Annotated in this window: 53 protein-coding genes, 3 tRNA genes and 3 rRNA genes (2 of these 59 cut by a window edge); 35 read left to right on the top strand and 24 right to left on the bottom strand. The window is 62.9% G+C overall.

Annotation, left to right across the window (positions count from 1 at the left end; all coding sequences use genetic code 11):
* Together ACQY4G_RS02215 and ACQY4G_RS02210 are read right to left on the bottom strand one after the other, a co-directional pair.
* Positions 1-13, bottom strand: the beginning of a protein-coding gene (locus tag ACQY4G_RS02215; protein WP_421992748.1) for an ABCB family ABC transporter ATP-binding protein/permease. 1796 nt of this gene lie to the left of the window's left edge; 13 of the gene's 1809 nt are visible here — the first part of the coding sequence; it begins with the start codon at positions 11-13; the stop codon falls past the left edge of the window.
* A 47-nt stretch (positions 14-60) separates the two neighbouring features.
* A complete protein-coding gene (locus tag ACQY4G_RS02210) occupies positions 61-1029 on the bottom strand; it encodes an aspartyl protease family protein (RefSeq protein WP_421992746.1) in 969 nt (322 codons plus the stop codon).
* Positions 1030-1146: 117 nt separating this feature from the next.
* On the opposite strand from ACQY4G_RS02210, the gene ACQY4G_RS02205 reads away from it, so the two are divergent.
* On the top strand, positions 1147-2019 hold the full coding sequence (locus ACQY4G_RS02205; RefSeq protein WP_421992744.1) for a glycosyltransferase family 2 protein: 873 nt from the start codon (positions 1147-1149) through the stop codon (positions 2017-2019).
* On the opposite strand, the gene ACQY4G_RS02200 is transcribed toward ACQY4G_RS02205, so the two are convergent.
* On the bottom strand, positions 1937-3478 hold the full coding sequence (locus tag ACQY4G_RS02200; protein WP_421992742.1) for a lipopolysaccharide biosynthesis protein: 1542 nt from the start codon (positions 3476-3478) through the stop codon (positions 1937-1939). The two genes, ACQY4G_RS02205 and ACQY4G_RS02200, sit on opposite strands and share 83 nt — an antisense overlap.
* A 630-nt stretch (positions 3479-4108) precedes the next feature.
* On the opposite strand from ACQY4G_RS02200, the gene ACQY4G_RS02195 reads away from it, so the two are divergent.
* The 6 genes from ACQY4G_RS02195 to ACQY4G_RS02170 all read left to right on the top strand — a co-directional run bounded on the left by ACQY4G_RS02195 (position 4109) and on the right by ACQY4G_RS02170 (position 9422).
* Positions 4109-5594 (top strand): 16S ribosomal RNA (locus ACQY4G_RS02195).
* 182 nt (positions 5595-5776) lie between these two features.
* Positions 5777-5853, top strand: a tRNA-Ile gene (locus tag ACQY4G_RS02190).
* 15 nt (positions 5854-5868) lie between these two features.
* A tRNA-Ala gene (locus ACQY4G_RS02185) sits at positions 5869-5944 on the top strand.
* 260 nt (positions 5945-6204) lie between these two features.
* Positions 6205-8998, top strand: a 23S ribosomal RNA gene (locus ACQY4G_RS02180).
* A 116-nt stretch (positions 8999-9114) separates the two neighbouring features.
* Positions 9115-9229 (top strand): 5S ribosomal RNA (rrf, locus tag ACQY4G_RS02175).
* The 16S, 23S and 5S rRNA genes sit together here with 3 tRNA genes alongside, the layout of an rRNA operon.
* 116 nt (positions 9230-9345) lie before the next feature.
* A tRNA-Met gene (locus ACQY4G_RS02170) sits at positions 9346-9422 on the top strand.
* A 91-nt stretch (positions 9423-9513) separates the two neighbouring features.
* Here the strand turns inward: ACQY4G_RS02170 and ACQY4G_RS02165 are convergent.
* Positions 9514-10263, bottom strand: a complete 750-nt coding sequence (locus ACQY4G_RS02165; RefSeq protein ID WP_425061707.1) for an FMN-dependent NADH-azoreductase — start codon at positions 10261-10263, stop codon at positions 9514-9516.
* Positions 10264-10410: 147 nt separating this feature from the next.
* Between ACQY4G_RS02165 and ACQY4G_RS02160 the strand changes: the two genes are divergently transcribed.
* Positions 10411-11274 carry a LysR substrate-binding domain-containing protein gene (locus tag ACQY4G_RS02160; RefSeq protein WP_421992738.1) on the top strand — a complete coding sequence of 288 codons (864 nt, stop codon included), beginning with the start codon at positions 10411-10413 and terminating at the stop codon, positions 11272-11274.
* Between the two features lie 13 nt (positions 11275-11287).
* Here ACQY4G_RS02160 and ACQY4G_RS02155 read toward each other — a convergent pair whose 3' ends face one another.
* Complete coding sequence (locus ACQY4G_RS02155) at positions 11288-12451, bottom strand: YbfB/YjiJ family MFS transporter (RefSeq protein WP_421992736.1); 1164 nt, start codon at positions 12449-12451, stop codon at positions 11288-11290.
* 117 nt (positions 12452-12568) lie between these two features.
* Between ACQY4G_RS02155 and ACQY4G_RS02150 the strand changes: the two genes are divergently transcribed.
* Complete coding sequence (locus tag ACQY4G_RS02150; RefSeq protein WP_421992734.1) at positions 12569-13069, top strand: winged helix-turn-helix transcriptional regulator; 501 nt, start codon at positions 12569-12571, stop codon at positions 13067-13069.
* A 193-nt stretch (positions 13070-13262) separates the two neighbouring features.
* Here the strand turns inward: ACQY4G_RS02150 and ACQY4G_RS02145 are convergent, their stop codons facing one another.
* Entirely contained in the window at positions 13263-13436 is a 174-nt protein-coding gene (locus ACQY4G_RS02145) for a hypothetical protein (RefSeq protein WP_421992733.1), read from the bottom strand.
* A 3-nt stretch (positions 13437-13439) separates the two neighbouring features.
* The gene (locus tag ACQY4G_RS02140) at positions 13440-14318 is read right to left on the bottom strand and encodes an alpha/beta fold hydrolase (RefSeq protein WP_421992731.1); all 879 of its coding nucleotides are present in this window, start codon (positions 14316-14318) and stop codon (positions 13440-13442) included.
* Between the two features lie 372 nt (positions 14319-14690).
* Here ACQY4G_RS02140 and ACQY4G_RS02135 point away from each other — a divergent pair, with 372 nt between their 5' ends.
* On the top strand, positions 14691-15665 hold the full coding sequence (locus ACQY4G_RS02135; protein WP_421992729.1) for an alpha/beta fold hydrolase: 975 nt from the start codon (positions 14691-14693) through the stop codon (positions 15663-15665).
* A gap of 268 nt (positions 15666-15933) precedes the next feature.
* Here ACQY4G_RS02135 and ACQY4G_RS02130 read toward each other — a convergent pair whose 3' ends face one another.
* Positions 15934-16737 carry an aminotransferase class IV family protein gene (locus ACQY4G_RS02130; RefSeq protein ID WP_421992727.1) on the bottom strand — a complete coding sequence of 268 codons (804 nt, stop codon included), beginning with the start codon at positions 16735-16737 and terminating at the stop codon, positions 15934-15936.
* Between the two features lie 146 nt (positions 16738-16883).
* Here ACQY4G_RS02130 and ACQY4G_RS02125 point away from each other — a divergent pair, with 146 nt between their 5' ends.
* Positions 16884-17801, top strand: coding sequence for a LysR substrate-binding domain-containing protein (locus tag ACQY4G_RS02125; RefSeq protein ID WP_421992725.1), 918 nt, complete (start codon positions 16884-16886; stop codon positions 17799-17801).
* Positions 17802-17986: 185 nt separating this feature from the next.
* Here the strand turns inward: ACQY4G_RS02125 and ACQY4G_RS02120 are convergent, their stop codons facing one another.
* The 7 genes from ACQY4G_RS02120 to ACQY4G_RS02090 form a co-directional block, all read right to left on the bottom strand.
* Complete coding sequence (locus ACQY4G_RS02120; protein ID WP_421992723.1) at positions 17987-18484, bottom strand: DUF2938 domain-containing protein; 498 nt, start codon at positions 18482-18484, stop codon at positions 17987-17989.
* 42 nt (positions 18485-18526) lie between these two features.
* Complete coding sequence (locus tag ACQY4G_RS02115) at positions 18527-19330, bottom strand: alpha/beta fold hydrolase (RefSeq protein ID WP_421992721.1); 804 nt, start codon at positions 19328-19330, stop codon at positions 18527-18529.
* Positions 19327-19770 carry a MauE/DoxX family redox-associated membrane protein gene (locus ACQY4G_RS02110; RefSeq protein ID WP_421992719.1) on the bottom strand — a complete coding sequence of 148 codons (444 nt, stop codon included), beginning with the start codon at positions 19768-19770 and terminating at the stop codon, positions 19327-19329. Before ACQY4G_RS02110 ends, ACQY4G_RS02115 begins: the two co-directional genes overlap by 4 nt.
* Complete coding sequence (locus ACQY4G_RS02105; protein WP_421992717.1) at positions 19763-20203, bottom strand: carboxymuconolactone decarboxylase family protein; 441 nt, start codon at positions 20201-20203, stop codon at positions 19763-19765. The genes ACQY4G_RS02110 and ACQY4G_RS02105 overlap by 8 nt, the downstream gene beginning before the upstream one ends.
* Complete coding sequence (locus ACQY4G_RS02100; protein WP_428483088.1) at positions 20200-20799, bottom strand: AAA family ATPase; 600 nt, start codon at positions 20797-20799, stop codon at positions 20200-20202. The genes ACQY4G_RS02105 and ACQY4G_RS02100 overlap by 4 nt, the downstream gene beginning before the upstream one ends.
* 191 nt (positions 20800-20990) lie before the next feature.
* Positions 20991-22025 (bottom strand): aldo/keto reductase, encoded by a 1035-nt coding sequence (locus tag ACQY4G_RS02095; protein WP_421992713.1) that lies wholly within the window; start codon positions 22023-22025, stop codon positions 20991-20993.
* A 19-nt stretch (positions 22026-22044) separates the two neighbouring features.
* Positions 22045-23253, bottom strand: a complete 1209-nt coding sequence (locus ACQY4G_RS02090) for an MFS transporter (RefSeq protein ID WP_421992711.1) — start codon at positions 23251-23253, stop codon at positions 22045-22047.
* A gap of 105 nt (positions 23254-23358) precedes the next feature.
* Between ACQY4G_RS02090 and ACQY4G_RS02085 the strand changes: the two genes are divergently transcribed.
* A complete protein-coding gene (locus tag ACQY4G_RS02085) occupies positions 23359-24237 on the top strand; it encodes a LysR substrate-binding domain-containing protein (protein WP_421992709.1) in 879 nt (292 codons plus the stop codon).
* A gap of 12 nt (positions 24238-24249) precedes the next feature.
* On the opposite strand, the gene ACQY4G_RS02080 is transcribed toward ACQY4G_RS02085, so the two are convergent.
* The 3 genes from ACQY4G_RS02080 to ACQY4G_RS02070 form a co-directional block, all read right to left on the bottom strand.
* Positions 24250-25068 (bottom strand): amidohydrolase family protein, encoded by an 819-nt coding sequence (locus ACQY4G_RS02080; protein ID WP_421992707.1) that lies wholly within the window; start codon positions 25066-25068, stop codon positions 24250-24252.
* Entirely contained in the window at positions 25065-25538 is a 474-nt protein-coding gene (locus ACQY4G_RS02075) for an OsmC family protein (RefSeq protein ID WP_421992705.1), read from the bottom strand. Before ACQY4G_RS02075 ends, ACQY4G_RS02080 begins: the two co-directional genes overlap by 4 nt.
* Before the next feature lie 162 nt (positions 25539-25700).
* Positions 25701-26768, bottom strand: coding sequence for a zinc-dependent alcohol dehydrogenase family protein (locus ACQY4G_RS02070; protein WP_421992703.1), 1068 nt, complete (start codon positions 26766-26768; stop codon positions 25701-25703).
* A gap of 180 nt (positions 26769-26948) precedes the next feature.
* Between ACQY4G_RS02070 and ACQY4G_RS02065 the strand changes: the two genes are divergently transcribed.
* Entirely contained in the window at positions 26949-27842 is an 894-nt protein-coding gene (locus ACQY4G_RS02065; protein WP_428483087.1) for a LysR family transcriptional regulator, read from the top strand.
* A gap of 58 nt (positions 27843-27900) precedes the next feature.
* On the opposite strand, the gene ACQY4G_RS02060 is transcribed toward ACQY4G_RS02065, so the two are convergent.
* Together ACQY4G_RS02060 and ACQY4G_RS02055 are read right to left on the bottom strand one after the other, a co-directional pair.
* On the bottom strand, positions 27901-28536 hold the full coding sequence (locus ACQY4G_RS02060; RefSeq protein ID WP_421992699.1) for a TetR/AcrR family transcriptional regulator: 636 nt from the start codon (positions 28534-28536) through the stop codon (positions 27901-27903).
* 272 nt (positions 28537-28808) lie between these two features.
* Positions 28809-29165 (bottom strand): UrcA family protein, encoded by a 357-nt coding sequence (locus ACQY4G_RS02055; RefSeq protein WP_421992697.1) that lies wholly within the window; start codon positions 29163-29165, stop codon positions 28809-28811.
* Positions 29166-29262: 97 nt separating this feature from the next.
* Between ACQY4G_RS02055 and ACQY4G_RS02050 the strand changes: the two genes are divergently transcribed.
* Together ACQY4G_RS02050 and ACQY4G_RS02045 are read left to right on the top strand one after the other, a co-directional pair.
* Positions 29263-31590 carry a TonB-dependent receptor gene (locus ACQY4G_RS02050; protein WP_421992695.1) on the top strand — a complete coding sequence of 776 codons (2328 nt, stop codon included), beginning with the start codon at positions 29263-29265 and terminating at the stop codon, positions 31588-31590.
* Between the two features lie 175 nt (positions 31591-31765).
* Positions 31766-32206: a MarR family winged helix-turn-helix transcriptional regulator gene (locus ACQY4G_RS02045; protein ID WP_421992693.1), complete on the top strand. Its 441-nt coding sequence runs from the start codon at positions 31766-31768 to the stop codon at positions 32204-32206.
* Positions 32207-32432: 226 nt separating this feature from the next.
* On the opposite strand, the gene ACQY4G_RS02040 is transcribed toward ACQY4G_RS02045, so the two are convergent.
* Positions 32433-35588: an efflux RND transporter permease subunit gene (locus ACQY4G_RS02040; protein WP_421992691.1), complete on the bottom strand. Its 3156-nt coding sequence runs from the start codon at positions 35586-35588 to the stop codon at positions 32433-32435.
* Positions 35585-36763 carry an efflux RND transporter periplasmic adaptor subunit gene (locus tag ACQY4G_RS02035; protein WP_421992689.1) on the bottom strand — a complete coding sequence of 393 codons (1179 nt, stop codon included), beginning with the start codon at positions 36761-36763 and terminating at the stop codon, positions 35585-35587. Before ACQY4G_RS02035 ends, ACQY4G_RS02040 begins: the two co-directional genes overlap by 4 nt.
* A gap of 98 nt (positions 36764-36861) precedes the next feature.
* On the opposite strand from ACQY4G_RS02035, the gene ACQY4G_RS02030 reads away from it, so the two are divergent.
* Entirely contained in the window at positions 36862-38334 is a 1473-nt protein-coding gene (locus tag ACQY4G_RS02030; protein WP_421992687.1) for an efflux transporter outer membrane subunit, read from the top strand.
* Between the two features lie 138 nt (positions 38335-38472).
* Here ACQY4G_RS02030 and ACQY4G_RS02025 read toward each other — a convergent pair whose 3' ends face one another.
* Together ACQY4G_RS02025 and ACQY4G_RS02020 are read right to left on the bottom strand one after the other, a co-directional pair.
* Entirely contained in the window at positions 38473-39036 is a 564-nt protein-coding gene (locus tag ACQY4G_RS02025; protein ID WP_067693931.1) for a PilZ domain-containing protein, read from the bottom strand.
* A 184-nt stretch (positions 39037-39220) separates the two neighbouring features.
* Entirely contained in the window at positions 39221-40063 is an 843-nt protein-coding gene (locus tag ACQY4G_RS02020; RefSeq protein ID WP_421992685.1) for a flagellin, read from the bottom strand.
* A gap of 223 nt (positions 40064-40286) precedes the next feature.
* Between ACQY4G_RS02020 and ACQY4G_RS02015 the strand changes: the two genes are divergently transcribed.
* The 19 genes from ACQY4G_RS02015 to ACQY4G_RS01925 form a co-directional block, all read left to right on the top strand.
* Positions 40287-41549: a sigma-54 interaction domain-containing protein gene (locus ACQY4G_RS02015; protein WP_421992683.1), complete on the top strand. Its 1263-nt coding sequence runs from the start codon at positions 40287-40289 to the stop codon at positions 41547-41549.
* On the top strand, positions 41546-41908 hold the full coding sequence (gene fliE, locus ACQY4G_RS02010; protein WP_067693940.1) for a flagellar hook-basal body complex protein FliE: 363 nt from the start codon (positions 41546-41548) through the stop codon (positions 41906-41908). Before ACQY4G_RS02015 ends, fliE begins: the two co-directional genes overlap by 4 nt.
* Positions 41909-41911: 3 nt before the next feature.
* Positions 41912-43543 carry a flagellar basal-body MS-ring/collar protein FliF gene (fliF, locus tag ACQY4G_RS02005; RefSeq protein ID WP_421992681.1) on the top strand — a complete coding sequence of 544 codons (1632 nt, stop codon included), beginning with the start codon at positions 41912-41914 and terminating at the stop codon, positions 43541-43543.
* Positions 43540-44559, top strand: coding sequence for a flagellar motor switch protein FliG (fliG, locus tag ACQY4G_RS02000; RefSeq protein WP_291179575.1), 1020 nt, complete (start codon positions 43540-43542; stop codon positions 44557-44559). Before fliF ends, fliG begins: the two co-directional genes overlap by 4 nt.
* On the top strand, positions 44552-45133 hold the full coding sequence (locus tag ACQY4G_RS01995) for a FliH/SctL family protein (protein WP_421992679.1): 582 nt from the start codon (positions 44552-44554) through the stop codon (positions 45131-45133). The genes fliG and ACQY4G_RS01995 overlap by 8 nt, the downstream gene beginning before the upstream one ends.
* Entirely contained in the window at positions 45121-46452 is a 1332-nt protein-coding gene (locus ACQY4G_RS01990) for a FliI/YscN family ATPase (protein ID WP_421992677.1), read from the top strand. The genes ACQY4G_RS01995 and ACQY4G_RS01990 overlap by 13 nt, the downstream gene beginning before the upstream one ends.
* Positions 46442-46828 (top strand): hypothetical protein, encoded by a 387-nt coding sequence (locus tag ACQY4G_RS01985; protein WP_067693951.1) that lies wholly within the window; start codon positions 46442-46444, stop codon positions 46826-46828. The genes ACQY4G_RS01990 and ACQY4G_RS01985 overlap by 11 nt, the downstream gene beginning before the upstream one ends.
* A gap of 60 nt (positions 46829-46888) precedes the next feature.
* A complete protein-coding gene (locus tag ACQY4G_RS01980) occupies positions 46889-48517 on the top strand; it encodes a hypothetical protein (protein WP_421992673.1) in 1629 nt (542 codons plus the stop codon).
* A 33-nt stretch (positions 48518-48550) separates the two neighbouring features.
* Positions 48551-49147: a flagellar basal body-associated FliL family protein gene (locus ACQY4G_RS01975; RefSeq protein WP_067693957.1), complete on the top strand. Its 597-nt coding sequence runs from the start codon at positions 48551-48553 to the stop codon at positions 49145-49147.
* Complete coding sequence (locus tag ACQY4G_RS01970; RefSeq protein ID WP_421992671.1) at positions 49144-50040, top strand: FliM/FliN family flagellar motor C-terminal domain-containing protein; 897 nt, start codon at positions 49144-49146, stop codon at positions 50038-50040. Before ACQY4G_RS01975 ends, ACQY4G_RS01970 begins: the two co-directional genes overlap by 4 nt.
* A 5-nt stretch (positions 50041-50045) precedes the next feature.
* The gene (gene fliN, locus ACQY4G_RS01965; RefSeq protein WP_157075165.1) at positions 50046-50369 is read left to right on the top strand and encodes a flagellar motor switch protein FliN; all 324 of its coding nucleotides are present in this window, start codon (positions 50046-50048) and stop codon (positions 50367-50369) included.
* Complete coding sequence (locus ACQY4G_RS01960; RefSeq protein ID WP_291173265.1) at positions 50369-50674, top strand: flagellar biosynthetic protein FliO; 306 nt, start codon at positions 50369-50371, stop codon at positions 50672-50674. Before fliN ends, ACQY4G_RS01960 begins: the two co-directional genes overlap by 1 nt.
* Positions 50671-51438: a flagellar type III secretion system pore protein FliP gene (fliP, locus tag ACQY4G_RS01955; RefSeq protein WP_067693967.1), complete on the top strand. Its 768-nt coding sequence runs from the start codon at positions 50671-50673 to the stop codon at positions 51436-51438. The genes ACQY4G_RS01960 and fliP overlap by 4 nt, the downstream gene beginning before the upstream one ends.
* A gap of 5 nt (positions 51439-51443) precedes the next feature.
* Entirely contained in the window at positions 51444-51716 is a 273-nt protein-coding gene (locus ACQY4G_RS01950) for a flagellar biosynthetic protein FliQ (protein ID WP_067693970.1), read from the top strand.
* A gap of 10 nt (positions 51717-51726) precedes the next feature.
* Entirely contained in the window at positions 51727-52512 is a 786-nt protein-coding gene (gene fliR / locus ACQY4G_RS01945; RefSeq protein WP_421992669.1) for a flagellar biosynthetic protein FliR, read from the top strand.
* On the top strand, positions 52509-53672 hold the full coding sequence (locus tag ACQY4G_RS01940) for an EscU/YscU/HrcU family type III secretion system export apparatus switch protein (RefSeq protein ID WP_421992667.1): 1164 nt from the start codon (positions 52509-52511) through the stop codon (positions 53670-53672). Before fliR ends, ACQY4G_RS01940 begins: the two co-directional genes overlap by 4 nt.
* Entirely contained in the window at positions 53669-55087 is a 1419-nt protein-coding gene (gene fliD, locus ACQY4G_RS01935; RefSeq protein WP_421992665.1) for a flagellar filament capping protein FliD, read from the top strand. The genes ACQY4G_RS01940 and fliD overlap by 4 nt, the downstream gene beginning before the upstream one ends.
* 1 nt (position 55088) lies before the next feature.
* The gene (locus tag ACQY4G_RS01930; protein ID WP_067693982.1) at positions 55089-55469 is read left to right on the top strand and encodes a flagellar protein FliS; all 381 of its coding nucleotides are present in this window, start codon (positions 55089-55091) and stop codon (positions 55467-55469) included.
* 265 nt (positions 55470-55734) lie between these two features.
* A protein-coding gene (locus ACQY4G_RS01925) for a response regulator transcription factor (RefSeq protein WP_067693985.1) crosses the window boundary here: on the top strand, positions 55735-55996 show its beginning. The gene runs 335 nt beyond the window's last position; only the first 262 of its 597 coding nucleotides appear in the window; it begins with the start codon at positions 55735-55737; its stop codon lies beyond the right edge, outside the window.

Raw genomic sequence — 55996 nt, 5'->3', positions numbered from 1 at the left:
TGTCGGGCGGCATCGGCCGGTTACTTGGGGAAGCGCGTGCGGCGGGACAAGGTTTAAGCGCTAGGGCCAGTTGGCGGGCCAACGGTTTCTGTATCGCGCGCGTTCGTAATCGCCGGGCACGTCGAAAAGCACCCGACGCTTGGCGAAATCGATCGCGACCCTGTCGAACACGCGCATGTTGCGGATGCCCAGGATCAAGGCAGGACGCTTGCTCAATCCAAGGGCAGCGAAAATCGGACTTTCGTTGAAGCTTATCGGCACATCGCCCATGGTCATTCCGCCGATCTCGAGTTCCCGCACATAGGCGAGGTCGCTGACGACGAATGTGCCATGCGCATCGATCGCGCCGGTCTTGCCCGCTTCGGCCGCGCGCAGTCGCCGCATCAGGGCGCGGTTGCCCACGCTCGCCTGCGCCCCGGTATCGATCACCACCGCGACGCGCGTATTGTCCATGCGCGCATCGGTGATCACCATCTGCCCGAGCTTGCGGCGGGCGCGGACGATGATTTCGAACCCTGCATTGCCGCCCAGAGCCCTGGCATCGTCGACCAGCATGCGATCCTCGCGAAAATCGATCAGCACGCGCAGGTCCTGGAGGCTGTCGAGGCCGAGAATGCCGTCGGCACCGATATGGCGTTCATACAGGAGCGGCGATAGCAGGCCGGTGATCGAGCGGTCGGCGAAGCTGAGCTCGTCCACTTCGACCAGGTCAACGGCGCGGGCACTGCCCAGCGCGACGAGCGTGGCCTGGCCGCGGCGCGGCAATGCGAGATCGTCGGCAACGGCATGCGTGATCGCGGTTGCTTGGGCACCGGTATCGATCAGGAAGCGGTAAGGGCCCACCCCGCCGATGGTCACGGGCACCGTGAGCCGTTCGTAGCGATCGCGATCAAGGATATGGTCCGCCGGAAGCTGTTGCGTAGTCTGGTCGCCATCGCCTGAGACCTGCGCTGCGGCAGGTACCGCAAGGGCGAAGAGGGCGGCTATCCAAGCCGTTCGCAAAAGCGCATGTCGAACCATCGTGTTCATCCGCTACGGGGTATCGCACGGTACCACGTCGACGCGATCCGGCAAAACCGCCCGCCCGATTGTCGCCGCCGCGCGCGGTGCTATAGCGCAATCCAGGCGCGACGAGATGGGCGAAGTATGACCGACGACAGCTGCCGGGTGCTCGTAACCGTGATGGCGCATAATGAAGAGCGGCGTATCGCCGCCTGCCTCGACAGCCTGCCGCTGGGCGATGCCGGGATACGCATCGTGGTTGTCGTCAACGGCAGTCGCGACGGTACGGCCGGCATCGTGCGCGGCTATGCCGGGCGCGGCGTCGAACTGGTCGAATATGCGCAAGGCGGCAAGGCGCGCAGCTGGAGCCGGTTCATTCTCGACGAAGCGCCCGAGGCCGAGACCTATGTGTTCGTCGATGGCGATGCCGAACTCGAACCCGGATCCGTCGCCGCCCTGGAGCGGTGCCTTTCAAAGAACCCGCAGGCCAATGCCGCCGCCGCACCGCCGATGAACGGGCGCAATGCAGCTCACTATCGCCGGCTGATGGCTGAGGAAGCCGGTCTGTTCGGCGATTGCTACGCGCTGCGTGGCGGATTCGTCGACCGCTTGCGCGTCAGCGGTATCCGTCTGCCCGACGATTTGATCGGCGACGACGGGCTGATCGCGGCACTCGCGCATACCGATATCGGACCCGATGCCGACTGGCGCGACGAGCGCGTGGTCGGCTGTCTGGAGGCAGGTTTCTATTGCGCGCCGAACCCGATCACCTCGCAGGGCTTGCGCCAGCAGGCGAGCCGGATGACCAATTACGCGCTGCGCGAGTATCAGAACCGGATCATCACCGCGATCATGCGCGAAAGCGGACCCAGGGGGCTGCCGCGCAACCTGGTGGAGGTCTATCCGCAGTCGCTCGGGACGCTGAGGCCGCGGCTCAATCCGCTATGGTATTGGTTCGATCGCCGGGCGCTGGCGCGGATGCGCTCGGCGGTAGCGGATCGGCAGGCGAGCGCCTGAGCATGGCGATCCCGCGGCGGACCACTTCGGGCCAGACGAGATAGAGTATGCCGGAATAGGTCGCCGCGCCGGTGATCGCCAAGGCGCCGAGTGTCGCCACCGGGCCGATGTCGTCCGGCAGTGCCTGGCGAAGGCCGAGGACCACCGCAGCCATCGCGAGACAGGCAAGGGCGGGGGGCGCGGCTGCCAGCAGCAACCGCCATACGGACAGTTGGATTTGCGGGAGCGTCAGCGCCAGCGTGACTATCAGCAGCAGCGGCGCCGCGACCCACCAGGCCCGCACGAGCCCCTGCGCGCCATATTCCACGCCGATCAGAAAGGATGTGGCGAATATCGCCGCCCCGGCGATGCTGGTGGCAAGGTAGATGCCTTCCCTGCCCGTGGCGGTGCAGGTTGGCGAGCAGATGATCTGCACCGCCATCAGCGGCATCACGAGCGCCAAGCCCGAAACGATCGGCGCCATGCCGACCCATTTCTCCCCGAAGACGATCAGGATCGCTTCGGGTGCGGTCAGCGACAGCCCTGTATAGATGGGCGCGACAACCAGCAGGACGCTTTGCACCGTGCGCTCGAAATAGGGGCCGAGGCTGCGCCCGGACTTGTGCAGTTCTGCATAGGCGGGAAAGGCCACGTCGTTGAGCGGCGGGATAAAGCGACCCGTGACGATCAGCGTGAGGAACAGCGCTTCCGAATAGAGACCCAGTTCGTAGGTGGTAAACGTGCGACCGGCGATGAAGATTTCGCTCTGGCTCTGGATGATCCAGAACAGCTGGCACAGCGTGAGCGCGCCCCCGAAGCCGATCATGCGGCGGGCGCCCTTCAGATTGAAGACGGGGCGCACCCAGAGGCGTGCTGCGACGGTCATGATCACGGCGCGTACTGCATAGCCGGCGATCGGAGCATATATCAGCGCCCAGACGCCGAAGCCGAACCAGGCCAGCGTCAGCGCGGTGACTGCCGCCGCGATTGCGGATACCAGGTTGGCGATGCCCTGGCTGCGGAACTCGAGCCTGCGGGCAAGCAGGACGGTGGGCAACGCCGTGAAGGGGATGGCGATGAAGATCAGCGCCTGGACCCGCAACAGCTCGGCCACTTCGGGCTGGCCATAGTAATCGGCCACGAAAGGGGCGAGCAGCAGCTGGATGGCGGCGAGCGATCCGTTCGTGATGAGAAGCAGGGCAAAGGCTTGGCCGATCTCGCGTTCGCCCACCTCTTCCGCCTGGATCAGCGAACTCGCGAAACTCCAGCCATTGAGGAAGTGCAGAGCGGTGACGATCACCTGGCTCATCGCGAACAGACCGTAGTCCGACGGATCCAGCAGGCGAACCACCAGAATGGTGGAGCCCCACGTGATGATCTGCGCGACCAGCTGGCTGCCCCACCTCCACGCGAGCGCGCTGCGTACGCGCGCGCCGAATCCTTCTGGTGGCTCCTGCTCGCTGACCCCGCTGATCCTCATGACGGGTTTGCTAGGCGCGATTCGACTCGAATGCGAGCGATGAGATTCGCCTTTCCGGCGTGAATCGCCACCGATTCCGGGTGTGAATCGGGGGTCCTTCATGCCTTTGCCTCAGGGTGCGGTTGAAGGCTACCGCAGGCTTCCTATATCGATGCATGGCGCGATGGGGCCGGACCCCAGCTTTTCTGCGGGTTTGCAAAAAAATCGCAATAATTTTGCAAAAAGGCGTTGACCGAATCCCGACCCCCGCCTAGATGGCCCTCACCGACGCGGCGCTGGCGGCTTCCACCGCCCACCGCATCGGTCGCCAACAGATACGGACAGCCGGCTCCCCCGGTAAGAAAGGGGGAACCAATCGCTGTCCGCTACTACTGTCTCTGGCGGCTCTTTGACATTGTTGGTTTTTGATGAAGGGACATGTGGGCGACGGCGCCCGGTCCGGGGACCTCAAGGCTCCGAGTACCGGTTTAACCTTAAGCCGATTGCCACATCCTGATCGCCTCCACAGGCGGTTTTGATGATGCATGTCCATTCGTATCCATTACGTTTGACAGTGCAGGTATCGGCTCCTTGAAGCTCATGCCAAGCAGGCTGGCGGGGTTTTCCCCGTGCTTGATTGGCGTGTGACACAAACTTGAGAGTTTGATCCTGGCTCAGAACGAACGCTGGCGGCATGCCTAACACATGCAAGTCGAACGAAGCCTTCGGGCTTAGTGGCGCACGGGTGCGTAACGCGTGGGAACCTGCCTTTAGGTTCGGAATAACAGTTAGAAATGACTGCTAATACCGGATAATGTCTTCGGACCAAAGATTTATCGCCTTTAGATGGGCCCGCGTTGGATTAGATAGTTGGTGGGGTAATGGCCTACCAAGTCGACGATCCATAGCTGGTCTGAGAGGATGATCAGCCACACTGGGACTGAGACACGGCCCAGACTCCTACGGGAGGCAGCAGTGGGGAATATTGGACAATGGGCGAAAGCCTGATCCAGCAATGCCGCGTGAGTGATGAAGGCCTTAGGGTTGTAAAGCTCTTTTACCAGGGATGATAATGACAGTACCTGGAGAATAAGCTCCGGCTAACTCCGTGCCAGCAGCCGCGGTAATACGGAGGGAGCTAGCGTTGTTCGGAATTACTGGGCGTAAAGCGCACGTAGGCGGCTTTTCAAGTCAGGGGTGAAATCCCGGGGCTCAACCCCGGAACTGCCCTTGAAACTGGATGGCTAGAATACTGGAGAGGTGAGTGGAATTCCGAGTGTAGAGGTGAAATTCGTAGATATTCGGAAGAACACCAGTGGCGAAGGCGACTCACTGGACAGTTATTGACGCTGAGGTGCGAAAGCGTGGGGAGCAAACAGGATTAGATACCCTGGTAGTCCACGCCGTAAACGATGATAACTAGCTGTCCGGGCTCATAGAGCTTGGGTGGCGCAGCTAACGCATTAAGTTATCCGCCTGGGGAGTACGGTCGCAAGATTAAAACTCAAAGGAATTGACGGGGGCCTGCACAAGCGGTGGAGCATGTGGTTTAATTCGAAGCAACGCGCAGAACCTTACCAGCCTTTGACATCCTAGGACGGTTTCTGGAGACAGATTCCTTCCCTTCGGGGACCTAGTGACAGGTGCTGCATGGCTGTCGTCAGCTCGTGTCGTGAGATGTTGGGTTAAGTCCCGCAACGAGCGCAACCCTCGTCCTTAGTTGCCATCATTTAGTTGGGCACTTTAAGGAAACTGCCGGTGATAAGCCGGAGGAAGGTGGGGATGACGTCAAGTCCTCATGGCCCTTACAGGCTGGGCTACACACGTGCTACAATGGCATCTACAGTGAGCAGCGATCCCGCGAGGGTTAGCTAATCTCCAAAAGATGTCTCAGTTCGGATTGTTCTCTGCAACTCGAGAGCATGAAGGCGGAATCGCTAGTAATCGCGGATCAGCATGCCGCGGTGAATACGTTCCCAGGCCTTGTACACACCGCCCGTCACACCATGGGAGTTGGATTCACCCGAAGGCGGTGCGCTAACCTTTTAGGAGGCAGCCGACCACGGTGGGTTCAGCGACTGGGGTGAAGTCGTAACAAGGTAGCCGTAGGGGAACCTGCGGCTGGATCACCTCCTTTCTAAGGATTGTCACGAAAGCGCCGACGCCAGACGTCGGAAGAGCTTCGCGACTTTCTAAAGAACAATGCCGTCGTCCTCATGTCCTTTCATCAATCGGATACAGCCTAGCGGGCTTGCTCGTTTAGGCTGTTTGCCTGAGCTGGCTTTTGCCGCCCGCGGCCGTAAGGCCCGCCTGGCGCATAGGCCCGTAGCTCAGTTGGTTAGAGCGCACCCCTGATAAGGGTGAGGTCGGTGGTTCAAATCCACTCGGGCCTACCATTTGCCTGGTCTTACGGGGCCTTAGCTCAGCTGGGAGAGCACCTGCTTTGCAAGCAGGGGGTCATCGGTTCGATCCCGATAGGCTCCACCAGGCAGCCAATCCGATAGATGAAACGAAAGCGGATCCCGCGTGTTTGCGGGTAGGTGGTTTCGACCACCGTCTTTGACATTGTGAATGGGTTTTTAAATCGATGCCGTGGCGCATGGATTGTAGGGTTTGCCTTCGGGCGGATCGTGCAGGCTATGCATCACACAAGATCAATCAAATTGATTATCTGGCTGAGATATTCCTCCGCACTATCGTGTGGCGACTGACTTTTATGCAGGTCTGTCGTTGATGGTGTGGATTCTCAAGCGTGAGGTAAGAGCATTTGGTGGATGCCTTGGCATGTGCAGGCGATGAAGGACGTGGCACGCTGCGATAAGCGTCGGGGAGTTGTGAGCAAACTTTGATCCGGCGATTTCCGAATGGGGAAACCCACCCTCACCATTTCCTTTCGATCTAGCTTCGGCTGGCTCGGAAAGAGGTGGATAGGGTATCACCGAAGTGAATATATAGCTTTGGTGAAGCGAACCCGGGGAACTGAAACATCTCAGTACCCGGAGGAAAAGACATCAACAGAGATTCCCGTAGTAGTGGCGAGCGAACCGGGACCAGGCCAGTGCCTTCATTTCAACTAGCAAAACACTTTGGAAAGAGTGGCCATAGTGGGTGACAGCCCCGTATGCGAAAGTGATGATGAAGGACTCGAGTAGGGCGGGACACGTGAAATCCTGTCTGAACATGGGGGGACCACCCTCCAAGCCTAAATACTCGCACATGACCGATAGCGAACACAGTACCGTGAGGGAAAGGTGAAAAGCACCCCGATTAGGGGAGTGAAACAGTACCTGAAACCGGATGCTTACAAGCAGTTGGAGCCCCATAGGGGGTGACAGCGTACCTCTTGCATAATGGGTCAGTGACTTAATTTATCGAGCAAGCTTAAGCCGTTAGGTGTAGGCGCAGCGAAAGCGAGTCTGAATAGGGCGACTGAGTTCGATGAATTAGACCCGAACCCCGGCGATCTAGGCATGGCCAGGTTGAAGGTGCGGTAACACGCACTGGAGGACCGAACCGGTGAATGTTGAAAAATTCTCGGATGAGCTGTGTTTAGGGGTGAAAGGCCAATCAAGCCGGGAAATAGCTGGTTCTCCGCGAAATCTATTGAGGTAGAGCGTCGGATGTATGCCGATGGGGGTAGAGCACTGGATGGGCTAGGGCTGCGCGAGCGGTACCAAACCTAACCAAACTCCGAATACCATCGAGTCTTATCCGGCAGACAGACGGCGGGTGCTAAGGTCCGTCGTCAAAAGGGAAACAGCCCTAACCTACAGCTAAGGTCCCCAAGTCATATCTAAGTGGGAAAGCATGTGGGAATCCCAAAACAACCAGGAGGTTGGCTTAGAAGCAGCCATCCTTTAAAGAAAGCGTAACAGCTCACTGGTCTAAATAAGGGTTCCTGCGGCGAAGATGTAACGGGGCTAAAGATATGCACCGAAGCTTAGGGTTCAGAATTTATTCTGAGCGGTAGCGGAGCGTTCCGTAAGCGAGTGAAGGCGAAGGGTAACCGACGCTGGACGTATCGGAAGTGCGAATGCTGACATGAGTAGCGACAAACAGGGTGAGATGCCCTGTCGCCGAAAGACCAAGGGTTCCTGCTCAACGCTAATCGGAGCAGGGTTAGCCGGCCCCTAAGACGAGCCCGAAGGGGGTAGTCGATGGGAACCACGTAAATATTCGTGGGCCTGAAGATGTGTGACGGATCGTGGACGTTGTTCGACCTTATTGGATTGGTCGGGCAGCCAAGCGGTTCCAGGAAATAGCCTCTTCACTATAGACCGTACCCGAAACCGACACAGGTGGTCAGGTAGAGTATACCAAGGCGCTTGAGAGAAGTATCCTGAAGGAACTCGGCAAATTGCCTCCGTACCTTCGGAAGAAGGAGGCCCCATATCGACGCAAGTCTTTGTGGGGGGCACAGGCCAGGGGGTAGCGACTGTTTAGCAAAAACACAGCACTCTGCTAAGTCGGCTTCAAGACGACGTATAGGGTGTGACGCCTGCCCGGTGCTCGAAGGTTAAGAGGAGGAGTGCAAGCTCCGAATTGAAGCCCGAGTAAACGGCGGCCGTAACTATAACGGTCCTAAGGTAGCGAAATTCCTTGTCGGGTAAGTTCCGACCTGCACGAATGGCGTAACGACTTCCCCACTGTCTCCAGGATATGCTCAGCGAAATTGAATTCTCCGTGAAGATGCGGAGTACCCGCGGTTAGACGGAAAGACCCCGTGCACCTTTACTGCAGCTTCAGAGTGGCATTAGGAAATTACTGTGTAGAATAGGTGGGAGGCTTTGAAACTCGGGCGCCAGTCCGAGGGGAGCCAACCTGTGAAATACCACCCTGTGATTTTCTGATGTCTAACCACGCACCGTTAGCCGGTGTTGGGACCCTCTGTGGCGGGTAGTTTGACTGGGGCGGTCGCCTCCTAAAGAGTAACGGAGGCGCGCGATGGTAGGCTCAGGACGGTTGGAAACCGTCTGCGAGAGTGCAATGGCATAAGCCTGCCTGACTGCGAGACTGACGAGTCGAGCAGAGACGAAAGTCGGTCATAGTGATCCGGTGGTCCCTCGTGGAAGGGCCATCGCTCAACGGATAAAAGGTACGCCGGGGATAACAGGCTGATGATTCCCAAGAGCTCATATCGACGGAATCGTTTGGCACCTCGATGTCGGCTCATCACATCCTGGGGCTGGAGCAGGTCCCAAGGGTTTGGCTGTTCGCCAATTAAAGTGGTACGTGAGCTGGGTTCAGAACGTCGCGAGACAGTTTGGTCCCTATCTGCCGTGGGCGTCGATTGTTGAAAGGAGTTGCCCCTAGTACGAGAGGACCGGGGTGAACGTGCCTCTGGTGTACCTGTCATCCTGCCAAGGGTGCCGCAGGGTAGCTATGCACGGACGGGATAACCGCTGAAAGCATCTAAGCGGGAAGCCTCCCTTGAGATAAGCAATCTTCGAACCGTCATAGACCATGACGTTGATAGGCCGGGTGTGGAAGCGCAGTAATGCGTGGAGCTAACCGGTCCTAATAGTTCTTTTCGCGCTTGTAGGATCCCACCATCAACGACAGCCCTGTGCTGTCCGCGATGAGGAGGAAATCTCCCAAGCCGGATAAGCCCAGAAAGCTCAACAGCATCGATTTAAGCCCGTCCGCCTGCTCTATTGCTTGGTGGCTATAGCGTCTGTGACCCACCCGATCCCATCTCGAACTCGGCCGTGAAACCGGACAGCGCCGATGGTACTAGTGCTCAAGCACTGGAAGAGTAGGTCGTCGCCAGGCATTACAGCAGGCGGGCGCGGTATAAACCCATTCGCGATTTCACAAGCCGCTGCCGGGATCCCCGCGCGGCGGCTTTTTCGTCTCTGGCGACGGTCCAGGACGAACATAACTGGTGCCGCGGGGTGGAGCAGTCCGGTAGCTCGTCAGGCTCATAACCTGAAGGTCGTTGGTTCAAATCCAACCCCCGCAACCACTATTGTAGAACAAACCGGCTACCTCTGTGAGGTGGCCGGTTTGTTGTATGCGCAATCCACAATTCCATCGAGGTTTGCCGCATTGTCCGTCTATGCCGCAGCGCCGGCGACGGGTTTTCGATCTTGCCTGCCACCGTCCCGGTCCTCAACGACATCGCTCCGAGTAGTGCCGGACTGGAGGGATCCAAAGTCGGAAGCCAAGCGGGTAGCCAATTCGATCGTAGCTTTCGATGCTTGCTCCCACGAGGCGCGATGGCGGTCGTCCTTGAACTCCTGATACTCGACGACGATCGTGTCGATCGATGCCTTGGAAGCGCCGAGATAGTGGGCGCATGCAGCGATGCCGGGGTCGAGCGCATTTTGTTCTTCCCGCACGCCGCCCGGAGCGAAACCGAATTCACCCCTGGCCGAGAGGACGACGAGATGCTTCCCGCTCAGCAGGGGTTCGATCGGGAAGTCTCCTCTCGAAAGATCGAAGGAAAAGGTGCGTCCGATGCGCGCGACCTGGTCGAACCAGGCCTTGAGCGCCGCCGGCATGCCGTAATTGTACATCGGTGCGCCGATGACGACGATATCGGCGCACTCGAGCTCGTCGATCAAGCGGTCGGATTGAGCCAGCGCGTCCGTCATTCGAGAGTCCCGCTGGCCGGGTTCTGTGAAAGCCGCCTCGATAAATCGATGATCGACGAAGTCAGGCGGGAAGCGACCGAGGTCCCGGTCTATCACGCGGGTATCGGACGCGCGTTCGCAAAAGGTTTCGGAAAACAGCGCGGTCAGTTTGCGGGTGAGGGAGCGCTCTTCCAACTGGGCGCTTGAGTTTACAACCAAGAGAGTGGGCATATGCGTCATTCCTTTTTCCGGGATTTCGACAGCCGATCCCTAATCTTCGACCCTGGGGCTTGGCGAAGGAGGACTTTTCGCCCTATGGATGAATGAGATTCATCATCCGCAATCCTATCCATGCGCAAACTACCTCCTCTCCACGCCTTGCGCGCGTTCGAAGCGGCTGCCCGGCACGGTCATTTCGGGCGCGCGGCAGAGGAGTTGAACCTCGACCCCACCGCCATCAGCCATCAGGTGCGGAAGCTGGAAGCGCTGCTTGAGGTAGCGCTTTTCCAACGGAGGCCTCTACGGCTCACCGACGCGGGAGAGAGGCTCTATCCGGATTTGAAAGAGGCCTTGGACCGGATGGCCGACGCAGTGCACGCCGTCCGGCAAGCGAAGGTTCGGCCTGTCGTCGTCTCGATGACGATGGCCTTCGCGGCCGAGTGGTTCACGCCCCGTCTTCGCGAATTGCGGGCGATCACCGACGTACCAATCGACGTGCATGCGGATAATGCTCCGGCCGATCTGCAGACGGGCGCGGTCGACATAGCGATCCGATCCCAGCGCAATGCCGATCGGGACGGCATCTGGTGCAAGCTGTTCGATGACAGGCTTATCGCGGTTGCTTCGCCGTCTTTCCTGGAGCGGCACGGCCCCGTCGAGACGACCGAAGCGATTCTTCGCGTCCCAGTCATCGACTATCGCTGGTCTTCTCCTTCCCGCCGATCTCTCGGCTGGAATGCCTGGTTGCGCGCTGCCGGCATCGATGCAGGCGACATGTCCGTTGCCAGCAGCTTCACAGAGGAAAGTCACGCAATCCAGGCAGCGATATCCGGTGTAGGCGCGGCGTTACTTTCGAGCCGCCTCGTCAAGGCACGGCTGCAGAATGGAGAATTGGTACGGATCGGCAACCACGCGATTCCCGCGCCTGCCTTCTGGGCGGTTCGTGGCAATAGCATGCACCCGGAGGCCGACCTCGAAACGGTCGTCACCGCGATCCGCCGGTTGGCGCTTGGTCGCGAATAGTCCAGCGGCGCGATCACGTCGGAGCGTCGCACAGTCTTCCTTCCGAAGCCGGGGGTAGCGAGCGCTGTTTCAAGCCCGTAAGAGCGCCCGCCATGAGAAGAGCCGAAGAAAGAAGCAGGCCGCTTGCCAGACTGTCATGGAGGTCCGTGACATAGCCCGAAAGCACGGGACCCACGATTTGTCCGAGGCCGAACGCCACGGTCATAAGTGCGATCGCGCCGCTCCATTGTTCCTGCGGATGATTGCGGCGCACGAAACTGGTGGTGGAGGCCACCACCGCGAAGAATGCGCTGCCGAACAGGGCGGCGGAGGCGAGAAGAACCGGCCAGGACGTCGAAAGCAGGGGAAACGACGCCCCGACCGTGGTCGCCAGTCCGATGATCGCAAACGCACCGCCGCCCGCTGCTTGCCTGATTGTCGATGACCAGACGATGGGCGACAGCATTGCCGAGACGCCGATCACCACCCAGAAGATCGCCTGCTGGAGTGCGCCACCACCACCATCCCTCACATAAGCGATCATGAACGTCATGTAGGCGATATAGCCAGCCCCGAAGAGTCCATAACCGATGAGCATGGGCAGCATCGGACGGGTTTCGAGCTGGACATGCCCGGCCGAACGCCCCGACGAAGTGCCACGAAACCCATAGGGAAGGGCGAGCCACAGGGGTAGGCAGATCGCAAGAAGCAGGCTCCATCCGATCGGCCAGGATCCCGGGCCCAGCGACGAAATCACGAAGGGTACGCTGATGCCGGAAAGCACGATACCGATCCCCGGCCCCGTATAGAGCAGGGCGAGCAACACTGCTTCGCGTCGTGGGTGGCGGGAGGCGAGCTGTGTCGCGATAACGGCGGCTCCGATATAGCCCAGACCGCCTCCGACACCTCCTATGAAGCGGGCGGCGTTTAGCGCCAGCATCTCACCGGTCAAGGCGCAGATGAGCAGGGACTGGAGACAGATGCCGATGCCGCAAAACGCAATAGACTTCGTACCGAATCTCTCGATCAGCCTTGTCGCCGCCAGAGCGCCTGCGAGGTAGCCCACGGCATTCGTCGTATTGAGCCAACCAGCGGCTGCGTAAGTCCAACCGAGATCCTGCCGCATATCGGGCAGAAGCAAGGCGTAGGCGAACCGCGTGACGCCCAGGCCGACTGCCGGAGCTAGCGCCAAAGCCATTATCTGCAAGGCCGGAGGGAATCGGGTGGCGTGTACCATTACCTAGACCTGGGTTCGTATTTCGAACGCTGCGTAGCAAGGCTGGGTCTGCTTTGCAAACTTTGCTAGGGTGAGGACATGGACGAAACCAAGAAGGCAGAGACGGCGCCCCCGGTCGACCGGGTGATCAATGTCCCGCCATCCGAGTGCAGCCTTGCGAGGGCGATCGCCGAAATCGGCGACGCGTGGACGCTCCTGATTCTGCGCGAGGTGATCTGCGGAGTGACGCGCTTCGAAAAAATGCAGGAGGATCTGGGCATTTCCAGGGCGGTACTCTCCGACCGGTTGCAGAAATCGGTCGAATTCGGACTCCTCGAAAAGGTTGAGCACCGCGAACCCGGCCAAAGAATGCGCCACCGCTACGCGCTCACCGCAAAGGGACGCGCGCTGCTTCCTGCCCTGCTCGCATTGCGCCAATGGGCCGATGATTTCCTCAGAGACGAGCCGTCCCGGACCGTGTTCTGTGACAAGGATATGTCGAGAGTGACAGTTCTCATCACGAACGAGGCGGGCAAGCAAACCTCGGTAAACGACGTGATAGCCACCACGGTGGACGATATTGACGCGCGTTCGGGATAGATTTCCCGGATACGATACGCGGCGGTTGGGCCTGTCGGTCGGGTGGAGCGACGCCTCGCGCGAACCCGCTTTTGTCTGCAAACTGCTATCCGCTGGCAATAACGCCGCCGCTCGCGGAGCGCGTGGCAGCATGTTGCCGATGCTTGGGAAAGGTGCCGTTTCCGGCACCTCGGCCCGATCGGATGCGTCGGGACTAGTTCAAGAGACTACGTGAGTTCTCGCTCCGGCGCTCGAGCGCTTCGACGCGCCGCTCGAGTTCGCAAATCCGTCTTGCGAGATGCTCGGACGGTGCCTGCTCGAAGGCTTCGGCCCAGGCTGTCAGCCGATGTAGCAGCGGGACGCGTTGCGGCTTCTTCTGGTTGGACATGGTCTATTCTCCGGGCTGTACGAGTTCGGCCGATCCGATGCCCATCGGCAAGGCGTTTCTGGCAGGGGGCACGTGGCGCCCGAGGAATTTCAGGATCGCCTGCTGGGCCTGCGGTGCGCGAAGGATGCCACGGTGGCCCAGTTGCGACAGATGGTGAAGGTCCGCATTGGCGAGGAAGCCCTCGTACCGCTGGCCCTCGGACGGTGGGACGAGGCGGTCACGCATGCCATAGAGGAGGAGGGCTTGGGCCCGCACGAGTGGCGCATCGATAGCGGCATCGATGAAATTGAGGTCGACATCATGCAGATCGCGATACCTCGTCAGGATGGGACCGATCCTGTGGGGCGGCAGGCCGAACCCTTCGATCATGTTTTGCAGATAGGTGCGTGCACGACTGGGCGATGCGATCAGTACCAGCGGGATTTGCCTCTCTAGTCTCGCTATCGCTCGAAGAGCGGCGGCTCCTCCGAGTGAATGGGCGACGACTGCCGAAACGGGAAACCCGATCGGGTATTCGACCACGCGCCGGATCGCTTCGGACAATTGCGGTATGGTTGCAGTCCTGCCTGGCGTGGCGCCATGCGCGGGAAGGTCCAACGCAACCACGCGGTATCCGCCATCGAGCAATGCGCGCGCCACCGTATCGAGATCGCGATGCGATGATTCCCAGCCATGTACGAGAAGGATTGTCGGACCATTACCCGCGGCGAACAATGCGCACCCCGACGGGTGACGTTTCGCCGACACGATGGCCTCGAGTGGATCGGCGCCGTTCGATCGCTTGGCCGAATGGTGTCTGGGGCGCGAAAAGGCGCGGGCCAGAAAGCGCTCGGTGACCGCTGGGAAAGCCCGATCGAATGACTTGAAGGCAAGTTGGAGCATCGGCATCTCTTAATATGACACTTGACATATAATATGTACCCATGCTTTTGTCCACATGTCAGTCAGAATCCCGAAAAGGAGCTGTTCCATTCCTTCGGGTCGTCGAAGAGATTGTGATTGACATCAAAATACCACCGGCCGGGAAGGTCCGACTTCCCGGCCGGTACCCTCGACGAGGCATCGATTTGGCCAGACAAGTTAGAGCCGTTAGGACCATAGCTGCGGGAACGAGTTGCGGGTCGGAAACGCGCGATGATCTCCGGGTATCTTGGGTCTATGATGCGCTCGACGAAGTGATGTTTTGATTACGACAGCCATCCAACTGTACAAAGAGTGGTCTCGGGGTCCCCGCTCGTACCACCACGGCAAGGGATGGCAGTGATATCAGAGAGCGCCATTCCCGGGACGGCTGCCTTGGTTCGTACGCAACCGGCTATGATATCGTGTCCCGATGGTGCCGAGCTGCGCGGCGTTTTTCATTCGCCGGACCACGCGACCCCGCTTACCGTCATAATTAATGCTGCCACGGGTGTCCCCGCCCGATGGTACGGGCCGTTCGCCAGCTACCTCGCGACGAAAGGTTTCGGCGTTCTCCGTTATGATTATCGCGGCGTTGCAACGTCCCGGTCGGCAGCCAGCCGATCCACCCGCTGGTATCACTGGGGGCAGCAGGACTTCGAAGGAGCTCTGGGCTGGGTGAGGCGCCACAGGCCAGGCTCGAAGGTCTGCATAGTGGGCCACAGCTTCGGAGGCTTCCTGCCCGGGTTGGCTCATTCGGCGAGCGACGTCGTCCGGATTCTCACCGTGGGAGCCCAATATGCCCATTGGGCCGACTATCCCCCGGGCAGTCGGGCGAAGCTCATACTGAAATGGCACCTAGTCATGCGCTTGCTGAGCAAAGCTTGCGGGCGCTTTCCCGGGCGACGGCTTGGTTGGGGAGAAGACCTTCCCTCCGGCGTGGCCAGGGACTGGGCGCGCGGACTGGAACGCTTCGAGGACCATTTCCCGCAAAGTCAGCGAGATCACATTCGTGAATGCTTCGCAGCAGTGGATGCCGACATTCTCGCGATAGGCTTCACCGATGATCCGATGGCCAGCCCAAGAGCTATCCGCCGCGCATTGGAGTATTATATTTCTGCCAATTGCAATGTCATTACCCTGGACCCGGTTGGACTGGGTTCGCCCTCGATCGGACATCTCGGCTTTTTCGACGAGAGAAAAGGCAGGGTGCTGTGGCCTAGTGCTGCTCAATGGCTACGGGGGCAGACGGACGGATCGATCTTCCAGACTTCCAGTCCGAAGCCACCCGATGAGACGGTCGAGGAAGACCGATCCAATTCGCAATGAGGCATGCGTGAATCGGAAGTGGGTGAACTGCGGGAGCCCTTGTCTGGCAGAATTGATCGGCATTCGATGCGGGGAGCGCGGTGAGCGGTCGTAATCCGGCTCGACGCGATATCGTTGCCGTGACGGACGGCCCCATGCGCCCATGGACGTGTGACGGCGGTCTTGGTCGAAGTTTTCCAGATCATCCGGCTCGAAGAACCTCCGGCAGGATCGTGCTTGGTTTTTGGAGTATGAGAGCTCGAACAGGCGCGGGCGTGTCGCGCCGTCATCAAGGCGAAACGAATGGTTCGGCCTCGTATGCGCGGTGCAGCAGGGTCATGAAGTCCGGCGCATCGGGTAGGGGTACGGTATCGATCCGGCGCAATGCCACGCCGGGCGACCACGAGTTCATGACGACAGCTCCGGCGAGAAACGGAAGATCGGCCAGCGTGACCTCCCGCGTGCACTGCGGAATGCCGAGCCTGTCCAGTTGTCGGCGAACGATGCCCATGGTGGTTCCAATCAGGACCTCGGCGCGCGGCCAGATCACCGCTTCGCCGTCCCAGAAGGCCAGGTTCCAGATCGTCGCCTCACTGAGCCGGCCTTGTCGGTCGATGAACGCGGTATCGTCGGCCGGCTGTCGGCGAAAATAGGTTTTGGCGAGTTCTCCGACATGCTTGACTGTCGGCATGAACCGCTCATGTTCGACGGCGGCCAGCTCGAGTGGTCCGGCAGGACCGTTGTCCGCCGGAGAGGTCCGGACCAGAACCTCCGGCTCCGCATGCGTCGCCGCGGCTGTGAATTCGCCCGCCCGCGAGTACATCGTCGCCATCAGGGTCAGGTCTGACGGTCCTGCTTCGATCGCTGCCCGCAAATATCCGCGCACCCGATCATCGGGCATGGCATTGCCGAACAGCCGCAATGACGCAAAGCGCAACCGCTCCAAATGAAGGTCGAGACCGCGAATCTTGCCGCCACGCACCTGCATGGCCGTGAAATGCGCGTAGCCGGCGAAGGCCAAGCCCGCGAGGTCGTCGCGATCGGCGACCTCGCCATTGCGTTGCACGACGTAGGCCTTCGATTCGTCTGCCATCTTGTTTCTCCGAGGGTCCGTCGCGGACCACGGCCTCTGGCCAGGTCCGCCGATTTCGATTATCAAGTTTCGCTCATATGGCCCGACCCCAGTGCCTTATAAATCGAATAGTTTTCCAGAGATCATCAAATGGGGCTTGAAGAACGATGACTGCTAGACTGCCGGGAACACGCGCGCTCAGGACCTTCGAGGCGGCCGGTCGCCATTTGAACTTCACCCGAGCAGCCGACGAAGTCGGGCTGACGCCCTCGGCCGTCAGCTATCAGATCAAGGAGATCGAGGAGCAGCTCGGCTTTGCGTTGTTCACGCGGACGAGCCGGAGCATACAGCTCACCCTTGGCGGTGCAGTCTTGTTCGAAGCCGCCGCCGAAGCGCTCGACGGGCTTCGGCTCGCGGCCGGGCGCGCCCGCAAGCTGGCGCGCGGATCGTCCCATCTGCGACTGTCGCTCGGGGCCCGATTCGCGACGAATTGGCTGTTGCCGAGGCTCGACCGGTTCAGGGCGACCAATCCGGAATTGGAACTGACCTTCGACATTTCCGACGAGGTCAGGGATTTCGACATGGACGATGTCGATATCGCCATCCGTTTCGGTGCGGGAAGCTACGACGATGTCCGGGCCGACCGCCTGTTCGACACGATGGTCGTACCGGTCTGCAGTCCCGAGCTGCTGGCAAACGGTATCACATTCGAATCTCCGCGAGATCTCTTCGGGCGGACGCTCTGCTATGTCGATTGCGAGGTAGACGGCATGGTGTGGCCGAACTGGCCGATGTGGATGGCGGCCGCGGGCGTCGAGGATTTCGATGACCAGAGCTGCGTTGCCTTCGCCGAAACGAGCCACGTCGTGCAGGCTGTCACGGATGGCGGTGCCGTGGGTCTTGTCGAACTAGAGTTGGTCGAGGCGGAACTTTCTCAAGGCCGTCTGGTGAGGCTGTTCGATGTCGGCGTCAGCATTGGCCAGAATTTGGCATATCACCTGATCTACCCGGAGCGGAGCAGCCAAGACCCCCGGATCGCCGCCTTTCGTGAATGGATACTGGAGGAGACGGGACGATCCTTATAAGGAGGTTCCATGTAGCCATCGCTCCGGCCGCTATGGCACTGATCGAAATAGGCGGCCGAATGCTGGATCGTCTCCACAAGGCTGCCATCCCCGGGTCGATCAGGGCCAATAATCCCGCGCAATTGGCGCCGTCGCGGACCCTCGTGCGCTTCAATGGATTTTGCGGAACAGATCCCGGGCGTCGCTCAGAGAAGCAGCGCGAGCAGCACGGCGGACAGATAGAGGCCGAGCCCGAAGGACAGGTGTGCGACGAGACTGCGGAGGCGCGCGGTATTGGGCTTGGGTGTTTTCGACGCGGCAATGCCGGCGCCCATGCCCGGTTGCAGGATGAGGAAGGGGGCCAGCACGGTGGCGAGCCCGATGGTCAGCGCCGGCGCGAGCGTCGGCTGGCCGATCCAGTCCACGCCCCAGATTGCAACGAGCAATCCTGCGAAGGCGACGCCGATGGCATAGTGGGCGATCCAGCCAAGTGTGCATTCGCCCCTGAGCTGTGGCGCCTTGGCAATGCTCTGGTGGCGCATCCGTCCTTTGGGCAAATGGCCGAGCCAGCGCCCGACCATGCAGTAATCGAGCGCGGGAATTCCAAAGAGGCGGCGCTGTGTTTGCGCCCAGATGTCCATGAACGCGGTACCTCCGATGCCGACCAGGGCGGCCAAGGCGACGGGCTGAAGATGTTCGACCAAGTCAATTCTCCTGTAACGGTGCGATCGGCTTGCGCGATCCGGCTAACTGCGTTGGCGAAGGAAATCGGCGATGATGTTCGAAACGAGTTCGGGCTCTTCCATGGGGGCGAGGTGACCTGCCTCTATCTCTCGATAGGCCGCGCCCTGAATGAGCTTGGCGAGCCGCCGGGCGTGGTGCGGCGGGACCATGTGATCGAGGCGGTGACCGACCACGAGAGTTCGCGTTATGACCCGGCTGGCGGCTTCCTCGACATTCAGGTGCAGGTCGAGATCGATCTGCCGGTCGAGACCGTGCCAATTCGTCGCCTCGAGCGTCTGCCTGATGGCATCGTCGATAACCGCCGGACCGAAACCGGAAAGGGTCTCGGGCGCGAAACCGGTCAGGAGGATGAGTTTCGCAAGCGCCGCGCGATCGCGGGCAATCAGATCGCGCCAGAGCCGGAACTGAAGTTGCAGCCGCGCATCGTCCGAAGAGGCGAACCCTCCCAGCAAGGTGAGCGAGCGGAGCAGTTTCGGCTCCATCGCAGCGATTTGAACGGCGACGGCCGCGCCGAGCGAAAAGCCCACTACGTGAAAGGGTGTTGCCTTGGCGTCCACCGCGGCGGCAAGCACCTGGTTGGCCAGATATTCGACCGTGAGACGGCGTCCGTCATCGACGGTCGCACCCGAGCCGGCATAGTCCGGGCGCACGATGGTCCAGTCCTTGGCCAACCGCTCCGCACAGGCCGCCCAATTCGCTTCCGAACCGCCACCGGTTCCGTGAACCAGCACCAGTCCCGGACCGCTGCCTTCCTTGCGGTAGGCGACCGTGGCGCCCTGACAAGCGACATGGGAAACGCCCTTCATCCGGCCTTCCGCGGGACGAAGGCGACAAGGAATGCGCAGGCGGCGGCCGTAAAAACGCTGTAGTTCAGCGGCAGTTTGGGCCCGAGGAACAGCGTCATCGCAATGGCGAACGCGAGCAGCAACACGCCGCTCGCGAAAGCCGAGGCGCGCACATATGGGCCGGTAATTAGCAGCACGCCGAGGATCGCCTCGACGATGGTCACGAACCAGGCGAGGGCGGGGATCATCGCCTCGGGCAGCCAGGGGTTGAGCGCTGCCACATCGGCGTAAAAACGCGGCATGGACCCCCAATCGACACCGGGTGTTTCAAGCGGGCCCCACAGGCCGAGGCGGTCCGCGACTGCCGACAGGAAGGCGGCGGCGAGGGCGAGCCGCGCGAACCGCAATGTCCACTCGACCAGCCTGGGGCTCTGGCCGAGCTTGGCGATGCGACTATCCATGTTGATACCGCAAGCTGATCGCCAGACGGTTCCAGGCGTTGATCAAGGCAATCAGCGTAGTGAGATCTGCCATTTCCCTGTCGGAAAAATGCTCGCGCACATCGACGAACAGCTCGTCCGGTGCGTGATTCTCGGAAATCTTGGTGAGTGCGTCGGTCCAGGCGAGGGCCGCCTTCTCGCGCTCGGAATAGAGATGGCTCTCGTACCATGCGTCGAGGAGGTAAAGGCGCTGCTCGGTCTCCCCGGCCTTGCGCGCGTCCTTGGAGTGAAGGTCGAGGCAGAAGGCGCAGCCATTGATCTGCGAGGCGCGCATGCGCACGAGTTCGATCAGCCCGCCATCGAGCGAGCAATTCTGGATGTATTCCTCCACGCCCATCATCGCCTTCATGGCTTCGGGAGCGGCCTTGTAGGCATCGATGCGATCGGTTTTCACAGCGTGACCTCCTGTCGTTTGCGGATATGTGCGTCGAGCATGTCGGCTCGCTCGCGGATCGAGGCCCTGGGAAGGACTTCGAGCGCGTAGCCGAGGTCGTCATAGGTCTCGAGCAGCGCTTCATATTCGCCGACGGCATCGGCGAAGGAATGCCGCCGCTCGGCGTCGTTCTCGAACAGATCCTCCCACGGTGGCACCATGTAGACGGTGGCCGAATAGCGGTAGACGGCAAGCGCTCGGCTCATGTCTTCGGGAACGGGCAGTCCGGCGCGGGAAAGTGCGGCGACTGCGTCGACGATCGATCGGTCGAACAACGTTGCGGCATCGAAAGCGGCGGCGAGGTGATAGAAGTGCGCTGCGCGCGAAACGCACAGGTCGACGAATTTGCGCAGGTCTTGCCAGGGTACGCCTTCGCCTCCGACCAGTGTCTGTTCGCGGACGATCTGACGCCCCGGCTCGGGCGCGACGCGCCATCCTCGCATTGCCATTTCGCGCAGAAGCGAAGATTTGCCACCGCCCGAGCAGCCGGATACGACAATGAGGCGATCCGGCGTCGTTCGACTTGTGGCAGCGTAATCCTCGTCGGCGTCGAACAAACTAACTCTCGTTCTTCCTTGGACAATGCGATGCATGCCGCCAGCCACCGGGCTCACTGCGCCCGCCTTCCTGGCTGTGCACAGCGAAACTGCGGCGGCGCGGATCGTCACACATAGATGGTCCGCCGCCGACAATGACGAAACCGATTTGTTGGTATACTCAGCATTAGCGTCAGTAATTCTAATCCCCCTCAAGCGGCAGGCGGATTGACGCGCGCAAAGCCCTCCTGTCGGCGGTAGGGGAAGTAAGGATAGGCGGCGGTCGTCTCGCTTGCGGCGTCCAGTCGTCCCATCTGCTCGCCAGTCAGCGACCAGACTGCAGAGCCGAGATTGTCGCGCAGCTGCGCTTCGTTGCGCGCACCGATGACGACGGTCGATACGGTAGGGCGCTGCAAGAGCCAGTTGATCGCGATTTGCGGAACCGTCTTGCCGGTTTCCTGAGCGAGCTCGTCAAGGACGTCCACAATATCATACAGTCTTTCCTGGTCCACCGGCGGACCGAGATCGGCCGTTTCATGGAGACGGCTCGTTTGTGGCAGCGCCGCGCCGCGCCGGATCTTGCCGGTCAGCCGCCCCCAGCCGAGCGGGCTCCAGACCGCCGCCCCGAGGCCCTGGTCGAGCCCGAGCGGCATCAATTCCCACTCGTAATCGCGACCGACCAACGAATAGTAGGCCTGGTTCGCGACATAGCGCGGAAAGCCGTAGCGATCGGCGGCGGCGAGCGATTTCATGACATGCCAACCGGAAAAATTCGAAACGCCGACGTAGCGGACCTTGCCCTGCCGGATCAGCAGATCCAGCGTGGCAAGCACTTCCTCGACCGGTGTGTGCGCGTCGAAGGCGTGGAGATAGAAGAGATCGATATGGTCCGTTCCGAGGCGTTTGAGCGAGGCCTCGCAGGATGCAATCAAGCGGGATCGGGACGATCCCCCTTCGCCGGGGCCATCGCCCATCGGCAAGGTCGTCTTGGTCGAAATCAGGGCGTCGTTCCGTCGCCCTTTCAAAGCGGCACCCAGGATTTCCTCGGACGCGCCGTTCGAATAGACGTCGGCCGTGTCGAACATGTTGACCCCCGCTTCGAGGCAGATGTCCACCATGCGCCTCGCGCCCACGACGTCGGTATCGCCCCAGGCGCTGAACAGCGGCCCTTCGCCGCCGAACGTGCCCGCGCCAAAGCTCAGGGCCGGAACCTGCAGTCCGGAAGCGCCAAGATATCGATAGTCCATTTTCGGTCTCCGTCGGGAGCTAAGCGGTGGATGCGTCAGGTGAACGGCGGGTGTCGACGGCCCGCATCGAGGCGAAGGCGGTGAGCAGCGCCGAGGCCGGAATGAGCGCCGCGGCAAGCGGGAGCATGGCGAGGCCCGGCCCGTAATCGATCGCCATCCCGCCGAGCCAGGCGCCGAGCGCATTGCCCAGGTTGAAGGCCGCGATGTTGACGCTGGAAGCCAGACTCTCACCAGCACCGCGTGCATTGCTCATCACCCAGGACTGAAGCGGAGGGACCGTGGCGAAGGCGGCCGCACCGAACAGGCCGACAAAGATCACTGCGGCGACCGGATCGCGGATCGCGGCGGTCATCGCGGCGAGCACGAGGGCGAGGGCGACCAGGGAGCCGACGATCGTGGCGCGCAGGCGCAGGTCCGCAAGCTTGCCGCCCATCAGATTGCCGGCAACCAGCCCGACACCGAACAGCAGCAGCGTGGGCGAAATCGACGCTTCCGGCAGGCCGCTGACGCGGGTCAGCAGCGGTGCGATATAAGTAAACACCATAAAGACCCCGGCGTAACCCAGCACCGTCGTCAGCAGGCCCAGCAGGACCGGCGGCTGGACCAGCGCGCGCAGGTCGGCAAGCGGATCGGTGTCCGTCGGTTCGGCATCGATCTGCGGGACGAGCCAGGCGATGATTGTCAGTGCGGCCGCCCCGACGGCGGTCACCGCCCAGAAGGTCGCGCGCCAGCCGAATGCCTGACCGATCCAGGTCCCGAGCGGGACGCCCAGAACCGTTGCCAGCGTAAGACCGGTGAACATGACCGCGATGGCGGTGGCGCGCTTCTGCGCGCCGGCCAGGTCGGCAGCGACGACCGCGCCGACGCCGAAGAACGTTCCATGCGCGAAAGCGGTTACCACCCTCGCCACCATCAGCATTTCATAGGATCCTGAGATCGCGCAGGCGGCATTGCCGACCGTAAACACGGCCATCAAAGCGATCAGCACACGCTTTCGCGGCCAGCGCCGCATTGCGAGAGTCAGTGCGGGAGCGCCGACGACGACACCGAGTGCATAGCCGGAGATCAAGAGCCCCGCCGTGGTAATCGACACGCCGAGGTCCGCACTCACCTCCAGCAACAGACCCATGATGACGAATTCGGTCACGCCGATGCCAAATGCTCCGGCGGTCAGTGCGTATACGGCCAGCGGCATGCCACGGCTGCTTTTCGCGTTCGTTCTTGCCATGAACCGACAGCTAGGCGCACGCGCAGTTCGTATCTATAATTCAAAAATCAGATCACTTGTGAGTTATGTTGAATGGTCCAGGGTCAGTCCAATCGGCTTGCAGAAATGGAAGTCTTCGTTGCCGCGGCCGAACGCGGCGGGTTCACGGCCGCGGCCCGCGCGATGTCGATGACGCCATCCGGGGTCAGCAAGCTGATTGCCCGCCTCGAAACAAGGCTCGGTGCACGCCTTTTCAATCGTTCGACACGCAAGTTGCAGCTGACCAGCGAGGGCGCGGCATTCTTCGATCGTTGCAAGACGATCCTGGCCCAGATCGAGGAAGCCGAGCGCTGCGCAGGCGCCGACGAGGCGCCCGTCGGCCTGGTGCGAGTGAGTGTCAATGTACCGGTCGGTACGCATTTGCTGCTGCCCTGCATCCAGCCGTTTCTCGCGCGGTATCCGGAGGTGGCGCTGGATATCGCGCTGACCGACTGGGTCGTCGACCTGCTCGACGAGCGCACCGATGTGGCTGTACGCAGCGGCCCCCTGCCGGACTCGAGCCTGCGCGCGCGAAAGCTGGGCACTACGCGGATGATGATCGTGGCGTCGCCCGAATACCTGACCCGTCGTGGCGAGCCGCAGGTGCCGAGAGACCTTTCGGGGCATGCCCGGCTCGGCTTTTCCTATGCGCGTGCGGTCAAGGGGTGGCCGTTGAGGGTCGATGGCAAGACCGTAAGCGTGCCTGTCGATGGTCCGGTCCAGATCAGCGACGGGGAAGCGTTGCGCCGGCTCGTGCTGGAAGGCGTCGGGATGGCGCGGCTGGCGCATTTCCAGGTGCGCGACGACATCGAGGCAGGGCGGCTCGTTCCTGTGCTGGAGCCCTACACGGCTCACGATTCCGAAGACATTCACGCCGTGTTCGTGGGCGACGGCGGACCGGTGCCGACGCGGGTACGCGCATTCGTCGATTTCCTGGCCGACAAGATCGGTCCGGGGAAGCTCTGATGGCTGCGGCGCTCAGGATTGGAGGCGGAACACCTTCCGGGCCGTATCGCCGAGAAAGGTTTGGTGCTGCTTTTCCGTCAGGCCCAACCGTTCGATGCCTTCGAGGCATTGCGCAGGCGACAGCATCGGCCAGTTCGTCCCGAACATAACCCGGCCCGAGCCCGGGCCTTTCATGAATTCGATGAAGTCGGCCGGGAACCGATGGGCCGCATAGGCCGAGGTATCGACGTAGAAATTGGGAAACTTGTGCGCCAGCGAAATGATTTCGGGAATCCATGGAAAGCCGAGATGCCCGCCGACGACCTTGAGTTCGGGAAACTCGAGGAGAACGTCCTCGAGATAGGGAATGGGCCGACCGACCTCCGAGGACAGCAAGGGCCCGGTATGACCGATCTGCGTGCAGAAGGGGACGTCCAGCTCGACGCAGGCGGCGTAGATCGGATAATAGCGCCGATCGTTGGGCGGCAAATTCCATAGCCACGGTACGACGCGAACGCCGACGAACCCTTCTTCGCCGACCCATTTGCGGATGTCGCGCACGGCCTCCATCGGCCGAGTCAGATCGGCGCTTGCAAGTCCTTTCAGCCGATCGGGTGCGGCGGCGATCTGCGCTGCCACCTCCTCGTTGGAGACGAGCGGCCCGCCGGGCCCATACCACGCGGACGCTAGCATGATTTCGACACCCGCGTCGTCCATCGCCGCGAGCGTCCGTTCGGGCCCCGGCGTGTAGTCCTTGGGCGACTGTCCCGTCCATCGCGAAAGAGACGCGAGCCAAGACGCCTCGGCCATGCGGGTGGTTGGCATCTGCCCCCAGACGTCGACGATCCTCATGCCCGGCCTCCGCTTACGATAACCGGTTCGACCCGGATCGGGAAATTGACCGAATTGGCGATGTAACACCGTTCATGGGCGTCATGATGCAGGCGGGCGGCGAGGGCTTCGTCGACGGGCCCGTCAAAGCGGCAGCGGGGCTGCAACACCGCTTCGGTGAAGGCGCCGCCATTACCTGCTTCCTCCATCACCGCGCTCGCGGCGTCGACATAGTCGCGCAGCACGAGTTTGTTCGCGGCGCACAAATGCAGATACCACAGCATGTGACAGGCCGAGATGGATGCGAGCAGCAGATCCTCCGGGTTGAGCCGCTCGGCGGCGCCGAGGAAGGCCGGGTCCGAACTGCCTTCGATGACCGGCTTCCCATCGATCTCGATACGGTGATCGCGCGCATAGGCGCGATAGCTTTGCGTCCCTTCGCCCCGGTCGCCGGTCCATCGACAAGTAAGTGCGTATTGGTGTGAATTCATCCGTTGCTTTCCTCCGCTTCAGTTAGCCGGCGAGCGTCGATGGTCTCGCGATGCCGTGCTAACCACTCCCGCTATCGCCTAATGCCGCGATCCTCCCCGCGCCGCCGATGTCCGTCAACCGGCCCTTCCCGTCAAGCAGCGCGAAACCCGATCCAAACGACCTCAACCTTCCCAGCCGGCCACGACGATCTTCCCGAACGCGCCCCGGTCCAGGTGGTCGAGCGCGCTCGCCAGACTTTCGAACGAGTATGTCTCCTCGATGACAGGCTTGATCTTGTGCCGCGCCATGAAAGCCAACATGGATTCGAACGATTTCCGGTCGCCGACCGAAATGCCCTTGATGGTTGCATGCTTCAGCATCAGCGGAACCGCGGCAAAGGACAGGTCGATGCCGTCCAGGAACCCGACCTGGGAAACGGTTCCCCCGATTGCCAGCGCATCGAGCGATTGCCCGAGATTGGCACCGCCGACGACTTCGACGATACGGTCGACGCCGGCGCGGTCGGTCAGGCTGAGAACCTCCTCGGCCCAGTTTGGATGGGACTGCGTATTGACGCCGTCGAACGAGCCGAGTGTCTTCGCACGGGCCAGCTTTTCGTCTGATCGCGAGGTCAGGATCACGCGGTGACCCATCGCCTGCGCGAATTGGAGAGCGAACAGCGAGACGCCGCCGGTGCCCTGCACCAAAACCGTTTCGTGCCTGCGCGGCCCGGGCTGCGCGTCAAGTGCCATCCAAGCCGTGAGTGCCGCAATGGGCAGCGTCGCCCCGTCGGCGAAGGAAAGCGCGTCCGGCAACTCGACGAGCGCGTGTTCTGGCAAGACCATGTATTCCGATGCAACACCGGGAAGCGGACCGCCCAGGGTGGTGTCCGGATTGGATGTGTCGCGCGTCGGCTTCCCTTCGATCCACGTGGTCCGGAAATGTCCGGCAACGCGCGCGCCGGGGCGAATGCGACTGACGTTCTCGCCGACCGCGACGACCTCTCCGGCCATGTCCGAGATAGGCGTGAACGGCATGGTCGGGAGTTGCGGCAAAAGCCCGCCTTCGATGACGAGCTTGTCACGGTAGTTCAACGAAAACGCGCGAATGCGGATGAGCGCTTCGTCGGCTTGCGGCCGTGGTTTGTCGATCTCGGAGAGCTGCAGATTGGACCTGCCGAAAGCGTGCAGCGTCCATGCCCGCATGGTTTCCGCTGTGGCGTGCTTGGCGGCGGCATCGCTGGGGGTCATTCGTTCTCCTTGTCATGTTCGGAATGCGAGGATCGGTAGGCGATCGCGATGCCGTGCGCAGGGTCGCAATCATCGTGGCAGACCGTAGGGCTCGTGAGGGGCCCTCGCCGAAAACCGATCTTGCATCTCGATCATCCTCCGGCATAAGGGAAACTAATTATTACAATGTCCGGCATTAAGATGAGTAATTCCACTTTTAGAAACCTCGACACCCAGCGCCTGAGGACCTTCGTGACCGTTGCACAGACGGCAAACATGACGCGTGCGGCCGGAATGCTGCACCAGACGCAAGGCGCGGTCAGCCAGCAGATCCGCAAACTCGAGGAGGAACTGGGGCACACGCTCTTCCGACGGGCGCGACCGGGACTGGTTCTGACCGAGTCGGGCGAACGGCTGCTCATCAAGGCGCGCCGGCTCCTGTCGATCAATGATGCGATCTGGTGCGAGATGACGACACCACGCTGTGGGGGAGCCGTAACGCTGGGCGTTCCGATCGATCTTGCCGGTGCCTGCCGCATCGGTTCCGCCCTGCGGTCCTTCACTCAGCGTTTTCCGGACGTGGACGTCACGCTGCGCTGTGCGCTGTCGATCGAGTTGAAACGCGCGGTCGCTAGCGGCGAGGCGGACATTGCGATACTCGAAGAGCTACCGAGCGAGCAGATCGGTGAAACCCTGGTTGCGGATCGGCTGGTCTGGATCGGCGCGGTGGGCGGGCAGGCGGCATCCAAGAAACCGCTTCCGCTGTCGATCGTAAGCGGAAGCTGCGTCTTCAGGCCGTTGGTCCTGGCGGCATTGGACGAGGCAGGCCGGCCCTGGAAGAGCGTCTTCGAGAGCGAGCATTTCGATGCCAGCCTCGCCATGATCCGCACCGATCTTGCGGTCGGCGCGTTGATCTCCAGCCGCAAGCCGGATGCGGTGGAAGTGCTCGGAGAAGAATCCGGCCTGCCGACGCTACCACCCATCAATATTACCCTTGCCACGCGCGAGACGCGATCCGAGCAATGCAATGCGCTGACCGAACACCTGCGGCGCGAGCTGAGTGCGGTACGGGAAAGGGAGGAGGCGCTGGCCTGACGTCCGCGAGTCTATGATGCTTGCGAGGCGCCACGCTGTCGCGACACCCGGGAATGTGTCAGGCGCTTGCGATCGCTTGTCCGTGACGTGCCGGCTCCGTGCCGGCCCAGGGAGTTTCGGCCATGGCGAGCGCACTGGCCTTGGCGCCTGCCAGGATGCTCCGCGCGCTTCGCCTGTCGACCCCAATGCGGGCTAGCTGGACCGAACCCATCATCAGAGCGAAGATCGAATGCGCGCGTTCGTGCCGGTCTGCATCGGTCCCCCCTGCGGGCAGGAGATCGGCCAGGTACTCTACGATCCGCTCTATGCCTCTCCTGAACCTGCGGCGCGTCTCTTCGTCCTCGCGCGCGATCTCGGGAGCAAGCGCCGCGCCTGCGCAACCACCGGACATGTCTTCGAAATGCTGCGGGCTTAGGTACCCGGCCACGAATGCATCGAGCCGTCGTTCGGGCTCCGCATTCGCAGTGACGCTTTTCAGGCGTTCGTAGGTTCGCCGAAGGGCTTCCTCGGCGGCCTCCGCCACCAGTGCATCCCTCGACCGGAAATGCGCATAGAAACCGCCATGGGTCAGGCCTGCGTCGCTCATCAGCGTCTTGATACCCACCGCATTGATGCCATCCTGGCGGAACCGGTACGCGGCCTTCTCGAGAATGGCCCGCCTGGTTTCTTCCTTATGTCCCTTGGCATATCTCATTATGGAACCTTTGCGTGGTGACGACACGCGAATTAGCCTATGTAATGCCGACCATAATATAAATTTGAAGCGAATAGGGCAAGGGTGAGACGCGAGCGCACCGGGGCTTCCCTCCAAGGGGGGCTACCGCATTCGCAGCCGTGCGGTGGCGCACGCCATGCGGGCGACAGGCACGGTCGAACCGGGCCGAACCGAGCCGCTATCGGCCGGACCGGATACCGCCTAGCGCTTCGGTTCGCGCCGCCTAGTGATGGAACGGAGGGCGGATGGGACTAGGGATCCCGTGTGTCGTTCACTTCGATCCCGTAGGCTGGCTTTTTCCCTGAAGCCAATCCGTTCGAGCGTGCCTTGGCCTCGAAATTCTCGACGATGGCGTCGATGCAGGATCTCCTGCGGTAGCCGGCGAACGGGTCCGCACCGCTTTCCGGTCGGCAGACGAGCGAAGCAGCGGTCGCGACTCGATCCCGCAATTCGCGGCCGCCTTCCGGCGTGGCCGGTTCCAAGTCCCCGTAAGCGACCGTCGCCGCGCGTTTTTCGTGCACGGTTATCGATGGCGATACGGAAGGCGTCGCGCACGCCGCAAGAACCAGGGTGACGGCCACCGGACCGACGGTGCGAAAGTGGCGCATTTCCAAGCTCCCGTTGCAACTTGCCAAGATCCAATAGTGCATATACACGTGCATATACATAATGTCCAGCAGAACTGGTATTGTCAGGGAGAATGAGATGTCCAAAATTCGCCACTCGGCGCTCGCCGTTCCATTTGCGATCATGGCCTCGACCGCGCCGGCACAGCCCGTGCCTGCAGACCGGCCACCCCCGGAGGAGGAGCGGAACGGCGCATCCGAGCCCGACGGTCCGGAAGGTGCAGTGCAGGCTTTCAATACCATCGTGGTTACCGGCACGAAGAGGCGCGATGGCGAAGCGGTCCAGGATGTCGCACTGGCCGTCACCGCACTCGATGCGGATACGCTCGACGCCTTGAACGTCACCGACATCACCAGCCTCAGCTATTCCGCGCCGAACGTCGCTCTCGAAGATGTCGGGACCTCGAAAGGCGCAGCGAACTTCTCGATCCGGGGACTGGGCATCAATTCGTCGATTCCGTCGATCGATCCCACGGTCGGCGTGTTCGTCGACGGGATCTATATCGGGATCAACAATGGCCTGGTGCTCGATACCTTCGATCTCCAGTCGGCGGAAATCCTGCGCGGACCGCAGGGGATCCTCTTCGGCCGCAACACGACCGGCGGGGCCGTGCTCCTGAACACTTCCGATCCGACCGACTATTGGAGCGGCGAAGTCCGCGCGAGCCTCGAGGGACCGGTCGATGCCGGGCGCGGCGGACCGAGTACCACCGTGCACGGGATATTGAGCGGCCCGATCGTCAATGATCTGCTCAGTTTCAAGATCGCCGGGTATTTCAATGACGACCAAGGCTACTTCGTCAACACCGTGGACGGGAGTAATCTCGGTGCGTCCGAAACCTCGATCCTGCGCGCGGCGCTGAGGTTTACACCGTCAAATGCTCTGACGCTGGTGGCAAAGTACGAACGGCTCGAAACCGACGCCGATGGGCCTGCCGCCGTCAATCACGCGCTGACCAGGCGCGGCGATTTCGACATTGCGATCGACGAACCGGGCCTTTTCGCCAGCGACAGCGAGCTCGTCTCGGTGCGTCTGGACTGGGATGTCGGCAATGGCACGATCACCAACATTTTCGGTTATCGTGACTTCACGCAGGATACCGTCGGCGACATCGATGCGACGCCCCTGTTTCTGTTCCATTCGGATTCGGAACTGGCGCAAGACCAGATCTCCAACGAGCTTCGGTACAGCGGAGAATTCGGGCCAGTGATTTTCGGGGCGGGGCTCTACTATTTCCAGCAGGACATCGCCTCTACCGAACGGCGCCAGCTCCCGACGATCACACCGGCCGAATTCAACGGCGGAGGCCGGCAGGATCACGAAGTCTACGGCGCCTTCATGCAGGTCGACTGGGAAGTCGTCCCCGATCTCAAACTGATCGCGGGCATTCGCTACAGCGAAGAGAGCAAGGATGTTGCCGTGATATACGTCCGCCCACGCCCGCGATGCAGCGTCGTGGACGGGACTTGTCCGGCCACAGGGACAAACCCGTTCGTGCCTGGGGAACCGAACGGTTTCGCGGATGACGACAGCTGGTCCAACTGGACCCCCAAGTTGGGAATCCAGTATTTTACCGGCGACAGCCAGTTCTACGCCACTTACTCCAGGGGTGTCAGGTCGGGCGGCTACAATTTCCGCGTGACCACGCCCGCAGCCTTTCTTGCACAGGTCGCCGCGACAGGGGCTTTCTCCTTCGACGAAGAAAAGGTGGATGCCTATGAGGTGGGCGCAAAAATCCAGGCCTTCGACCGGCGGCTGACGCTCAACTCGGCGATCTTCCTCACGAATATCTCGGACATGCAGCGGGAGGTAAACTTCGCTTCGGCGACCGCGGGTGTCGCCCAGTCCATCCTCAATACCGCGGACGCACAAATCCTGGGCTTGGAGTTCGAAGGCCGTTTCTCGGTCACAAACACCCTCCTGTTCACCGCAAACCTCGGTATCCTCGATGCCGAATACGAAGACGTCCGCTTCGATATCTCGGGTGACGGGGTGGTGACGCAGGCCGACCTCGACCTCGCTCTTCCGCGGGTACCGGAGGCGACCTACGGATTCGGGCTGATCCACGACCTCGACCTCGGCCGCGCGGGCACGCTGGTGACCACCGCGAATTTCCAGCACCGGGACCGCGTTGCCTTCACGGACAGCAACCTGGGATGGGTGAGCGCGAGCGATCAGCTCGACGCCAATGTAACATGGGCAACCCCGATCACGGGGCTCGAGCTGTCCATCTTCGGGAAGAACCTGCTCGACGAGGCGATCTCGCACAATGACACGCAAACCCCTTTCCCGGGGCCCCTCTCGACCGGTGTAGCGGTGCCCTTCGGGCAGTTTCCGGCGGCGGGCACATTCTCGCCCATCGCGGAGGGTCGCCGGCTGGGCGTGGAGGCGCGATACGCGTTCTGAACCGTCTCCGACCGGCAGGCAGCTTGCCGACCGGAAGGCGTTCAAGCCATTCGGTGCCGGTCGCGGGTCGCTCCGGATCGCCGATCGGGTGTAAATAATTGCATATACACGACCGATTGTGATAAGTGGCACATGAGGCAATTCTGCTATTGGCGAGCGACCCGAAAGGAGGATCATGGAGACGATTTCGCCCGAGCTCGACATGCTCGATGACATCATCGGTCGCTGCGTCGCAGCGCGGACCCTCCGGGCCGCCCGCGTGGTCACCCGCCAATATGATCAGGCCTTGGCCGAGCATGGGATCACGATCACCCAGTTCACGCTGATGGTCGCCATCGGCCGACATCGTCCCCATTCCTTGACCAAGCTGGCCGAAGGGCTGGACATCGAGCGCAGCACGCTGTCGCGCAACATTGCGAAGCTGCGCGCGGGGGGATTCGTCGAAACGAAGGCTGTGGGGCGGTCCCAGGAACTGTCGCTGACCGAAAAGGGGGCGGCGATCCTCAAGGATGTTTACCCCAAATGGCGCGATGTCCAGACTTCGATCGAGGAAAAACTCGGCGATCCCGCGCTCGCCCGCATGCGCGAAGCGTTGAAGGACCTCCATCGGATCTAGACCCGGCCGACACTAAGCCGCCATCTTCCCGATCTGCCCGCGCCGATGCGCCTAGCGGGCATGCCCGACCGATCCGAGGATGCGCATTATTGTACGGGCAGGGTTCACTCCGACCCCCGGTCCGCATCGCTACTGAAGGTATCCGGCTTTCCGCAGATTGGAATGGAGCATGACATGGGCAAGTGACCACGTCACGGCACTTGAAATTCATTGGCCCGGGCCGCTCTCAGGATGTCGCATCGCGGGTTCCGAGGCGTCTCCAGTCGAAGTCGATTGCTTTTTGGGAACCCCGATTGCGCTCGCGCCTGCGGGAGATAACGCCAAACGCACTCGGCACGAAATAGAGCGAGAGGATCATCGAGCCGATCACGCCCCCGGCGAGCACGATGGCAAGCGATGGCCAGAAGGATCCTCCGATCAGTATCAGCAGGGGGAGGAACCCGCCTGCGGTCGTAAGTGTCGTCGACAGGATATGGCGCCCGCACTCGGACACCTGTTCGGCGATGGCGCCCGGATCGCCCGTTCTGGCGGCATCACTCTTGCGGATCGCGGCGATGACGACGATCGCGTTGTTGAAGGCCAGGCCGATCAGTCCGATTGTGCCGAGGATCGTGTTGAAACTGATCGGGAAGCCGGCGATCCAAGTGGCCAGCATAGCATTGCCGACGGACATTATCGCGACCACCAGCAGCACACCGGCGAGCGCGACACTCCGAAATGTGAGGACGAGCGTCGCGAGCATCGCGGTGACCAGTAGCGGCGCATAAGTACCGAGATTGCCCTGCGCCTGCGCGTCCTGTTCCGCTTCACCGCCGAGCGCGATCCGGTAACCGGCGGGCAGGGAAAAGCCCTGCTCTTCCAGATTTTCGAGAATCTGCTGCGAAATGTCGATGGGGAGAGCGTCGTTGCGCGTGTAGGCCTTGACCACATTCACTCTCTCACCATCGAGGCGGGTAATCCCGCCTGCGGCTGGCGTCAGCCGCGTCTCGGCCACCGCATCCAGGGGCAGAAACGCGCCGGTCGGCGTAACCAGGGTTCGCGCCCACACATCCGATGGAGCGGAGCGGTGCGCCTCGTCGAGCCGTACGCGAACGGGAAGCTGTTCGAGATCCTCCATGAGAATACCGCCGGTTTCGCCGTCGAGCCCGCCCCTGATCTGCGCGGCGATTGCGCTTCCATCGAGGCCCACGGCACGGGCTTCTTCCTCCCGCAGATCCACAGTCAATCGCGGTTCTCCGCGCGGCATCGTGACTTCGGTGGCAAGCACGTCCGGATGGCGCATCAGTTCGAGGCGTATCCTTTCGCCGATCCGTTGCAACTCGGCGATCGAGGGCCCTGTCACCTTGTACTGGACGGCTGCCTCGGTCGGCGGGCCCTGCTTGAATTGCGAGACGACGATCTGGGCGGAGGGAAATTCCAGCGGAAGCTCCCGTTCCAGCCGGCGAACGAGTTCCAGCGTCGCGTCGGGACCGGATGTCTCGACAAGCGCCTGCGCATAATGGGATGCGTTGTCCTGGGTCATGACCAGATTGTAGAAGACCGAAGGGAAGCTGCCACCGACGAGCCAGTGGACCTCTTCCACCCCCGGTTCGGCCCGCAGCGACTCTTCGATGCGCCTGCTGAGAGTGTCGGTTTTCTCCAGTGACGCGGACGGTTCGATACTGACCTTAACATCGAACATGTCGCGATCGACGGGAGGGAAGAACTGGCTGCCGAGAAACGCAACTGAGACGAAGCCGATGAAAGGAAGGGAGAAGGAGACCAGGATGGCCAGCCAGGGCCGGCGCACCGCAAGCCGCACGGAGGAGAGGAATCGTTTGGCAAGCTCCCGGTTGCGGTAACCCGCTTCCAGGATGCGGTCTCCTTCTCCGGACGCTCGACCCTTTGCGAAACGGGCAGCGAGCGCCGCAATGACCGTGATCGCGAGCGCGTAGGACAGGCCCACGGCTAGGATCACGCTCGTTCCGATCCAGCCGACGAAATCGCCGGTGCTCCCGGGAAGAAGCGAGATCGGAGCGAAAGCCAGGATGGTGGTGAGCGTCGATGCGAACAGCGGCATTCTCAAATGCGACAGCGTCGCGCGCATGGCCTGCTGGCGCTCCAGGCCGCGAGCGAGGTTCGCATTGGTCTCGTCGACGACGACGATCGCATTGTCGATCAGGAGACCGAGTCCGATGATCATGCCGAAGATCGACATCTGGTGAAGCGAGCCGCCCAGTACCATCATGGCGACGAGGACGCCTGCGCCCGTCAGGGGCAATGCTGTGCTCACGATCAAGGCGGAACGCCAGCCCATCACTGCCAGGACTACCATCATGATGACCAGGGCGCCGAGCACGAGATTGATGGCGAGATCGTTCAGCCGGTCATTGGTGTATCGCGACTGGTCGAACAGTTCGCGCACCACGATCTCGCCCTGCCGCTCTTCGGCGAACTCGGCGGTGATCGTCTTGGCGGATTCCGCCCAGGCGCCGATCCGCTCGCCGGCGGCCATGCGCGCCGCCACGAACACTGCCCGGTTCCCATCGCTTCGCGCGAGGGCAGGTGGTGGCAAGCGCCATTCCTTGGACGTTTCGGCAATGTCGCGAACCCGGATCGTCCTGCCCTCGGCATCACTCTTCAGCGCTACCGCGCCGACACGGTCGAGCGCTTCGAACGCTCCATCGACCTCGACGGCGAGGTCTTCGGCGCCAGTGCGGACGGTGCCGGCCGATCGCTTCGTGTCGGCTGCAGTGAGTGTGGTGGCGAACTGCGCCGCCGTCATGCCGAGTGCGGCGAGTTCATCCGGCCTGGGCGTGACGGTGATCTCCTCGACCGGGGCACCATAAAGACGGACGATCTCGGTGCCGGGTATCCGGCGCAGCCGATCGGCGAGGATCTCGGCGCGTCGTGCCATGATTCCCACGGGAGGATCGCCGTCGCCGGTCCATTCGACGGTTGCGATATAGGAAAAGGCGACGGCAGCCCGCTTGTCGTCGAACAGGGGTTTGCGCACTCCTGCTGGGAATTCCCCCGATGCCTCGTCGAGCTTTTCCCTGATCTGCGAAAAGATCGCCTCGTTCGTCTCCGGGGTAACCGACGCCTGAAGTTCTATCTGAACGAAAGAGATACCCGCCCGCGATGTCGACTCGATCTCCTTGATCTCTTCGATCTCCTGCAACTTTTCCTCGATCGGATCGGTCACCTGCGCTTCGACCTGTTCGGCGGAGGCGCCGGGATAGGGGGTGAAGACGAGAGGAAAACGCTGGGTGATCCGGGGATCCTCGAGCTTCGGCAGCGCGCCGAGCGCAAGGAGGCCGCCGAGAAGCAGAATTGCGATGACGAGCCAGAGCAAATGCCCGTTGGCATAGAGCACGGGGCGACGCGGCCTTGGAGAGGTCATCGACGCTTCTCCCGCATGGCGGATACCGGGGTGACCGCCATTCCGGGAACGAGGCGATGCAGCCCGTTGCGCACGATGCGTTCGCCCTCGGCTAACGGACCTCTCACGAAGGCGCGGTCCGCCTCCTGATAGATCAGTTCCACGTCCTTTTGCATCAGCTCGGCAACGCCGTCCTTCTCCGTGACGACGTAGACCGACCAGAGGCCACCTTCGCTTTCCGCCAGCGAGGATACGGGAATCCAGTACCCGCGCTCCGGGTGGCTTCGCCGAAGGCGGAGACGGGCGGGAGCCCCCGCCTGAACCGCTCCGATGGCTACCGGCAGGCGGTAGAAGGCATCCAGCGTCTGTGTCGCGGGGTTTCGTGTTTGAACGATGCGTTCGAACCGGGCGACATACTCGGTAGAGCCGATCAGGAATCGCTGGCTTCCCAGACGATGCGCCTCGGCTGCCACATCGGTTGGCAAGCCGACCCGCACGCGCGGAGAGCCGAGTGCGGCGATCGTAAGGACGGGAGCGCCGGCGGCAACCACCTCTCCATCGTCGGCGTGCCTCGCAAGCACGGTGCCGGCGAACGGGGCGCGTAGCGTCGCCTTACCGATCTGCGTATCGAGATGGCCAATCTGGGCGGAGATCGCGGCGGCACTTGCCTCGCGCGCTTGTGCCTCGAACCGCGCCGCGTCGATTTCCAGTTCCGACGCCGCGGCGGGGTTCACTTGTGCCAGTCCTTCGAGACGGGAAAACGTGTTGGCGGCGAGCCGCTGCTCGGCCCTGGCACGCGCGCGCTGGGCGACGAGTTCGGCCCGCCGCGTGCGCAGCAGGTCGATGTCGAGCCGGGCCAAGGGCGCTCCGCGGCCAAACGACTGCCCCTCATCGACGAGCACCGAGGTGATCGCCCCTCCAATCTCGAAGCCGATACCGCTTTCCTGGATGGGTTCAACGCGTCCAAGATAGGTTGAGACCCGTTCGAACTCGCTGGCCGGCCGTGCCTCGAGAACATTTACCGGTGTCGGTCCGATGGGTGCCGCCGCGCTCCCACCGGCGCGGGTCGCCAGAACGATGACGGCCAATAGAGCGAGGGCACCGAAAAGGAAGGCGAGCACCACCCGACGATCCAGATCAGCCAGGGAAGTCAGACCCCGGTCGACATTCAATCGAACGCGCTGCTGCATGTTCATACGGCTCATCCTGTGTCGATGCCGGACTCGGCGGGTTGTAATGATGTATATACATCTATAGGCTTGGTCTCTGTCAATCCCATAAGCAGGAAGGCGAAATGAAGCGGAAAATCCCGGCGGTTTCCTGGGCGCCAGGCGCCATCGTACTGGCGCTAGCTCTTTCCGGATGTGTGTCGGGCCCCGACTTCGAACGGCCACAGCCCGATGTGGGCCGGCAATTCGTCGCCTCCGGAGACAGCGAAGGAATCGATCGCTTCGCTACCGATGACTTGCCCGGCACCCGATGGTGGGGAGAGTTCGAGGATCCGACTCTGGATGGGCTGGTCGAGCAGGCGCTGAATGAGAACCTGTCGGTAGAAACCGGGCTTGCCCGTCTGCAGCAGGCCACGGCCTTGGCGGATGCAGCGCGCGGAGCGCGCCTCCCGAGCGTCCAGGCGACCGCACAGGGTGCACGGGTGCGCACCTCGTCTCCCAACCTGGCGAGCGTCGGGACCGATGCCATCGAAATCACCGGCTATTCGGCCGATTTGCGGATCTCCTACGATCTCGACCTGTTCGGCAAGCGCGCGCGCCGCGCCGAATCCGCACGAGCGCGCCGCGACGAGGCGGCGTATCGGTTGCAGGCCATCCGCCTGCTTGTGGCTGCCGAGGTGGTTACCACCTATATCGAGCTCGCTTCCCTGCGTGACGAGATTGCCCTTCGCGAACAGCAGATCGAAGACCAGCAGGCCCGCCTCGACTTGCTCGAAGCGCGCCGTCGTTTCGGGCTGGAACGAGGCGCGACGGCTATCGATGCGGCAGCGGAAGTCGAACAATTGCGGGCGTTGCTCCCCTCGATCCGCCAGCGCACCGACGGAGCGGTCCATCGTCTCGCCGTGCTGCAGGGCCTGTTCCCGGCCCAAGCGGTCGTGAAGAAGGCCAGCCTTGCAGGCCTGAAGCAGCCCGTTTCGCTGGACACCGGAATTCCGTCGCAGCTCGTCCGCAACCGCCCGGATATTCTCGCCGCCGAAGCGCGCCTCGCCGCAGCCAGCGCGGAAATCGGCGTTGCGACGGCGAACCTTTATCCGGACCTTTCCATCATGGCGAGCGGAGGCGTGGCGGGATTCGAAGGTGCTGTCACGATCCTCGAACCCGTTTGGTCGATCGGAGGAGGAATTCTCGCCCCCCTGTTCCAAGGTGGGCGGCTTCGGGCCGAGAAGAGGGCGGCGGAGGCGAATTACAGAGCGGAGCTGGGCGAGTATCGCGGCGTCGTCCTCGGCGCCTTCGAACAGGTCGCCAACGGGCTTCGCGCCTTCGAGAACAACTCACAGGCCGTGAAATCATCGACGAAGGCAGCGCGGCTGGCCGAGGAAAGCCACGCTGTGGCTGCCGCCCGGTTCGACGCCGGGGTCGAGGCCTACACATCGGTTCTCCTCACGCAACGCCGCGCCCAGGATGCACGGATCGGAGAGCTGAGAGCGAAGGCCTCCTGGCTGTCCGATACCGCCCTCCTTCTCAGCGCAGTGGCGCCGGTCGAACCCATGAGCGCGATTGTTGGAGCCGCAATTCCACCCAAGCATCCCCTGCCGTAGACGCGGATGCCGGAATCCCGGCCTCAAGATTTAGCGGTCGTAATGCGGTCGTAATAGGAAGGTATCGCCACTGCTTCGCGGCTCGCGGGATCGCCCGTCACGCGCGCGAGCCGACTGCACCGTGTTCCCGCGCGGATGTCAGGGAATTTGCGTGGCCAACTTCCGCAGGGTTTGCGCGGCAATGTCCAGCGTCTGCAGCTTGGTCATGAAGCGCGCGACCACTGCCGGATCGTCGGCCAGTTCGTCGGCCAGCGCTTCCATCGCAGCGGCGGTATGATTGACTTCCTCGCGACTCAATTCGGTCGAAAACAGCGGGGCAGGGGTCTTGGGTGCCGGCGCCGAGACGAACTCGGCCTTGGCCATCTTCACCGCTGCATCGACTTCGGATTGCGTGCGGCGGCCTGAGGGCAGCCACTGACCGACATCGGCTGTGTTGCGGAACCGTATCCCGGCCTTGCCCGGTTTGACCCAGACGACATGCGCTTCGAGCGAGAGATCGCCGCGATGCAGCAGACATGGTGTGCCCGCGAGCGGCAGCACCGGGCCCTCGACCAGCGCGCCATTGGACGACATGTTGCGCACCTTGACCGTTTCGCGCGCACCCGAGGTGACGAGCGCGGCCATGACGAACATATTGGTTCGCGGTTCTGCGCGGGCGCAGTTGGGATAAGCTTCCCGATTTTCATATGCGGCTGATAGCATGTCGTTTCCCTGAAACCGTCATGAAGCGGTCTTCGGCAATATTGGCTGATCTTAACCCTATGTGGAAATACTGATCGGCGTGCCTCATCACGGCCGGCAAACCGGCCCCGCGCTCCAAAAGTGAAAGGCCCGCCGCTCTTGCAAGCGGCGGGCCCGATATCCCGTTGCCAGGGATTTAGGAGAATTAGCGGAGCAACGAGAGAACGTTCTGCTGGCTCTGGTTGGCCTGTGCCAGCATGGCGCCCGAAGCCTGGCTCAGGATCTGCGACTTGGCGAGCGCGGTCGTTTCAGCCGAATAGTCGGTGTCTTCGATCCGCGAACGTGCGTCGGACAGGTTGGTGATGTTGCTGTTCAGGCCGTTCACTGCCGATTCCAGACGGCTCTGGCCGGCACCGAGCGTGGCGCGAGCGCCGCTGATCGCGGTCAGGAGCGTGTCCGAGTTGGTGATGGTGGTGGCAGCTGCAGCGGTGGCCGAAACGTCCGCCGTGACAACGGTGCCGTCATGCATCGAGCTGACGTCGAGAGCGTCGATCGACAGCGCGATCTGGCTGCCCGAGTCCGCGCTCGCCTGGATGTTGACCGTGCGTGCGGCACCCGCGTTGGCGGTACCCGTGTCGAAAACGGCAACGCCGTTGAACTTGGTGTTCGCCATCACGTCATTGATCTGCGCGGCGAGCTGGTCGACTTCCTTCTGCATGTTGGCGCGGTCCGTGGCACCGTAGGTTTCCGAGGCCGACTGGACGGCCAGTTCGCGGACGCGCTGCACCATGTTGGTGACTTCGCCGAGCGCGCCTTCAGCGGTCTGCGCAAGCGAAATGCCGTCGTTGGCGTTGCGGACTGCCTGGCTCATGCCCTTGACCTGCGAGGTCATCGAGGTCGCGATGGCGAGGCCGGCGGCGTCGTCTTTCGCGCTGTTGATGCGCTTGCCGGTCGACAGGCGTTCCATGGCGGTGCCCAGCGACTTGCTGGCAGCGTTTGCGGCATTCGACGCCTTCAGCGCGCCGATATTGGTGTTGATGACGTTCATGGCTCATGTTCCCTTTGGTCTACGATCACTGCCCTCCCGGTCAGGATGCGGCAGCCGTGAACCAGACCGGCAAAATCGGCGCGGGATTAAGTGGGAGGGCGAAATCTGTGATGTGAAGAATTAACCATCCTCGTAAATCTACCAGCCCTAAAATTATCCAATCTTTGGCCGTGGGGGTGGCATTTCCCGGTTCGTCGATAAGACTTGCCATTTGGGGGCACTGATGGACGGGATTACGAAGACTTCGAATTATTCGCGCTTGCACGGACCGATCGAGGCCCGAATGGCGGGGATCGCGTCGTCTCTCTTCATGGAGCGGCCGGTGACGCTGGCGGACGAAAGCGATCTCGCTTCGAATCGCGACGCGCGTACCATTACGCTCGCGCGGGGCGACAAGCCCGCGATCGAACTCGCCGGTGTCGGTGGCACGCTTACCTATAGCGATCCCATCGCCGAAAGCAGCATCGCCGCGCTGGTCGCGATGACCTATGCCGGACAGGGGCCGGTTGCGGCCGATCCAGCCTCGCTGTCGATCATCGCGCTGGCCGATCGTCTCGCGCGCACCGAGATTCCGGTGCTGATCAATGGCCCGACCGGGACCGGCAAGGAAGTCCTTTCCAATTTCATCCACCGCCGCAGCGCCCGCGCGGACAAGCCATTCATCGCCGTAAACTGCGCGGCAATTCCCGAAACCATGCTCGAAGCCTTGCTGTTCGGTCACGAGAAGGGCTCGTTCACCGGGGCCAATGCAGCGGGCGAAGGCTTCTTCCGCGCTGCCGACGGCGGCACGCTGCTGCTGGACGAGATTGCCGAAATGCCGCTGTCGCTGCAGGCGAAGCTGCTTCGCGCGCTGCAGGAAGGCGAAGTCGTGCCGATCGGCGCGACGCGCCCGGTCAAGGTCGATGTCCGTATCATCGCCTGCGCCAACCGCGATCTGCCGCACGAGGTTCAGGAAGGCCGCTTTCGCGCCGACCTCTATTATCGCCTCAATGTCTTCCCCATCGAGATGCTGCCGCTGCGCGAGCGTCGCGCGGACATCGCGCCGCTGGCCTTCGCCATGCTGCTGCGTCATGTCGCCAAGGGTGAACGCATGCCGTGGATCGGCGATGCTGCGATTGCCGCGCTGACCGAATATGCGTGGCCGGGCAACGTCCGCGAACTCGAAAACGTCATGCGCAGGGCACTGCTGCTCGCGCAGGGCAAGGAAGCCATCGAAGTCGAGCATATCGTGTTCGACATGACCGCGCGCGCGGTCGAGAAGCCGGTCGAGCCCGAAGTCGCACCGGCACCGGAAGTACCGACCAAACCGGCCAAGCTGTCTAAGATCGTTCAGATATCCGAAGCGCGCGCCATTATGGAAGCGCTCGACGCGGTCGGTGGACACCGTGCCAATGCCGCGCGCGCGCTGGGCATCAGCGAGCGTACCCTCCGTTACCGACTGGCCTCCTTCCGTGAAGCCGGTATTGCCGTGGGAGCAGGCCGATGAACCCCGTAGGCGGAATTGGCGGGGGCGGCTCGATCGAACAGATCATCGCCCTGCGCCAGCAGATCATCGATCGTTCGAAGGTCCTGCAGGAAGTCCACCAGCCCAAACCCGCGGCGCCGACCGAAACGACGGCCACGACGCCCAGTTTTGGCGATACGCTGCGTACCGCGCTCGACAACGTCAATGCGGTGCAGGCCGAATCGGGGCGGATGACGGCCGCCTACGAACGCGGGGAAGAGACCGATATCGCCAAGGTGATGCTGGCCCGACAGGAATCGAGCGTCGCCTTCGAAGCCACACTCCAGGTGCGCAACAAGCTGCTTGCCGCGTACCAGGAAACCATGCGGATGGGGATTTAATCCATGAACGGTCTGGTTCCTGCCGATAGCCCCGGCGGCGGCAGCAGCGGCATGCTCGCACCGCTCACCACCGGGACGGGTACTTTTGGCGAGCGCCTGCGCGCCTTCACCGCGCAGCCCGCCGTCAGGAAAGTGCTGCCCTGGTTTGCCGGGACTGCCGGTCTCGGCCTGATGGCCCTGACCTGGGCGACCCTGTCGCCTGCGCCGCAGCGCGTGCTCTATTCATCGCTCGGCGATGCCGAGCGTGCCAGCGTGGTCGCGTCGCTCGACCAGGCCGGTATCAATTACACGATCGACAACAATACCGGCACGCTGACCGTGGGCGAAGACGATGTCTATCGCGCGCGGATGCTGGTCGCCTCGGACGGCTCCCTGGCTGCACCGGCGAGCGGCACCGACCTTATCGAAAGCCTGCCGATGGGCGCCAGCCGGACGCTCGAGGGCGACCGTCTGCGCGCGGCGCAGGAACGCGAACTAACTCTTACCATCATGGAGATCGACGGTGTCGAGGCCGTGCGTGTCCACATCGCCAAGGCCGAACGGTCGGTTTTCGTGCGCGAGGACGTTGCACCATCGGCATCGATCATGGTGCGCCTCGCGCGGGGTCGCCAATTGACCGATGGCCAGGTCATGGCGATCACCAATCTCGTCGCGGCTTCGGTGCCGGGGCTGGGGATCGATGCGGTCAAGGTTGTCGACCAGCATGGGAAATTGCTGACCCAAGCGCGCGATCCCAATACCGGCCGGGTCGATATGCAAGCGCAGATGGAGGCCAAGCTCAATGCGCAGGTCGACCAGTTGCTGGCGCCGATGTTCGGTGCCGGTGCCTTTACCTCGCAGGTCCAGGTCGAGCTCGACATGAACGAGGTCACTTCCGCGCGCGAAAGCTATGACAAGGACGGCACCGTCCGCCGCGAGACCACGCAGCAATCGCAGAGCAATGCGACGCAGGCGGGCGGCATTCCCGGCGTGCTGGCGAATACGCCGCCTGCCGATGGAGAAGCGCGCGAAGGCGCGCCCGAAGACACGCAGAATGCCGGCGCCGCCGGTGGCGTGGGTGAAAGCAGCGCGACGCGGGTTTACGAACTCGGCCGCGAGGTCTCGGTCTCCAATCTCTCCCCCGGTTCGATCAAGTATCTTTCCGTGGCGGTCGCCATCGACCAGGCCGCCCTGGCCGAAGCGAGCGCGGCCGACATCAACAAGGTCAAGGAACTCGTCTCGGCTGCGGTCGGCGCGCGGGAAGACCGTGGCGATCAGGTAACCGTGGTCATGCGCGCCTTCGAAAAGGTCGAAGCGGCGGAAATCCCATTCTACGAAACCAGCTGGTTCGGCATGGCCGTCCGCAACGGTGTCGCCATCCTTGCCGTGCTGTTGGTCTTGCTGCTCGCGGTGCGTCCGGCCGTCAAGGCGCTGCGCAGTGGACCGAAGAACGGCGGCACTCTTGAGCCAAGCGGGCAGGGGCTCGCACCGGCCCTTGGCAGCCCCAGCATGGGCGCTGTCACGCCGTACGACCGCGAGGCGCTTGATGGCCAGATCGAACTGGCCCAGCGGATCGCGCGCGAAAACCCGGATGATGCCGTGCTCGCGCTGCGTCGCATGCTGGCTGAAGACGTGCGCCCGGGAGTCTCGGCATGACCGCGCCCGCACCGCGCCTTCTCGGCGGCACCGACAAGGCTGCCATCATGGTCATGTTGCTGGCCGAAGAGGATGCATCGAAAATCCTCGGTCAGCTCACGCCCGACGAATTGCGCCAACTGGCCGGTACGATGTGCGGGATCGGCGAAATCGAGCCGCAGGCGATCGCGGATGCCATTGCCGGCTTCTCGCACTCGACCGAGAATGGCGGCATTTCGGGACATGGGCGGGTGGACAACGTTCGCAAGCTGCTCAACAGCGCAGTGGGCGAGGTCAAGACCGACAATTTGATGCGCCAGGTCGCGCCCGAGGCGGAGGAAGAAAGCCTCCCCGCGCTCGGGCTGCTGCGTTGGCTCGATCCGAAGATCATCGGCGAGATCCTTGCCGACGAGCATCCTCAGGCGATCGCGGTTCTCCTGCTGCAACTCGATACCGAGGTGGCTGCGGCCGCTCTATCGGCGCTGCCCGAAGACCTGCACACGCCGGTGCTTCACCGGGTTGCCCGACTGGGTCCCGTGTCGCGCCAGGCCATCGAGATCCTCGAGCAGACGCTCAATGCCAAGATCGAACAACTGCACGGGACCATCCCGCTCACCATGGGCGGCATCAAGCATGCAGCCGAGATCATCAATCGTTCGCATCGCAACGTCGAGAAACGCGTGCTGCCCACGATCGGCAAGATCGACAAGCAGCTCGCCAAGGAACTCGAGAACGAGATGTTCAAGTTCGAGCACCTGTTTGCGCTCGATACGAAGATGACCGGCGTGCTGCTGCGCGAAGTCGAAAGCGATACGCTGATCCTTGCGCTCAAGGGCCTCGAAGAAGACCAGCGCGACCAGTTCTTCGGCGCCATGTCGTCGCGTGCCGCCGACGGTCTGCGCGACGAGATCGAGATGCGCGGACGGGTCAAGAAAGCCGATGTCGAGACCGCGCAAAAGGAAATCGTCGCCATCGCCAAGCGCCTCGTGGCGCAGGGCGATCTGATCATGGGCGAGGGCGACGAAGACTATGTCTAGGATCGCCTACGCCGCGCTGGGAAAGCGGGGGAATTTCGCCCGCGACGACCGCTATACCAAGCCGCAGGTGGAAGTCGCAGCCGCCGAAGTCGAGGTCGAGGATGCGGCCGAGAAGGCCTATCGTGCGGGCTACGAGGACGGGCAGGTTTCCGCGCGCGCCGATTTCGAAGCGCAATTGCAGGCGGAGCGGGCCGGGCGTTCGGCGATCGAACTGGCCTTCGCCCGTTTCGATGCCGAAAGCGAGCGCCTGTTGCGCGACCGGATGCTCTCCACGGTTCAAGCGCTATGCGAGGAAGCCGTGCTTCCGCTCGCGCTCGACGCGGAAGGGCTTGCCCGGCGCGTCGAAGCGGCGGCCGCCATGCTGCAGCGCAAGCACGACCGGCGGATCATCCATATTCATCCCGAAGACCTCGAACTGGTCCGCGACAATGTGACCGGCGATCTCGAGCTCGTGGCCGATGGGAGTGTGGAGCGCGGCGGACTGCGCGTCGAGACCGATGATGGCGGGGTCGAGGACGGCCCTCAGCAATGGCGCCGCGCGCTCGCCGAAATTTTCGATACATGCAAGCACTGATCGACACGACTCTCGAGGCGGTCGAGGGCGCCTCGCTCGACCTCGCGCCGCGCCGGTTCGGCCGCGTTGTGGCCTGCGACGGCGGACTGATCGAGGTGTCCGGTCTGGGCGTGCCGATCGGCTCGATCTGCACCATCGCACAGGGCGCGTCGACCGAGCACCGCGCCGAGACGATCGGGTTTCGCAACGGCCATACGATGATGATGATGCTGGGTGATACGGTCCTGTTGCGCCCGGGAGCCATCGTGCGACCCGAAGGACGCCCGGGCATGCTCAGTGTCGGCGCCGAGTTCCTCGGGCGTGCTGTCGATGGATCGGGTGAACCGATCGATGGCGGTGGACCGATCATGGCGACCACCAGTTGGCCCGCCGGCGGTCGTCGTGTCGGGGCACTCGACCGTTCCCGCGTGACTCAGGTATTCGACAGCGGCATCCGTTCGCTCAACGCGCTCACTACCTTCGGCGTCGGCCAACGCATCGGCATCATGGCGGGTTCTGGCGTCGGAAAGTCCGTGTTGATGGACATGATCGTCGATGGCGCCCAGGCCGATGCGGTAGTCGTCGGACTGATCGGCGAACGTGCACGCGAGGTTTCCGATTTCGTTACGCGCCACATGTCGGGGGACCGCGCGGCAAGCACCGCGATCGTCGCCGTTCCCGCCGATCACGCCGCCAATCTACGGCTGCGCGGCGCCATGCTGGCGACATCGATCGCCGAGCACCTGCGGTCGCAGGGCAAGCGCGTGCTGCTGATACTCGACAGCCTGACCCGCGTCGCGCATGCCGCGCGCGAAATCGGAATCCTGCTCGGCGAGCCGGGGGCCGCCCGCGGCTATCCACCCTCTGCCCTGGCGACGATCACCAAGCTGATCGAGCGGGCCGGCAATTCGGAGGAATCGGGCGGGGCGATCACCGGGATCTACACCGTGCTCGCCGATGGCGACGACCAGAACGATCCGGTCGTCGACACCGCACGCGCCATCCTCGACGGACATATCGTACTTTCGCGCGAGATCGCGCAGCGCGGTCAGTATCCCGCAGTCGACGTGGGCGCATCCCTCAGCCGAGTGATGAACGATATCGTCACCGCGGAACATGCTGCCACCGCTCGTCGGTTCAGGGCATTGAGCGCAACTTACGAGGCCAATCGCGATCTCGTCATGATGGGCGCCTACCGGCAGGGGGCCGACCCCTTGCTCGACGAGGCAATCGCGCTGCACCCGCGCATGTGCCAGTTCCTGTCCCAGGGCGGCAGCGAAAGCGTGGATATCGCAACCGCTTTCGCCCAGATGACGGAGCTTGTCGGCCGTGACGGTTGAGCGACGCAAACTCAAGCGCGCGCAATTGATCCAGCGAATACGCACCGTCGAGCGGATGCAATCGGCTGTCGCTGCCAGCGAAGCCGAGGCCGCCCGCGCGCGTCTCGTCGGCGTCGCCGAGCGAACGCGCAGCCTCGCCGCGCACTATGCGCACCGCGAGGGCGAGATGGTCGGCGCCGATCTGCGCTCCGGCAGCGCAATGCGCGACCAGTTGCAGAAGCTGACCGAGCTGAGCGAGAAGCAGGCCGAGGAAGCCGAACTGCAGTCGCAGGCCAAGCGCGAAGTGCTCGCGCAGTCGGACATGCGCCTGCGCAAAGCCGAAGAAGGCACGCGCGATCTCGTGCGCGCGATTGTCGCCGGTCTCGAAAAGGGCTGATTGTTCCGAAGTTTGGCACGCTTCTTGATAGAATGTCCGCGAACAAAAAGCGGACCTTTTATGACCCTTTCATTCAGCCTCCCCAGTTCGAACGATACGTCTTCGAACCTTGCCGGCCTCGATAGCGAGAGCGGGCGGAAAAGCGCGGCTTCAAAGGGGGCTGACGGCTTTGCCGACCTGTTGAACAACCTCGCATCGATCGTCCCGCCAGCCAATTTTGCTCCGGGCAAGACCGAGGGCGAGGGGCAAGGGCGGCAAGCCAGCGGTCTGCCGACCGGCAAAAGCTTGCCGGTTGCGATGCAGGAGCTGCCGGTCAGCGGGGATGGCGAAGCCGGCGCGGATCGAAACGGGGCGGAAATCGCCACCGTCATTCCGTACGCATCGCTCACGCTGGCAGCTACTCCGATCGTATTGAAGGGTTCCGCCGCAACCGTTTCGGTTTCGTCCGAAGGCGGCGAAACCACGGCCACTCCCGCGCCCATGCTGCCGACGCTGGCGCGCGTTGCGGGGGTCGAGCGACAGGAAGGTACGCCGACGACGCACACGCCGGCAACCAAGGGTCATGTTGCCGCTCCCTCGGGTGAGCCGAAAGGCGACGGACTGCAGGTGCGCATTTCCGCTGCATCCGAACCGCGCGATGCCCGGATCACCGGTGCCATGCCCGCGCTCGAGAGCGGCAAGGCGCGGGTCGAATTGCCCGCCGCTGCTTCCCCAATCGCAGCGAGGGTCCAGACGGCGCCCGCCGCCGCGACGCCTGTCGCCCATACCGGTGCATCGGCCGAAACCCTGGCCGGTGAAAAACCACAATCGCCAGCAAACACTCTTCACGTGGCAGCGACGGCAGGTCGCGTTGCCGTGGCACCGTCCACCAGATTTTCGCCCAACGATGCGAGGGTCGCGGCGAAGCCTGCCACCATCGAACTCGGGGCCGCATCTGCCGCTTCCGCCAAGCCGGAAACCGCCGCGGCGCAACAACGCGGCGCGATCGAGCGGCCTGCGACGGCAGTTTCGCAACCCGCACGGGCGAGCGAATTGACAGCCGGCGCATCGATGAGCGATCGCAGTCCCGATGAGGACAGTGCGGCGGCAGACAAGGCCGCGCTTGCGCCGCGGGCAACCGCCGGCGCCGAGGGTTCGAAACCCATGCCGCAGGCGCAGGCTCTCGCGGCGCCGGTCGACGGGCTCGGTACCGCCGCTCGGCCCCTTGCCAGCGCGACGCCCCAAGCGGCCGTCAACGATCCCTTTGCCGACGTGGAACGCGTGGTCGAACACCTCATGGCAGCGCGCCAGGTCGATCTGTCCAAGCCGGCTGCGATTGCCGTCGCGCACCGCGATTTCGGCGCGCTGACCGTGACCTTCGACCAGTCGGCGGCTGGCGGAATGAATGTCGAGATCGCCGCCGAGAACAGCGAGGCCCAGCGCGCGCTGGCCGCCGCCATGGCCAATGATCGCGGCACCACCCGCCAGCAGGACAGCGTCGCGCAGCCCAACCAGGCGCAGAGCCAGCCCGCCCCGACCACTTCGGAACGCGGCGGTTCAACGAACACGGGCGGATCAAGCCTCGCCAATGGCAGCGCCGAGGAGCAGCGCTCCAGCAATTCCGACCAGCGCAGAAGCCATGGCGACCGGGCTGCAAGCCAGCCCCATGCTCCGCCGCAGGCGCCCTCCGACGATGCGCTTTACGCCTAATTAACCATCTTTCTTCACACGCAGGATTACACCATGGCCAACGAACAAGCCTCAGACTCCGAAGCGAAGGAACCCGCCAAGAAAAAGGGCGGCAAGCTCAAGCTGGTGATCTTCTCGGCCCTCCTTCTGGGCGCCGGCGGTGGCGGCACCTATGCCGCCTTTGCGAGCGGCATGCTCGGGGTCGGTGGCGCTGAGGCGGAGGACCCGAACCCGCAGCTGGTGCTCAAGGGCGAGGACGATCCCTATCCTGTCGGCGAAACCGGCAAATCGAAGGACAAAGCGCCCGTCGTGCATGGCGTGGGCGGCGGTGAATACCGTACCGCCTATTACGACTTTTCCGACGAGTTCACTTCGAACCTCGCGGATGGGACGGCGCTGGTCCAGGTGACGCTGGCGGCATCCACGCATTACGACGGCCGCGTGCTGATGTGGCTCGGCGAGCACGAAACCGCGCTGCGCTCGCGCATTCTCGCCGAACTCGCCGCGACCAGCGAGGCCGATCTGGCCAGCGTGAGGGGCAAGGAAGAGCTGCAGAAGCGGCTGACCGCGGCGCTCAACGAAGTGCTCGAGGAGCGCGAGGGCTTCGGCGGCGTCAACAACGTCTACTTCCGGTCGTTCATCGTCCAATGATGAACACCCCGATCCCCGAGGCAGCGGCACGGGCCGCGCGCCACTGCGACGAGCTGCTCAGCAAGGCGGCCACTCCGCCCGATCTCGATCTCGAGTTCGCGCGCTTTGCCCGTGGCTTTGCCGAACAGGCGAATACCCAATTGTCCGTCCTGTGCGACGACCGCGGCCTGTCCGCCGAAATCGTCGACACAGGGCTGCAGCCGGTTGGCGAATGGTACGCCAAGGTCGGCGCGGCGCACCGCCACAGCTTCTTCTCGCTCGGCCAGGAAAGCCGTGGCATCCTGATCTCGGTTCCGATCGGAGAACTGGCGGGCCAATTCGAGCGTATTCTCGGCGGCACCGGCGAGGTCGACGAAAGCTGCACCACCCTGCCAGCCTCGGCCATGCGGTTTGCGCAGCAGTTCGAGGACAAGATGGCGGAAATCCTGCGTCGCACGAGCGATCGCCGGGAAATCGCCGCGACGGCCAATGGCGACGAAGTCGAGCAAGTCGCCCCCTTCGGGGCAAGCGAGCGTGTCTGGACGGCAACGCTTGCCGTCTCTTCGGTCAAGAGCCCGCGCGTGTGGCAGGTTCGCCTCGCGGCATGCAATGCGATGATCGCCGAAATCGTCGGCACGCGCGCGGTATCACCAGCGACCGGGCGCACGATCGGTGCGCGCGGGATCGATGGTTCGGCGATCGCCGAAGTCGACCTGCCGCTACGCGCAGTGCTGGTGGATGTCCCGATGTCGGTGGCTCGGCTGGCCAGCCTCGCGCCCGGAGCGGTCATCCCCGTCGCGGTCAACCGCAACGTCCCGCTGCTGACCGGTAATCTCACGATCGCGCACGGCTGCGTCGGCGAACTCGACGACCGTGTTGCCCTCGAACTCATCCAATCTTTCCTCTCGGAGTAGAACACATGGCTTCGCATGCAGACGGCTTCGGCCTCATTCAGGACATCGATGTCCGCCTCACCGTAGAGCTCGGCCGCAAGTCGATGCGCCTGCGCGACGTGCTCGCGCTGGGCGAATCCAGCGTGATCGAGCTCGACCGCCTGACCGACGAGCCGCTCGACATGTTCGTCAACGGTAAGCTGATCGCCCGCGGCGAAGTCATCGCTCAGGGGAGCCGTTTCGCCATCCGGGTGCTCGAGATCGTCGGTGCATCGCCAAGCGAACCTTCGATGGATCGTCGGCCCCAGCCGCTTACGGTTACGCCGGCCGGTGCGGGCGAGGCTGCCTGATGCTCTGGTACGTCCTCAAGCTCCTGATCCTATTGCCCGTGATCGGGCTGATGATCTGGGGCAGCCTCAAGCTGGCCAAGAAGATGCAAGGTCAGTTCGGTGCGCCTGCCGGCGGCAGCAAGGCGGTGCGCATAGTCGAAAGCACCATGCTTTCGCCGACGCTGCGTCTCGCCGTCATCGAGTTTCACGGCCGCGAAATCCTCGTTTCGACCTCGCGCAACGGCCTCACGCGCCTGGCCGAGGCCCCGGCCCGGGCGCAGACGCAGCCCCTGGCGCAACCCCAGGCGCAGGACCTGCTTCCGTGATCGTTCGCGTGACCAAATGGGCTGCGGCCCTGGCAGCGCTCGCCTACCCTGCGCTTGCCAGCGCGCAAACCGGCGATGCCGCCGTATCGGGCGCGCTCGACCGCGCCTTCGGGCAGATGGCGGGTGCGGGCGGTGAGCCGCTGAGCCTGTCGCTCCAGCTTCTGCTGGTGATGGGCCTGCTGACCATCCTGCCGGCGCTCCTGCTCATGATGACCAGCTTCACCCGCATCATCGTGGTGCTGGCGATCCTGCGCCAGGCGCTGGGCCTGCAACAGTCGCCGCCCAACCAGGTGCTGATCGGAATCAGCCTGTTCCTCTCGCTGTTCATCATGGCACCCACGCTGGAACGCGTGAACGAGGCCGCCATCGCCCCCTATTCGGCGGGCGAGATCGGCGCCGAAGTCGCGATCGAACGCGCCGGCGACCAGTTCCACAGCTTCATGATCCGCCAGACGCGCGAATACGATCTCGAAATGTTCGCCGACATCGCCGGGGCGGGGCAATTCGACAGCCCGCAGGACGTGCCGTTCTCGATCCTGCTGCCCGCCTTCGTCACCAGCGAACTGAAAACCGCCTTCCAGATCGGCTTCATGCTATTCCTGCCATTTCTCGTCATCGATCTCGTCGTCTCCAGCGTGCTGATGAGCCTCGGCATGATGATGATGAGCCCGATGATCGTATCGCTGCCTTTCAAGCTGCTGCTCTTCGTCCTCGTCGACGGCTGGGCGCTGCTGATGGGCTCGCTCGCCTCAAGCTTCGGATAGATATCATGGACGAAAGCGCCGTTCTCCTTTCCATGGCCGACCGCATGTTGTGGATCGCGGCCCTCGTGGCAGCGCCGATCCTGTTGGCCAGCCTTGCCATCGGTCTCGTGATCGGGCTCGTGCAGGCGGCCACATCGGTCAACGAACAGACGCTGACCTTCGTCCCCAAGCTGGGCGCGGTGGCCGTGGTGCTTGTCATCCTCGGCGCCTCGATGATGGCTCTGGTGGGCGATTTCACGCACGATATCTTCGCCGAGATCGCGCGGATCGGCGACTGAGATCCCTGCCGTGAACGGGATCGACTTCGGACTTGGTGCGCTCGAGCAGGACATGTGGCGGGTCGTCTTCCTGATGACCCGACTGGGTGCCGCGCTGCTTGCCGCGCCCTTCTTCGGGGCGAGCTCGGTACCGATGTCGGTGCGCGTGTCGATCACCGGCGCGCTGGCGATCTTCGTGTCGGTCTGGATGCCCGATATCGCCACTCCTCCGGCGCTGTTGTCGCTCGAAGGCATGCTGGCGATTGCGGGCGAAGTAATCATCGGGCTCGCGCTCGGGTTCATCCTGCAACTGGCCTTTGCCGCGCCGACCGTTGCCGCCGAACTGATCGGGGGTGGAATGGGGATGAGCATGGCGGTCTCGCAGGATGCCATGGGTGGCGGCACGACCACGTCCTTCGGCCAGTATTTCATGATCGTGCTGACGCTGATCTTCCTTGCCACCGGCGCGCACCTCCACTGGATCGCGCTGGTGACCGAAAGCTATCGGGCATTCCCGCCGGGACAGACCTGGCTCGGCGCTGAGCGTTTCGCCGCAATCGCGGGTTTCGCCAGCTTTATGTTCGAGACCGCTCTGCGGATCGCGCTGCCGGTCACGCTGATCCTGCTGCTGGTGCAGGTGCTGACGGGTGTCCTCAGCCGCTCGGCTCCCGCGCTCAACCTGTTCGCGCTTGGCCTGCCAGCGGGCGTGCTCGCTGGTCTGGCGGCCTTGATCATCTCCGCACCGCTGATCTTCGACCAGTTCACCGGCCTCGTCGGCGATGCGCTCGAACAGACCGAAAGCGTGATCGGCCAATGAGCGAGGAGACCGCCGGCGAGAAGACCTTTGCCCCGACGGAAAAGCGGCTCGCCGATGCCGCGAAGAAGGGCGACGTCCTGCGGTCCAAGGATGCGGGTACGGCTGCGGTCATGCTGTTCGGCGGCGCCTGGCTGGCGCTTGCCGGACCCTGGCTGCTCGAAGGGCTGTCGCAACTCGCGCGCGAAGCCTTCCTGTTCGACGCCAAGGACATGAACGATTTCGTGATCGAGGACCTGTTCATGCAGGGGCTGCTGCTCGGGGTGCCGGCGATCCTCACGCTGGCCGTGCCGGTGCTCATTCTCACGCTGATCACACAGCTCAGCTTCGGCCGCGGGCGTTGGGTGATCGGCAATCTCAAGGCCAAGGGCCAGCGGATCAATCCGTTACAGGGTCTCAAGCGTATGTTCGGCCCGCAGGGGCTGATCGAGATGGGCAAGGGAATCCTCAAGATCATCCTGCTCGGCGCGATTGCGGCGGTGTGGTGGTGGACCAGCATGGAAACGATCATCGGGCTGGGGCGCGGCAATCTGTCCGCCCAGCTGACGGCGGCGTGGTATTCGATCATCTCGCTCGTCTTCGCGCTCAGCGCGGGCCTGATCGTGATCGCTTTCGTCGATCTGCCGATCCAGTGGCTGCGTCAGCAGAAGCGCCTCAAGATGAGCCACCAGGAATTGCGCGACGAGAACAAGCAAACCGAAGGCTCGCCCGAAATGCGCGCCGCGCGGCGCCAGCGCCAGCGCGATATCGCCACCGGGTCGGTCTCGGGCGCGATGCGCGAGGCGCAATTCGTGATCACCAACCCGACCCATTTCGCCGTCGCGATGACCTATGATCCGGCCAAGGCATCGGCGCCGATCGTGCTGGCCAAGGGCCGCGGCGACAAGGCGCTCGCGATGAAAGAGCTGGCACGCGAGCTGGAGCTGCCGATGTTCGAGATCCCGCAGCTCGCGCGCTCGGTCTATTACACCACGCGCGAACGGCAGATCATCTGCGAGGATCTCTATGGTGCGGTCGCTTCGGTGCTGGCCTACGTCTTCTCGCTCAAGCGCGGCGAGACGCCGCCGATGCCGGCGGTCGACGTTCCTGCCGCGCTGCGTTTCGACGCCGATGGCAGATTGACGGTTAATCCCCGGGGCGGCGCGTCGTTATCAGAACGATGAGTATTTCGACCTCCTCGATCGCCTCCTCGCTCGGCATTGGCAGCGGCGTAGACATGACCGGTCTCGCCGAACAGCTGGCCGAGGCGCAGTTCGCCGGGCGAAACCAGCGATTGACCGACCAATCGGAAGTGCTCGAACGGCGCATTTCGCTGGCCGGATCGATCCGCAGCAGCCTGTCGACCTTCTCCGCCGCGCTGGGCGACCGGCTGCGCACGGGCGATCTAGCGCCGCTGCCCTCGATCACCAACCCGGCGGTCGCCGGCGTTTCGACTCCCGTCGGTACGCTGGGCAAGGGCAGCTATTCGCTAGAAGTTACGAAACTGGCCAGCAATCAAGTGCTTACAGGCCCGACCTATGCCGCGGAAACCGATACCGTCGGGGCCGGCACGCTGACCATACGGTTCGGCGAAACGACCAATGCTGCCTTCACCGAGGATGTGGCCAGCACGCCGCTGACGATCGATATTGCAGTGGGCGCGACACTGAAGGACGTGGCATCGGCCATCAATGCCAAGAACGCCGGGCTCAACGCCTACATCGCGCAGACTTCAGGGGGCGCGCAGCTAGTCGTAAAGGGCGCCGACGGGGTCCAGAACGGCTTTACAATCGATGCAACCGAAGACGGCGCCAATCCGGGCCTGTCGGCACTCGCATGGCAGCCGGGAAGCGATCCCGCACGGCTGGTCAAGACATCCGCCGATGCCGAATTCCTGCTCGACGGTCTGGCCCGCACCAGCGATTCCAACACGATCGACAGCGTCGCGCCGGGCCTCTCGCTTACACTGACCGGCACCAATGTCGGCGCGCCCGCTACGATTTCGTTCAACAGCCCGAACAGCGCGATCTCGAGCGTGATGCAGGACATCACCGGCGCGCTCAATGAAATTGTCGCCGAATTGCGCAGCGCCATCAATCCGCTCACCGGGGACCTGGCCCGCGATGCGGGTGCCCGGGCGCTCAGCCGGAGCCTGTCGGGCCTGGGATCGCTCGAGATCATGCCCAATGCGCCCGATGGGGCGCCGCGCACACTGGCCGAACTCGGCCTCGCCATTCAGCGCGACGGCAGCTTCGCTTTCGACAGCGCGACGCTCAATGCGACGCTGGCGCGCGACCCATCGGGCGTCGCCGCCATGTTCACCACGGGCATCGACGGCGTCTATGCGACGATCGACCGCATGGCGCGGTCGAACGCCGTTTCGAGCGACCCCGGCACGCTGGCCGGATCCATCGCCCGCTACCAGTCGCAGTCGCAGGAGGTTACGCGGGACCTCGAGAAACTGGCCGAGCAGCAGGAAGTCCTGCGCTCGAACATGGTGATACGCTTCGCCAAGGCCGACAGCCGAGTGGCCGCATCGCAATCCACCCTATCCTTCCTCCAGTCGCAGATCGACGTCTGGAACTCACAGAGAGACTGACATGCTGGCCCGTGCGCAACCTCGCGACGCCTATCGGCAAAGCAATTTCGACGCCCGGCTGATGGCCAGCGGCCGCGAAGACCTGGTGCTGATCTGCCTCGACGACCTGATCGAGAATCTGGGCGTCCTCCAGATCGCGGAATCGCGCAAGGATCGCGCGGTGCGCAGTCGCACGCTGACCCGCTGCGTCACCGCCCTGACCGCTTTGGAAATGGGTATCGACCGCGATGCCGAACTCGCCACCAGCCTGTTGCAGTTCTACGGCGCTGCCAAGAGCCTCCTGCTCGACTCGATCAGCGCAGTCGACCTGCACAAAATCGCGCAATTGCGCGAAGATATGGCGGAAATCGCATCGGCCTTCAGGGCGGCGAAGCTGGCCTGAACGCCGGATCGGCGCGGCCAAACGGCATTCCACCCATTTCAGAACCCGCTAGCGGCGGCCGGTTCGCGTCCATAACATCCCGATAACCGTCTCGTCGGGCTATGGCGCGTTGCGCGCACTCCTTGCCAGATCCATTCCGAACCGCGCTTTGAAGCACACCGCGCGCGGCGGGGCAGCGCATACGCATAAATACGTAGCCTGCTGGAAGGTCATGTTAACGATCAATCGCTAAGGGTTTACCCATAGTTGCAGGAGTGTCACGGACATGGGAGAGTCCCGAACCGTTTACTATATCGTCGACGCGGACCTCGAGCGGCGCAATGCGCTGAGCCGAGCCGTGGGCAACCGTGCCCGCGCGGTTCCGCTGGAATCCGTCGAGGAAATCGGCGGCCACTGGGCGCAAGGTGCATGTTTCCTGATCCATGATAGCGATACCGCGGTCGAGGATTGTCACGCCCTGCTGAGCCGGTCCGATCAAGACGCATCGATCATCGCCTATCGCGACAGCGCCGATGTCGAGACCGTTT

The sequence above is a fragment of the Qipengyuania sp. genome (genome assembly GCF_965277845.1).
Lineage (GTDB): Bacteria > Pseudomonadota > Alphaproteobacteria > Sphingomonadales > Sphingomonadaceae > Qipengyuania.
The sequence above is the reverse complement of the archived record's forward strand: the minus strand, read 5'-3'. Positions and strand labels throughout refer to the sequence as shown.

Excerpts from the sequence above, each read along its gene's own strand:
- ACQY4G_RS02165 (WP_425061707.1), bottom strand. The coding sequence starts at position 10,263 with ATGCCCACTCTCTTGGTTGTAAACTCAAGCGCCCAGTTGGAAGAGCGC.
- ACQY4G_RS02145 (WP_421992733.1), bottom strand. The coding sequence starts at position 13,436 with ATGTCCAACCAGAAGAAGCCGCAACGCGTCCCGCTGCTACATCGGCTG.
- ACQY4G_RS02015 (WP_421992683.1), top strand. The coding sequence starts at position 40,287 with ATGGACGGGATTACGAAGACTTCGAATTATTCGCGCTTGCACGGACCG.
- ACQY4G_RS02110 (WP_421992719.1), bottom strand. The coding sequence starts at position 19,770 with ATGGATAGTCGCATCGCCAAGCTCGGCCAGAGCCCCAGGCTGGTCGAG.
- ACQY4G_RS01940 (WP_421992667.1), top strand. The coding sequence starts at position 52,509 with ATGAGCGAGGAGACCGCCGGCGAGAAGACCTTTGCCCCGACGGAAAAG.
- ACQY4G_RS01930 (WP_067693982.1), top strand. The coding sequence starts at position 55,089 with ATGCTGGCCCGTGCGCAACCTCGCGACGCCTATCGGCAAAGCAATTTC.
- ACQY4G_RS02025 (WP_067693931.1), bottom strand. The coding sequence starts at position 39,036 with ATGCTATCAGCCGCATATGAAAATCGGGAAGCTTATCCCAACTGCGCC.
- ACQY4G_RS02060 (WP_421992699.1), bottom strand. The coding sequence starts at position 28,536 with ATGAGATATGCCAAGGGACATAAGGAAGAAACCAGGCGGGCCATTCTC.
- ACQY4G_RS02155 (WP_421992736.1), bottom strand. The coding sequence starts at position 12,451 with ATGGCTTTGGCGCTAGCTCCGGCAGTCGGCCTGGGCGTCACGCGGTTC.
- fliE (WP_067693940.1), top strand. The coding sequence starts at position 41,546 with ATGAACCCCGTAGGCGGAATTGGCGGGGGCGGCTCGATCGAACAGATC.
- fliG (WP_291179575.1), top strand. The coding sequence starts at position 43,540 with ATGACCGCGCCCGCACCGCGCCTTCTCGGCGGCACCGACAAGGCTGCC.
- ACQY4G_RS02115 (WP_421992721.1), bottom strand. The coding sequence starts at position 19,330 with ATGAAGGGCGTTTCCCATGTCGCTTGTCAGGGCGCCACGGTCGCCTAC.
- ACQY4G_RS02205 (WP_421992744.1), top strand. The coding sequence starts at position 1,147 with ATGACCGACGACAGCTGCCGGGTGCTCGTAACCGTGATGGCGCATAAT.
- ACQY4G_RS01950 (WP_067693970.1), top strand. The coding sequence starts at position 51,444 with ATGGACGAAAGCGCCGTTCTCCTTTCCATGGCCGACCGCATGTTGTGG.
- ACQY4G_RS02200 (WP_421992742.1), bottom strand. The coding sequence starts at position 3,478 with ATGAGGATCAGCGGGGTCAGCGAGCAGGAGCCACCAGAAGGATTCGGC.
- ACQY4G_RS01995 (WP_421992679.1), top strand. The coding sequence starts at position 44,552 with ATGTCTAGGATCGCCTACGCCGCGCTGGGAAAGCGGGGGAATTTCGCC.
- ACQY4G_RS01970 (WP_421992671.1), top strand. The coding sequence starts at position 49,144 with ATGATGAACACCCCGATCCCCGAGGCAGCGGCACGGGCCGCGCGCCAC.
- ACQY4G_RS02140 (WP_421992731.1), bottom strand. The coding sequence starts at position 14,318 with ATGCTCCAACTTGCCTTCAAGTCATTCGATCGGGCTTTCCCAGCGGTC.
- ACQY4G_RS02020 (WP_421992685.1), bottom strand. The coding sequence starts at position 40,063 with ATGAACGTCATCAACACCAATATCGGCGCGCTGAAGGCGTCGAATGCC.
- ACQY4G_RS02130 (WP_421992727.1), bottom strand. The coding sequence starts at position 16,737 with ATGGCAGACGAATCGAAGGCCTACGTCGTGCAACGCAATGGCGAGGTC.
- ACQY4G_RS02090 (WP_421992711.1), bottom strand. The coding sequence starts at position 23,253 with ATGGCAAGAACGAACGCGAAAAGCAGCCGTGGCATGCCGCTGGCCGTA.
- ACQY4G_RS02045 (WP_421992693.1), top strand. The coding sequence starts at position 31,766 with ATGGAGACGATTTCGCCCGAGCTCGACATGCTCGATGACATCATCGGT.
- ACQY4G_RS01975 (WP_067693957.1), top strand. The coding sequence starts at position 48,551 with ATGGCCAACGAACAAGCCTCAGACTCCGAAGCGAAGGAACCCGCCAAG.
- ACQY4G_RS02210 (WP_421992746.1), bottom strand. The coding sequence starts at position 1,029 with ATGAACACGATGGTTCGACATGCGCTTTTGCGAACGGCTTGGATAGCC.
- ACQY4G_RS02030 (WP_421992687.1), top strand. The coding sequence starts at position 36,862 with ATGAAGCGGAAAATCCCGGCGGTTTCCTGGGCGCCAGGCGCCATCGTA.
- ACQY4G_RS01990 (WP_421992677.1), top strand. The coding sequence starts at position 45,121 with ATGCAAGCACTGATCGACACGACTCTCGAGGCGGTCGAGGGCGCCTCG.
- ACQY4G_RS02075 (WP_421992705.1), bottom strand. The coding sequence starts at position 25,538 with ATGAATTCACACCAATACGCACTTACTTGTCGATGGACCGGCGACCGG.
- ACQY4G_RS02095 (WP_421992713.1), bottom strand. The coding sequence starts at position 22,025 with ATGGACTATCGATATCTTGGCGCTTCCGGACTGCAGGTTCCGGCCCTG.
- ACQY4G_RS02085 (WP_421992709.1), top strand. The coding sequence starts at position 23,359 with ATGGAAGTCTTCGTTGCCGCGGCCGAACGCGGCGGGTTCACGGCCGCG.
- ACQY4G_RS02040 (WP_421992691.1), bottom strand. The coding sequence starts at position 35,588 with ATGACCTCTCCAAGGCCGCGTCGCCCCGTGCTCTATGCCAACGGGCAT.
- fliD (WP_421992665.1), top strand. The coding sequence starts at position 53,669 with ATGAGTATTTCGACCTCCTCGATCGCCTCCTCGCTCGGCATTGGCAGC.
- ACQY4G_RS02055 (WP_421992697.1), bottom strand. The coding sequence starts at position 29,165 with ATGCGCCACTTTCGCACCGTCGGTCCGGTGGCCGTCACCCTGGTTCTT.
- fliF (WP_421992681.1), top strand. The coding sequence starts at position 41,912 with ATGAACGGTCTGGTTCCTGCCGATAGCCCCGGCGGCGGCAGCAGCGGC.
- ACQY4G_RS02125 (WP_421992725.1), top strand. The coding sequence starts at position 16,884 with ATGACTGCTAGACTGCCGGGAACACGCGCGCTCAGGACCTTCGAGGCG.
- ACQY4G_RS02080 (WP_421992707.1), bottom strand. The coding sequence starts at position 25,068 with ATGAGGATCGTCGACGTCTGGGGGCAGATGCCAACCACCCGCATGGCC.
- ACQY4G_RS02150 (WP_421992734.1), top strand. The coding sequence starts at position 12,569 with ATGGACGAAACCAAGAAGGCAGAGACGGCGCCCCCGGTCGACCGGGTG.
- ACQY4G_RS02065 (WP_428483087.1), top strand. The coding sequence starts at position 26,949 with ATGAGTAATTCCACTTTTAGAAACCTCGACACCCAGCGCCTGAGGACC.
- fliN (WP_157075165.1), top strand. The coding sequence starts at position 50,046 with ATGGCTTCGCATGCAGACGGCTTCGGCCTCATTCAGGACATCGATGTC.
- ACQY4G_RS02050 (WP_421992695.1), top strand. The coding sequence starts at position 29,263 with ATGTCCAAAATTCGCCACTCGGCGCTCGCCGTTCCATTTGCGATCATG.
- ACQY4G_RS02135 (WP_421992729.1), top strand. The coding sequence starts at position 14,691 with ATGGCAGTGATATCAGAGAGCGCCATTCCCGGGACGGCTGCCTTGGTT.
- ACQY4G_RS01980 (WP_421992673.1), top strand. The coding sequence starts at position 46,889 with ATGACCCTTTCATTCAGCCTCCCCAGTTCGAACGATACGTCTTCGAAC.
- ACQY4G_RS01960 (WP_291173265.1), top strand. The coding sequence starts at position 50,369 with ATGCTCTGGTACGTCCTCAAGCTCCTGATCCTATTGCCCGTGATCGGG.
- ACQY4G_RS02070 (WP_421992703.1), bottom strand. The coding sequence starts at position 26,768 with ATGACCCCCAGCGATGCCGCCGCCAAGCACGCCACAGCGGAAACCATG.
- ACQY4G_RS02035 (WP_421992689.1), bottom strand. The coding sequence starts at position 36,763 with ATGAACATGCAGCAGCGCGTTCGATTGAATGTCGACCGGGGTCTGACT.